The sequence below is a fragment of the Dickeya undicola genome, from assembly GCF_000784735.1.
Lineage (GTDB): Bacteria > Pseudomonadota > Gammaproteobacteria > Enterobacterales > Enterobacteriaceae > Dickeya > Dickeya undicola.
This window is the reverse complement of sequence record NZ_JSYG01000030.1, coordinates 1-56,914: the sequence shown is the minus strand read 5'-3', so window position 1 is coordinate 56,914 and position 56,914 is coordinate 1. Positions and strand designations below refer to the sequence as shown.

51 protein-coding genes and 2 pseudogenes are annotated in these 56,914 nt (G+C 56.9%); 21 read left to right on the top strand and 32 right to left on the bottom strand.

The window, feature by feature from the left end; genetic code table 11:
- From OB87_RS19975 to OB87_RS13685, 3 genes are all read left to right on the top strand, one after another.
- On the top strand, window positions 1–468 hold a 468-nt coding region (locus OB87_RS19975), incomplete at its 5' end, for a DNA/RNA non-specific endonuclease (protein ID WP_200884302.1).
- A gap of 9 nt (window positions 469–477) precedes the next feature.
- The gene (locus tag OB87_RS13690; RefSeq protein WP_033569982.1) at window positions 478–876 is read left to right on the top strand and encodes an NTF2 fold immunity protein; all 399 of its coding nucleotides are present in this window, start codon (window positions 478–480) and stop codon (window positions 874–876) included.
- 479 nt (window positions 877–1,355) lie between these two features.
- Window positions 1,356–1,742 (top strand): acyl-CoA thioesterase, encoded by a 387-nt coding sequence (locus OB87_RS13685; RefSeq protein ID WP_033569981.1) that lies wholly within the window; start codon window positions 1,356–1,358, stop codon window positions 1,740–1,742.
- 103 nt (window positions 1,743–1,845) lie between these two features.
- Here the strand turns inward: OB87_RS13685 and OB87_RS13680 are convergent, their stop codons facing one another.
- Window positions 1,846–2,778, bottom strand: a complete 933-nt coding sequence (locus tag OB87_RS13680) for a nucleoside recognition domain-containing protein (RefSeq protein WP_033569980.1) — start codon at window positions 2,776–2,778, stop codon at window positions 1,846–1,848.
- Between the two features lie 263 nt (window positions 2,779–3,041).
- Between OB87_RS13680 and mltB the strand changes: the two genes are divergently transcribed.
- Window positions 3,042–4,145, top strand: a complete 1,104-nt coding sequence (mltB, locus tag OB87_RS13675; protein ID WP_033569979.1) for a lytic murein transglycosylase B — start codon at window positions 3,042–3,044, stop codon at window positions 4,143–4,145.
- A gap of 384 nt (window positions 4,146–4,529) precedes the next feature.
- On the opposite strand, the gene iolB is transcribed toward mltB, so the two are convergent.
- From iolB to iolG, 8 genes are all read right to left on the bottom strand, one after another.
- Entirely contained in the window at window positions 4,530–5,357 is an 828-nt protein-coding gene (gene iolB / locus OB87_RS13670; protein ID WP_033569978.1) for a 5-deoxy-glucuronate isomerase, read from the bottom strand.
- A gap of 22 nt (window positions 5,358–5,379) precedes the next feature.
- Complete coding sequence (gene iolE, locus OB87_RS13665) at window positions 5,380–6,270, bottom strand: myo-inosose-2 dehydratase (protein WP_033569977.1); 891 nt, start codon at window positions 6,268–6,270, stop codon at window positions 5,380–5,382.
- 28 nt (window positions 6,271–6,298) lie between these two features.
- Window positions 6,299–8,221, bottom strand: a complete 1,923-nt coding sequence (locus OB87_RS13660; RefSeq protein WP_033569976.1) for a bifunctional 5-dehydro-2-deoxygluconokinase/5-dehydro-2-deoxyphosphogluconate aldolase — start codon at window positions 8,219–8,221, stop codon at window positions 6,299–6,301.
- A 54-nt stretch (window positions 8,222–8,275) separates the two neighbouring features.
- A complete protein-coding gene (locus OB87_RS13655; RefSeq protein ID WP_033569975.1) occupies window positions 8,276–9,409 on the bottom strand; it encodes a Gfo/Idh/MocA family protein in 1,134 nt (377 codons plus the stop codon).
- A gap of 17 nt (window positions 9,410–9,426) precedes the next feature.
- Entirely contained in the window at window positions 9,427–10,461 is a 1,035-nt protein-coding gene (locus OB87_RS13650; RefSeq protein WP_033569989.1) for an ABC transporter permease, read from the bottom strand.
- Window positions 10,462–10,477: 16 nt separating this feature from the next.
- Window positions 10,478–12,025 (bottom strand): sugar ABC transporter ATP-binding protein, encoded by a 1,548-nt coding sequence (locus tag OB87_RS13645; protein ID WP_033569974.1) that lies wholly within the window; start codon window positions 12,023–12,025, stop codon window positions 10,478–10,480.
- 56 nt (window positions 12,026–12,081) lie between these two features.
- The gene (locus OB87_RS13640) at window positions 12,082–13,002 is read right to left on the bottom strand and encodes a substrate-binding domain-containing protein (RefSeq protein WP_395856911.1); all 921 of its coding nucleotides are present in this window, start codon (window positions 13,000–13,002) and stop codon (window positions 12,082–12,084) included.
- Window positions 13,003–13,174: 172 nt separating this feature from the next.
- Window positions 13,175–14,161, bottom strand: coding sequence for an inositol 2-dehydrogenase (gene iolG / locus OB87_RS13635; RefSeq protein WP_033569972.1), 987 nt, complete (start codon window positions 14,159–14,161; stop codon window positions 13,175–13,177).
- Between the two features lie 811 nt (window positions 14,162–14,972).
- Here iolG and OB87_RS21180 point away from each other — a divergent pair.
- Window positions 14,973–15,755, top strand: a pseudogene (locus tag OB87_RS21180) (PAS domain-containing protein); the annotation flags it as partial.
- A 174-nt stretch (window positions 15,756–15,929) separates the two neighbouring features.
- Window positions 15,930–16,277 (top strand): annotated as a pseudogene (locus OB87_RS21175) (methyl-accepting chemotaxis protein); the annotation flags it as partial.
- Between the two features lie 29 nt (window positions 16,278–16,306).
- Here the strand turns inward: OB87_RS21175 and OB87_RS13625 are convergent.
- On the bottom strand, window positions 16,307–16,828 hold the full coding sequence (locus OB87_RS13625; RefSeq protein WP_050515721.1) for an NUDIX hydrolase: 522 nt from the start codon (window positions 16,826–16,828) through the stop codon (window positions 16,307–16,309).
- Between the two features lie 324 nt (window positions 16,829–17,152).
- Between OB87_RS13625 and sbmC the strand changes: the two genes are divergently transcribed.
- The gene (gene sbmC, locus OB87_RS13620; protein WP_033569971.1) at window positions 17,153–17,614 is read left to right on the top strand and encodes a DNA gyrase inhibitor SbmC; all 462 of its coding nucleotides are present in this window, start codon (window positions 17,153–17,155) and stop codon (window positions 17,612–17,614) included.
- Between the two features lie 101 nt (window positions 17,615–17,715).
- Here the strand turns inward: sbmC and iolD are convergent, their stop codons facing one another.
- Together iolD and OB87_RS13610 are read right to left on the bottom strand one after the other, a co-directional pair.
- Complete coding sequence (gene iolD, locus OB87_RS13615; protein ID WP_033569970.1) at window positions 17,716–19,647, bottom strand: 3D-(3,5/4)-trihydroxycyclohexane-1,2-dione acylhydrolase (decyclizing); 1,932 nt, start codon at window positions 19,645–19,647, stop codon at window positions 17,716–17,718.
- Between the two features lie 26 nt (window positions 19,648–19,673).
- On the bottom strand, window positions 19,674–21,185 hold the full coding sequence (locus OB87_RS13610) for a CoA-acylating methylmalonate-semialdehyde dehydrogenase (RefSeq protein ID WP_033569969.1): 1,512 nt from the start codon (window positions 21,183–21,185) through the stop codon (window positions 19,674–19,676).
- A 312-nt stretch (window positions 21,186–21,497) separates the two neighbouring features.
- On the opposite strand from OB87_RS13610, the gene OB87_RS13605 reads away from it, so the two are divergent.
- From OB87_RS13605 to ddlA, 3 genes are all read left to right on the top strand, one after another.
- The gene (locus tag OB87_RS13605; RefSeq protein ID WP_033569968.1) at window positions 21,498–22,355 is read left to right on the top strand and encodes a MurR/RpiR family transcriptional regulator; all 858 of its coding nucleotides are present in this window, start codon (window positions 21,498–21,500) and stop codon (window positions 22,353–22,355) included.
- 43 nt (window positions 22,356–22,398) lie between these two features.
- Window positions 22,399–22,710: a hypothetical protein gene (locus OB87_RS20850; RefSeq protein ID WP_033569967.1), complete on the top strand. Its 312-nt coding sequence runs from the start codon at window positions 22,399–22,401 to the stop codon at window positions 22,708–22,710.
- Window positions 22,711–22,834: 124 nt separating this feature from the next.
- On the top strand, window positions 22,835–23,935 hold the full coding sequence (gene ddlA, locus OB87_RS13595) for a D-alanine--D-alanine ligase (RefSeq protein WP_033569966.1): 1,101 nt from the start codon (window positions 22,835–22,837) through the stop codon (window positions 23,933–23,935).
- 45 nt (window positions 23,936–23,980) lie between these two features.
- Here ddlA and OB87_RS13590 read toward each other — a convergent pair whose 3' ends face one another.
- Entirely contained in the window at window positions 23,981–24,265 is a 285-nt protein-coding gene (locus tag OB87_RS13590) for a YciI family protein (RefSeq protein ID WP_033569965.1), read from the bottom strand.
- Between the two features lie 14 nt (window positions 24,266–24,279).
- Window positions 24,280–24,675, bottom strand: coding sequence for a VOC family protein (locus tag OB87_RS13585; protein WP_033569964.1), 396 nt, complete (start codon window positions 24,673–24,675; stop codon window positions 24,280–24,282).
- 158 nt (window positions 24,676–24,833) lie between these two features.
- Between OB87_RS13585 and OB87_RS13580 the strand changes: the two genes are divergently transcribed.
- From OB87_RS13580 to OB87_RS13570, 3 genes are all read left to right on the top strand, one after another.
- A complete protein-coding gene (locus OB87_RS13580) occupies window positions 24,834–25,073 on the top strand; it encodes a DinI family protein (protein WP_013316433.1) in 240 nt (79 codons plus the stop codon).
- A gap of 426 nt (window positions 25,074–25,499) precedes the next feature.
- A complete protein-coding gene (locus OB87_RS13575; RefSeq protein WP_033569963.1) occupies window positions 25,500–26,936 on the top strand; it encodes a glycoside-pentoside-hexuronide (GPH):cation symporter in 1,437 nt (478 codons plus the stop codon).
- Window positions 26,937–26,955: 19 nt separating this feature from the next.
- Window positions 26,956–28,521, top strand: coding sequence for a glycoside hydrolase family 43 protein (locus OB87_RS13570; RefSeq protein ID WP_033569962.1), 1,566 nt, complete (start codon window positions 26,956–26,958; stop codon window positions 28,519–28,521).
- 78 nt (window positions 28,522–28,599) lie between these two features.
- Here OB87_RS13570 and OB87_RS13565 read toward each other — a convergent pair whose 3' ends face one another.
- Entirely contained in the window at window positions 28,600–29,328 is a 729-nt protein-coding gene (locus tag OB87_RS13565; RefSeq protein WP_033569961.1) for a YnfC family lipoprotein, read from the bottom strand.
- A gap of 96 nt (window positions 29,329–29,424) precedes the next feature.
- Here OB87_RS13565 and OB87_RS13560 point away from each other — a divergent pair, with 96 nt between their 5' ends.
- Window positions 29,425–30,048: a LysE family translocator gene (locus tag OB87_RS13560; RefSeq protein WP_033569960.1), complete on the top strand. Its 624-nt coding sequence runs from the start codon at window positions 29,425–29,427 to the stop codon at window positions 30,046–30,048.
- Window positions 30,049–30,156: 108 nt separating this feature from the next.
- Here the strand turns inward: OB87_RS13560 and OB87_RS13555 are convergent, their stop codons facing one another.
- From OB87_RS13555 to OB87_RS13515, 9 genes are all read right to left on the bottom strand, one after another.
- Window positions 30,157–31,374 (bottom strand): amino acid deaminase, encoded by a 1,218-nt coding sequence (locus OB87_RS13555; RefSeq protein ID WP_033569959.1) that lies wholly within the window; start codon window positions 31,372–31,374, stop codon window positions 30,157–30,159.
- A gap of 18 nt (window positions 31,375–31,392) precedes the next feature.
- Entirely contained in the window at window positions 31,393–32,157 is a 765-nt protein-coding gene (locus tag OB87_RS13550) for an IclR family transcriptional regulator (RefSeq protein WP_033569958.1), read from the bottom strand.
- A 144-nt stretch (window positions 32,158–32,301) separates the two neighbouring features.
- Window positions 32,302–32,685: a RidA family protein gene (locus OB87_RS13545; protein ID WP_033569957.1), complete on the bottom strand. Its 384-nt coding sequence runs from the start codon at window positions 32,683–32,685 to the stop codon at window positions 32,302–32,304.
- 43 nt (window positions 32,686–32,728) lie between these two features.
- Window positions 32,729–33,520, bottom strand: a complete 792-nt coding sequence (locus OB87_RS13540; protein WP_033569956.1) for an amino acid ABC transporter ATP-binding protein — start codon at window positions 33,518–33,520, stop codon at window positions 32,729–32,731.
- Entirely contained in the window at window positions 33,517–34,179 is a 663-nt protein-coding gene (locus tag OB87_RS13535) for an amino acid ABC transporter permease (protein ID WP_033569955.1), read from the bottom strand. The genes OB87_RS13540 and OB87_RS13535 overlap by 4 nt, the downstream gene beginning before the upstream one ends.
- Window positions 34,176–34,853 carry an amino acid ABC transporter permease gene (locus OB87_RS13530; protein WP_033569954.1) on the bottom strand — a complete coding sequence of 226 codons (678 nt, stop codon included), beginning with the start codon at window positions 34,851–34,853 and terminating at the stop codon, window positions 34,176–34,178. Before OB87_RS13530 ends, OB87_RS13535 begins: the two co-directional genes overlap by 4 nt.
- Window positions 34,854–34,899: 46 nt before the next feature.
- On the bottom strand, window positions 34,900–35,778 hold the full coding sequence (locus OB87_RS13525) for a transporter substrate-binding domain-containing protein (RefSeq protein WP_235425283.1): 879 nt from the start codon (window positions 35,776–35,778) through the stop codon (window positions 34,900–34,902).
- A 218-nt stretch (window positions 35,779–35,996) separates the two neighbouring features.
- Entirely contained in the window at window positions 35,997–36,545 is a 549-nt protein-coding gene (locus tag OB87_RS13520; RefSeq protein ID WP_033569953.1) for a GNAT family N-acetyltransferase, read from the bottom strand.
- A gap of 140 nt (window positions 36,546–36,685) precedes the next feature.
- Window positions 36,686–37,108, bottom strand: a complete 423-nt coding sequence (locus OB87_RS13515) for a hypothetical protein (RefSeq protein ID WP_033569952.1) — start codon at window positions 37,106–37,108, stop codon at window positions 36,686–36,688.
- Between the two features lie 515 nt (window positions 37,109–37,623).
- On the opposite strand from OB87_RS13515, the gene nifJ reads away from it, so the two are divergent.
- The 6 genes from nifJ (at window position 37,624) to OB87_RS13485 (ending at window position 47,471) form a co-directional block, all read left to right on the top strand.
- Entirely contained in the window at window positions 37,624–41,157 is a 3,534-nt protein-coding gene (nifJ, locus tag OB87_RS13510; protein ID WP_033569951.1) for a pyruvate:ferredoxin (flavodoxin) oxidoreductase, read from the top strand.
- A gap of 250 nt (window positions 41,158–41,407) precedes the next feature.
- Entirely contained in the window at window positions 41,408–42,499 is a 1,092-nt protein-coding gene (locus OB87_RS13505; protein ID WP_033569950.1) for a L,D-transpeptidase family protein, read from the top strand.
- 210 nt (window positions 42,500–42,709) lie between these two features.
- Window positions 42,710–43,165, top strand: coding sequence for a MarR family winged helix-turn-helix transcriptional regulator (locus tag OB87_RS13500; protein ID WP_033569949.1), 456 nt, complete (start codon window positions 42,710–42,712; stop codon window positions 43,163–43,165).
- Window positions 43,162–44,283, top strand: coding sequence for an HlyD family secretion protein (locus OB87_RS13495; protein ID WP_033569948.1), 1,122 nt, complete (start codon window positions 43,162–43,164; stop codon window positions 44,281–44,283). The genes OB87_RS13500 and OB87_RS13495 overlap by 4 nt, the downstream gene beginning before the upstream one ends.
- Entirely contained in the window at window positions 44,270–45,874 is a 1,605-nt protein-coding gene (locus OB87_RS13490; protein WP_033569947.1) for a DHA2 family efflux MFS transporter permease subunit, read from the top strand. Before OB87_RS13495 ends, OB87_RS13490 begins: the two co-directional genes overlap by 14 nt.
- 100 nt (window positions 45,875–45,974) lie before the next feature.
- Window positions 45,975–47,471, top strand: coding sequence for a mannitol dehydrogenase family protein (locus OB87_RS13485; RefSeq protein WP_200884301.1), 1,497 nt, complete (start codon window positions 45,975–45,977; stop codon window positions 47,469–47,471).
- 150 nt (window positions 47,472–47,621) lie between these two features.
- On the opposite strand, the gene OB87_RS13480 is transcribed toward OB87_RS13485, so the two are convergent.
- Window positions 47,622–47,831 (bottom strand): helix-turn-helix domain-containing protein, encoded by a 210-nt coding sequence (locus OB87_RS13480; RefSeq protein ID WP_033569946.1) that lies wholly within the window; start codon window positions 47,829–47,831, stop codon window positions 47,622–47,624.
- A 452-nt stretch (window positions 47,832–48,283) separates the two neighbouring features.
- Between OB87_RS13480 and OB87_RS13475 the strand changes: the two genes are divergently transcribed.
- Window positions 48,284–49,810, top strand: coding sequence for an MFS transporter (locus tag OB87_RS13475; RefSeq protein WP_033569945.1), 1,527 nt, complete (start codon window positions 48,284–48,286; stop codon window positions 49,808–49,810).
- Window positions 49,811–49,880: 70 nt separating this feature from the next.
- Here the strand turns inward: OB87_RS13475 and OB87_RS13470 are convergent, their stop codons facing one another.
- The 7 genes from OB87_RS13470 to OB87_RS13440 form a co-directional block, all read right to left on the bottom strand.
- Entirely contained in the window at window positions 49,881–50,891 is a 1,011-nt protein-coding gene (locus OB87_RS13470; protein WP_033569944.1) for an AI-2E family transporter, read from the bottom strand.
- Window positions 50,892–51,219: 328 nt separating this feature from the next.
- Complete coding sequence (locus tag OB87_RS13465) at window positions 51,220–51,993, bottom strand: ABC transporter ATP-binding protein (RefSeq protein ID WP_033569984.1); 774 nt, start codon at window positions 51,991–51,993, stop codon at window positions 51,220–51,222.
- Window positions 51,994–52,035: 42 nt separating this feature from the next.
- A complete protein-coding gene (locus OB87_RS13460; RefSeq protein ID WP_081977396.1) occupies window positions 52,036–52,929 on the bottom strand; it encodes an ABC transporter ATP-binding protein in 894 nt (297 codons plus the stop codon).
- On the bottom strand, window positions 52,901–53,704 hold the full coding sequence (locus OB87_RS13455; protein WP_395856909.1) for an ABC transporter permease subunit: 804 nt from the start codon (window positions 53,702–53,704) through the stop codon (window positions 52,901–52,903). The genes OB87_RS13460 and OB87_RS13455 overlap by 29 nt, the downstream gene beginning before the upstream one ends.
- Before the next feature lie 98 nt (window positions 53,705–53,802).
- Window positions 53,803–54,861, bottom strand: coding sequence for an ABC transporter permease (locus OB87_RS13450; protein ID WP_033569942.1), 1,059 nt, complete (start codon window positions 54,859–54,861; stop codon window positions 53,803–53,805).
- 84 nt (window positions 54,862–54,945) lie between these two features.
- Window positions 54,946–56,556: an ABC transporter substrate-binding protein gene (locus tag OB87_RS13445; protein WP_033569941.1), complete on the bottom strand. Its 1,611-nt coding sequence runs from the start codon at window positions 56,554–56,556 to the stop codon at window positions 54,946–54,948.
- Window positions 56,557–56,635: 79 nt separating this feature from the next.
- Window positions 56,636–56,914, bottom strand: a 279-nt coding sequence (locus OB87_RS13440) for an enolase C-terminal domain-like protein (protein WP_033569940.1), incomplete at its 5' end; no start/stop codon positions are given.

Genomic DNA, 56,914 nt, shown 5'->3' with positions numbered 1-56,914 from the left:
ATAGCGGGGGGTGAGAGTAACTACGGGTATGTCTCAAATCCCATGTGCTGGGTCGATCCGTTTGGGTTGGCAAAGTGCCCGACGTTAACTCATGGGGCTAACGGGGAAATATTATCAGCCAGAGCTACCGTATCGAAAGCCGAGCTTAGAACGGGTTCTGGAACAAATCAAAGCTCCAGAGATTACGCCCGTTCATTAGGTAATCAAACCGATGATGCCGGACACATATTAGGCAATGTTCTTGGTGGGCAAGGCGGTAAAGGGAATGTGTTCCCGCAGTTGCCTGGTATTAACCGTGGTGAATATCGAGTGTTCGAAGATCAAGTCAGAAAATATATTGATAAAAATGGAACAGTAGATATTGACTGGGCGTTTAAATATGGAAACGGTGGAACCCGACCTACAGAAATCTACTATGACGTCTATCAAAATGGCCAGAAAGTCTTTGGTAGAATATTCAATAACTAAGGTGTTTTTATGACTGGGTTATCTAAAGCTGAAAAGGTTCTAAAAGAATTTATCATTCAAATGAATCAGTGGGAGTTGAAGTATTACCCATTATTCAGAAATGAAGGAATGACTGTGCATAAAGATGCAGCCAAAAAGGAACTTGATGATATATATGCTCTCTTCTGCACAAAAAAAGAAAGAAAACAGGGCAGGCAAATATCGCTATCATGTGGTGAACCACCAGAGTATTCACCAGACGAAGAAGTATTAAGTAGTGAGTTAAATAAAAATAAATGTGTATTTATAACTCAACAACATACAGGATTTAAAAATCAATATCGCTATACTCTTCAATTTAAGAATGATGAGTGGCGAATTGATAAGAAAGAATGGTTTGATGACAAGTGGAAGCAAGCCTACTTATAATAAAAGCCGGAAGTGATCCCCACGATCCTTCCGGTTTTATTTTATCCGCCGCTCAGTTGCAGCGACTTACGGATGCCTTATTCACACCAACTCCAACCCACTCGGCCCCCTCAGCCACGGTGCCAGCCTGTTCATCAAATGAGGCGACAACGGCGCGTTGTGGCGTCAGACCTCCGGCGCGTTCGACCCTGACGTCGGGCACCGATGCCGAAGACCATACCTGGTACTACGAATACGACGTGATCGGCTGGCTGACGTGGGGGCGTTATCGCATTTACTATGGGGATTCAGTATTGTATACCCCGCTAATTCGAGTTGCAGGACATAATGCTGGTGTATTGAGCAACGCCACGCGTTAACCCGTCGAGGTGAGCTCCCTTGATGGCGGACCAATCGCGCCAGCATACCTGAAACTTGGCGTATGGCAGGTATATAGCAACAAGCTTGTCACCGTGTAACCACCAGACCAGGATGCAGAAATGTTTTCAAAACATTATGAGGTTGAGGATAGCCATATCGATTTCCAGGGCGTTGTCGATGGTCTTTATTACCCATTTTATATGGAGTGGACGCGCCATGCGTTCATGAAAGAGTCACTAGGCATTGATATTGAAGAGGAATTCAAGCAGGGGAAAGTCTATATGGTCCTTGAGTATTCTCTGCGCTTTCGTAAAAGCCTGCAAAAAGGCGATCAGTTAGAGGTTACCTGTCAGTTGGAGAAAAACGAGAAGCGCAATCGTGTCAATTTCGTTCAGTTGATTAAGGTCGACGGCGTCACATACGCAGAAGCCACTTTTGTCGCCACGTGTCTGACTAACGGCCGTCCTTCAATGCCAGAAGCCGTGACCAATGCGCTAGCAAACTAAGAGATAAATGTCATCAAGGGGTAAAAACGCGCCTTGATGACGGTTCTTTCACACAACAGATGACGATGATTCCCGATTCGGTCGATCCTGACGTCAGGATGATTCAAAACATCACCCCATGCAGTACTGCTCTGATCACTATACCGAACAGCGCGCCCAACGCGGCATAGCGGAATAAGCGGGTGAAGCGAGAGCCAACCCCCAGAAAAATGCCGATACCCGGTAAATCAAACGTCTGTATCAGCAGCCCGGCAGAGGCGTTAATCTGACTGGCGGTCATTTTTCCCTGCTGGATCAGATCGGACACCACGCCAAAATAAGCCGTACCGCCCGCCAGGCATTTCACCAACGTCGGCATCACAAAAACAGGAGAAATATTGGCCGACGCCAACAACGGTGAGAAAAAGCGCTCTAGCGCGGTCACCGCGCCAGCGGATTGCAGTATGCCAACAATCGTCATGGAAAGAATCAGCATCGGCACCGATCCGAGTGCTAACCTGATGGCATCCGCCCCGGCGCTGTTAATAATACCGATAACGCCTCTGGCCGTCGGTTCTTCAGCAGAAACATCGCCAGAACGCCCACTTTCCTGCGCAGAGAGGTTGCGCCCCAGCACATGGTAGGTTAACGCCGCTGCCGCCAACCCGCCGATAATCGAGATCACAATGGCCGCAGCCCAGTGCAGGCCAAATGGCGTTAACGGATAAAACACGTTGCCCTGCCCCATAGCAAACACCATCGCCAGCGTCGCTGCCATATGGCGATCGGACGTCCCGCGTTTTTCCATAATCGATAACGTCGCCAGTGGTGCGGCAAAACTGACAAAGTTAAGCTGAATCAACGCAAAGGTACTCATACCGGTGAGCCCGAAAGGCTTGAGAATCGGTGCCATCCACCGAACCAACGCATCGACGATGCCCTTCACTTCCAGAAACCGCATGATGACCAGCATCACGACCATAATCGGCAACAATGTATACAGCGCAACATCAACGGAAGTTTTTCCCGATGACATGATGATTCCAATCACGTTCATTTATTATCCCTGCACGGGTGGAACAACGCCGGTTATCGCCACTGACGGCTCGGCCCCGGTTTTCTTCCCGGCTATTTTCGTGACAATCATCACAATATTCCACAACGTTTTTATCGTTACGCCATCGAATCATTGCCGACATCCGATACAACCACTGACCAGCCCTTATTGTGCGCCGGTCCGTCACAATTCGGTTTTTTCCCTATAGACGTTGCGCTACCATGACCGCCACGTTGTTTTTGACTGAATTATATGGATATCTGATGCGTCGCCTGGTTGCTGTTTTCCCGCTGTTGTTGGCACTGTCCGCCTGTAGCAATAAATCCGCTGAGCCCACCGGGGCTGAAATTATCGGTACACCCGCCGCTGCGGCACCGTCTGGTGGTTTTCTGTTATCCCCCACCCACGCTGGTGGTATGCTGACCAGCGGCGATTTCGCCAGTAGCCCGGATGTGGACCGCTTTGTCGACAAAATGGTGCGGCAGTATGGCTTCGAACGGCAGCAACTGCACGACGTGCTGGCACAGGCGCAGCGGCTAGACTGGGTGATCCGGCTGATGGACAAACAGGCACCATCGCCGTCCACGGCCACCCCCTCCAACATTCCCAACGGAGCCTGGCTGCGCTACCGCAAACAGTTCATCACGCCAGATAACGTACAAAATGGCGTCGCTTTCTGGAATCAGTACGCCGATGCACTGGCACGTGCTCAGCAGGTTTACGGTGTACCGCCGGAGATTATCGTCGGTATTATCGGGGTAGAAACCCGCTGGGGCCGGGTGATGGGTAAAACCCGCATTCTGGATGCGCTGGCAACGTTAGCATTCTCCTACCCGCGCCGCGCCGAGTATTTTCAAAGCGAACTGGAGTATTTCCTGCTGATGGCGCGGGAAGACGGTTTCGATCCGTTATCGCTGCGCGGTTCGTTTGCTGGCGCGATGGGTTACGGCCAATTCATGCCGTCAGCGTTTAAGAAATACGCGGTAGATTTCAACGGCGACGGCGTTCCTAACCTGTGGGACCCGGTGGATGCTATCGGTAGCGTCGCCAACTATTTCAAATCGAACGGCTGGCAGCCTAATGGTCAGGTAGCAGTGACCGCCAGCGGACAGACCTTTGCGCTGGAAACCGGCTTCAAGACTCGCTACTCCCTGTCGACACTGGCAGCAGCCGGGCTGCGTCCCACCGCATCGCTGGGTGGCGAGCAGGAAGCCAGCCTGCTGCGTCTCGACATGGGCAGCTACTACCAGTTCTGGTACGGCCTGCCGAACTTCTACGCCATCACCCGTTACAATCACAGCGTGCACTACGCGATGGCGGTATGGCAGTTAGGGGAAGAAGTCAGAAAAGCACGGCAGGGGTATTAAACCTGAGTCCAACTGCTGACAAACCCTTTAAGTACAGGGTGAACGGGTTTTCCGGCGTCAAAAACTGTGCTGAGGTGGGCGACTTCGCCGGGTGAGCCGCATGGACGCGGCGAAAGCCCGTGCCGCTCCGGGAGAGCGTCACGGGCGGCCCGAACAGCGAAGGCGAACGCCGAAGGAACCGCGAAGCGGCATAGTTTAGCCCTCAAGCCAGTGGTCAAGGAGAGGCGGCGTTTGAGCCTCTCCTTGTCGTGCGTGCGATGAAATGGCAAAGAAACGGCTCTGTTCATTCCGCACGAAACTATTCACCGCCCAGGCAGACGTCACCATACCAAACAACATGACCAGTTGGGTTGGCAACCCGGTTTTATCTGCACGATAAAAACCTCACCCGCTGTGTTTTGCCGCGTATTCCGCACTATTCACCCACTGGTGGTCCTGCTCCCAACTAAAACGCCACTGGCGCACTGGCCCGGCCATCACGTTGAGGTAGTAACTGTCGTAGCCCGCCAGCGTCGCCACCGGATGATAACCGCGCGGCACCATCACCACGTCCCGGTCATATACCGCCATGCACTCGTCCAGCGAGCGATCCTCGGTGTAGACCCGTTGCAGGCAGAACCCCTGCGGCGGGTTGAGCCGGTGATAGTAGGTTTCTTCCAGATAGGTTTCCTGTGGTGGATTATCAACATCATGTTTATGGCTGGGATAAGAGCTGGTGCAGCCCTCGTCGGTGTAGACCTCGACCACCAGCAGACTATCCGCTGCCTTGTCCTCCGGCAGGATGTTGTGCACGAAACGGCGATTGCGCCCGCTGCCACGGGCTTGTGCATCGATATCCTGCGGGGCGATCAACCGAGTGGGGTAATTGCCATTGCCCGGCGCTGCGCATACTGCCAATTCCAGCGGCGTATCGGCGATGACGGTCACCGTTTCCCCCGGCGCAACGTACACCGCCCAGGGTTTCTTCCGCTCGAACGGGTTCATGCGATCGCCGATATGCTCAAACCGTGCCTGCGGCGTTGCCACCGTCGCCCGGCCGCCCACCAACACTAAGCAACGCTCTTCCGCCACCGCCGGTAGCATCAGTTCCGCGCCAGTCGACAACTGGTAAACCTCAAACCCAACATGACGCCAGCCCGCACGAGCCGGGGTAATCTGCTGGATGCGGCCTTGCGTATCCGGCGTATGATAACGGGACAATAATTCAGACATGCAACCTCCCTGCCGACAACCGTTAGATCAGGCCTGCATCACGGGCAAACCCACGCAGGTTATTGAACCCTAGTGTGGCGTAAGTCAGCGGATGTGCCACCGCCGGGTCCTGCTCCGCTTCCACCACCAGCCAGCCCTGATAATCCTGCGCTTTCAGCAGCCGAAACAGCGACGGATAATCGACGCAACCATCGCCCGGCACGGTGAACACGCCGCTTAATACGGCATCCAGGAAGCTGGTTTTGCGGTTTTTCACCTCTTTCAGTACCTCGGGGCGAATGTCTTTACAGTGCACATGGTTGATTCGCTTCGCCCAACGTTGCGCCACCGCCAACGGGTCAGCACCGGCAAAGGTGAGGTGACCGGTATCTAACAGCAAGCCCACTTCCGGCCCGGTATGGGTCATCAATTGGTCTACGTCGTCGGCGGTTTCAATCACCGTTCCCATGTGATGGTGATAGGCTATCTGCACGCCCTGCTGCTGAGTATAACGGGCGAATTCGCTGAGCTTGTCGCCGTATTCCTGCCAGCGCGCCGCAGGAAAGCGCGGGCGCAGATGCACTGGTGTGCGCTGCTCGCCGTGAATAGCGCCGGTCACTTCGGCGAACACCAGCACGGTGGCACCTAACTCACGCAGCAGGTTGAGGTGATCCTGCACCGCGGCGATTTCCTCTTTTACCGAACGGGTCAGCAACTGGCCGGAATACCAGCCGGACACCAGGCTCAGCCCGTGTTTTTTCAGAATCGGCCCCAGCACGCCAGACTGGCGCGGGAACTTGTTGCCCAGCTCGAATCCAGCGAAACCGGCCTGTTTCCCTTCGCTCAGGCAGGTTTCCAGCGGAGTTTCTGCCCCCAGCGACGGCAGGTCATCGTTGGTCCAGGTCAGCGGATTGATACCCAGTTGAACAGTCATTCTCGATTCCCTCTCATAGTAAATGGATTTAGCCGCGTTGACGCCACAGGGCGATCAGTTGCAGGTAGTTATCTTTAACGTCGGTGATCAGTTGCTGATCGTCGATATCGCCGCGCAGCCACTGCTGCGCTGGCTGGGCAAACAGCGTGCGTCCTACTGCAAACCCTTTCACCACCGATTGACCGGCGGCAGCCTTGAAGCCTTGTCGCAGTGTGTCGAGTGGTGCGTCCAGCCCGAGGATCACCACACCGCGACAGTAAGGATCGCGCTCAGCCAGCAGACGCTCCAATCGCTGCCAGCCGTCGGCGGACAGCGGCGGCAATTTCCACCAGTCCGGCCGGACGCCAATGTTGTAGAAACGCTGGATCGCCCGCAGGTACAGCTCATCGCTGCGCGACATGTCGGCGGGCAGGATCACCTCCAGCAGCAGTTCGTGGCCGGACTGGCAGCAAGCCCGGTATACCTCGCTCACTTGCCGCTCCTGCGCCAGCCGCAGCGGGCTGTCGTCTTCCGGATGGAAAAACACCAGGCACTTCACCACCTGTTCCAGCGGCCAGTTCACCAGTTGCGAGCCGATATTGCCGTGTTCCAACGCCAGCGGACGCGACCCCGGCAGCTCTATCGGGCGACCGATCCACCAGCCTTGTCCGGTGATGGTATTGAGCGCGTCCTGCCCGAAGGTGCCGTCGCATAATAGTCCGGCCTTGCCCGATGACGCGCCATCGCCCTGTAAGCCAGCCTGCTGCGCCGCCTGATGGCTGGCCTGAAGAATCAACTGTTTAAGCTGTGGAATACGGCTACGCTCAGCACCGCAGGCCAGCGCCATCTCCTCCAGTTGGATACGGTGATCGAAGGCGATCACGCACAGCTCCTCCCAGCGCTGACGGCGGGTAGTGACGCGGTGCAGGTGATTCAGCTCCGGGTCCAGATCCGGGCGCGGCACCGCGTCGGCGCGTGCCAGATAGTTATCCAGCTCAATGCGGCTCGGCATCGCCGGGGCGCAGCCGTGGCGAGACACCACCAGCGCACCGCAGGCATTGGCGTAAGCACAGGCTTTCTCCCAGCCTTCGCCGCTCAGGTAACCACGCAGCAGGCCGGACATGAACGCGTCGCCCGCCCCCAGCACGTTGAGCACCTCGACGCGCACGCCTTTGACGGTAATGCCCTCATCCAGCGACGCGGGGATCTCACCGGTGAATACCGAACAGCCGAGTGGACCGCGCTTGCACACCAGTTCCGCCGCGGTATGCGCCCGCACCTGACGCAGCGCCTGCAACGTGTCGGTACTGCCGCCAGCAATGTGAAATTCCTCTTCGGTGCCAACGATCAGATCGAACAGGTGCAGCACCTGTTGCAGTTGTGCCGTCACCGCCGCCGATTCGATAAAACGGGTTTCACCGTCGCCTGGTGAAGTCAGCGCCCACAGCACCGGCCGGTAGTCGATATCCAGTACCGTTTTTACACCGTGACGACGGGCGTAGCGCAACGCGGTCAGCACCGCCTCGCGGGTGTTCGGGTGCGACAGATGGGTGCCGGTGATCGCCAGACAACGTGACGAGGCGATGTAATCCTCGCTGACGTCTTCCGGCGTGATCGCCATATCGGCGCAGTTATCGCGGTAGAAGATCAGCGGGAAGGTTTCCCGATCCTTGATGCCGAGCAGCACCAGCGCGGTCAGGCGCGTCGGATCGGTTATCAGGTGGCTGGTGTCGCAGCCGACCTGCTGCAACTCTTCACGCAGAAAGCGCCCCATGTGCTCGTCACCCACCCGTGCCAGCATGGAAGAGCGTAGCCCCTGTCGGGCGGTGCCGTAGGCCACATTACCCGAAGAGCCGCCCAGATATTTGGCGAAACTGCCCATGTCTTCCAGACGCGCACCGATCTGCTGACCGTACAGGTCCACCGCCACGCGCCCCATGCAAATCACATCAAACTGCTTTTGCGTACTCATCACGCCCATTCCTGTCAGTCAAAAAAGGAAATCGACAACACGTCGGCACGACCGTTATCCCGCTTCATGCACCGCTACCCAGCGAGCCGCCTGATGCGACAGCACAATGGCGTCCAGCACCTGAGAAACCCGCCAGCCTTCGTCAAAGTCGGGCCACAGCGGCAGGTCGGCGGCGATGCCGTCGATTAAATCGCGTACCTCGACGGTTTTTTGATCGTTAAAGCCGAAACCGTGCCCGGCGCTGGCGCAGAACGCCGCGTATTCCGGGTGCTGCGGCCCTACCAGCAAGGTCTGAAACCCCTGTCGGTTGGCCGGGTCGTCATGCCGGTACAGTTTTAGCTCCGCCATGCGTTCCTGCGTAAAGCTGATGGCACCACGGGTGCCGGTGATGACATAACTCAGCCCCATCTTGCGTCCACACGCCACACGTGAGGCTTCGATCACCCCGCGCGCGCCGCTGGCGAAACGCACCATCGCGTGCGCCTGATCTTCGTTCTCCACCGTCACCTGGTCGGCGCTACCTGCACTCACCGGCCGCTGCGCCACCACCGTTTGCAGGTCACCACACACCTCGATGATGTCGCCCACCAGGTAGTGCGCCATATTGACGATGTGCGTCCCCACGTCGCCCAGCGCGCCCAGCCCGGCGGTATGCCGGAAGCAGTGCCAGTCCGCCGGTTTGCGCGGGTCGGCCAGATAGTCTTCGTTGTGGGTGCCGTAAAAGTGGGTTACCTCGCCGATCTCGCCGCGTGCGATGATCTCTTTCGCCAGTTGCGCTGCCGGGTTCTTCATATAATTGAACCCCACCAGCGTTTTCACCCCGGCCTGACGGGCGGCATCCGCCATTACGTGTGCATCGGCGGCATTGAGCGCCAGCGGCTTTTCCGAATAGACGTGCTTGCCGTGGCGAATCGCCGCCATCGCCATTTCCTGATGCAGAAAATTCGGCGCGCAGATATCCACCACATCGATAGCCGGGTCAGCGACCAGTTCGCGCCAGTCACCGGTAGAACGGGCAAAGCCCATTTCCTGCGCCCGTTGCTTTGCCAGCGCCGGTGAAACCTCCGCCAGCATCTCGCACACCAGTTGCCCCTTGAGTGGATACACCACCGGAGCCTGGGCATAGGCAATGGCATGAGCACGGCCGATGTAGCCGGTGCCGATCAAACCAATTCGAACCTGTTTCATGTCTGTCGCTCCCTGTGTCAGATGGCACCGCGTCGGCTCTTGGCGTAGGTATCGAACGCCACCGCCAGTACGATGATGAGGCCAGTGATGATCTGCTGGTAGTAAGCCGAGACGTTCATCAGCACCAGCCCGTTAATCAGGATCCCCATGATGACGGAACCGATGATGGTGCCGCTGATGCGCCCGTAGCCACCCATCAGCGAGGTGCCACCGATTACCACCGAGGCTATCACCCGCAGTTCAAACGAAATACCGGCCACCGCTTCAGCACTGCCCAACCGGGCGCTGAGAATGAAACCCGCCAGACCGGCCAGTGCGCCGATCACCACGTAAACACTGACCAGTACCCGCTGCACGTTAACGCCAGCCAGCCGTGCCGCTTCGGTGTTGCCGCCGATGGCGTAGACAAAGCGCCCCCAGCGGGTTTTATGCAGCGCCAGCCAGCCTAACAACGCCACCAGCGCGAAGATCCAGATAGGGATGGAAATGCCGAGCAACTCGCCACGCCCCCACCAGCGGTAACCGGGGTCAAACCCGGCGATGGGCGCACCGTCGTTGACAACCAGCGTCAGGCCACGCCAGATGGTCATGCCGCCCAGCGTGACGATAAACGGCGACAGCCGCAGACGAGTAACGCCCAGCCCGTGCAGGAAGCCGATCACGGTGCCCATCGCCAGACAAATGCCAATCCCCACCAGCCAGCTCATACCGCCCCAGGCCTGAGCATCAACCGTGGTGAAGTTATCGCCTTTAATCACGTAGGCGGCGGTCATGGCGCATACCGCCAGAATCGACCCGACCGACAGATCAATACCCGCGGTCAGGATCACGAAGGTCATGCCCACCGCCATGATGCCGTAGATAGACACCTCGGTAAGGATGTTGGTGATGTTGCGTTCGGTCAGGAAGTTACTGTTCTGCGACTGGAAAAAGATCAGCAGCAGGATCATGAAAATGAACACCCCGAAACGCTCGAAGAAGGCGATCGGGTCGATACGTCCCCGGCCGTTGGTCGGCGTCGGCAGTTTGGTTCGGGATAAGGGTTGTTGCATACTCATGGGCTCTCCGTTATGCGGCCTGTTGTGCGTCATGGCAGATGGCCATCAGGGTCATCAGCCGCTCTTCCGTGGCGTCATCGCCGTGCAATTCGCCGGTAACCCGGCCTTCGCTAAGGGTGATGATGCGATCGGAAATCGCCATCACCTCTGGCAAGTCGGAGGAAATCACGATCACCGCTACCCCCCGTTTTGCCATATCGAACAGCACCTGATGCACCTCGGACTTGGTGCCGACATCGATGCCGCGCGTCGGCTCATCGACAATCAGCACCCGCGGGTTGAGCGCCATACAGCGCGCCAGAATCACTTTCTGCTGGTTGCCGCCGGAAAGCTTGCGCACCTCCTGCTCACTGTCCACCATCTTGATGCGCAACGCTTGCCGATAGGATTCAATCAGTTCGTCCTCGCGGCGGGTGTCGACGAAATAACGCCAGCGCAGCAACGACGACAGGCTGGAAAGCGACAGGTTGTTGCGGATAGACAAGCCCAGCACCGCACCTTCTTTCTTACGGTCTTCCGGCACCAATGCGATGCCTTGATCGAGCGCGTGCAGCGGGTCGACCGGGTGATAAGGTTGGCCATCGAGCCAGAACTCACCGGAGGTAAACGGGTCGGCACCAAACAGGCAGCGCGCGACTTCGGTACGCCCGGCTCCCACCAGCCCAGCGATGCCGAGGATCTCGCCCGCGTGCACCTGAAACGCAATGTTGTCGAGCGCAATGCCGTGCGAGTCGAGTGGCGGTTTTTCCCGGCACAGCCCTTTCACCGCTAACCGCACCGGTTTGTCCTGATGATAGGTTTCCGACGGCGGGCGGCGGGTGAACACCACGTCACGCCCGACCATCATGCGGATGATGCCCGCTACGTCGATATCAGCCACGTTGCCGGAACCGGTGTAACGGCCGTCCTGAAATACCGTGAAGCGGTCGCATAACTGGAACACTTCGTGCAGTCGGTGCGTCACATAAATCACGCTGACACCGCGCGCTTTCAGTTCGCGCACCACCCGATGCAGGCTCTCTACTTCGCTGTCGCTCAGCGCGGCGGACGGTTCATCCATCACGATCAACCGGGCGTTAAGGGTCAGTGCGCGGGCGATTTCCACCATCTGCTGTTGTGCCACGCTCAGCCGCGCCACCTGCGTGGTGGGGGCAATATTCAATTGCAGGTATTCCAGCACCGTGCGGGCTTCCTGATTGACCGCTTGCGCGTCGACAAACAACCGGTTGCGCTGTAATTCGCGGCCGAGAAACATATTTTCCGCCACCGTCATATTGGGCAGCAGATTGAATTCCTGATAGATGGTGACAATGCCACGGTTCTGCCGTGCTACCGGCGAGTCCTGCGGCGACAGCAATTCGCCGTTAAAGTGGATATCACCACTGGTCTGAGGTTGCGCACCAGCCAGCGCCTTGAGCAAGGTGGACTTACCGGCACCATTCTCGCCCAGCAGGGCGTGGATCTCTCCTGGCAGGACCGTCAGTTGCACCTTGTTGAGTGCCCAGACGCCGGAGAAATTCTTGGCCAGATCGGTAATCTTCAGTAAGGGTTCAGTCATGGAATGGCCCTCGTTGCGCACCGGCCACCAGGCCGGTGCGTGAGTGGTGTGTCCGCTTATTTACCCGCTTCGCCGATACGTTCCGCGTCGTTCAGGTTGTCTTTGGTGATCATGGTCGGCGGATAATCTGCGCCGGTGATCGGGGCTTTGGTGCGAATATTGTTGGTGAGTTGGGTCATCGCCTGTGTCACCGCGTAGCCGGGGCGCTGGTCAGCCGTTACCGCCAGCCAACCGTCACGCACGCGGGCCAGTGCTTCCGGCACCGCGTCGAAGCCGGTCACCATCACGTCGCCCGGTTTCAGCCCCTGGCTTTGCAGCGCTTCGATCGCCCCCAGCGCCATGTCGTCGTTGGCCGACAGAATCACCTGCGGGCGCTTAGGCAGCGACGGCAACAGGCTTTCAACGATGCGCATCCCTTCGGAACGCATCCAGTTACCGGTCTGATCCGCCACCAGGTGATACTTGCTGCCGCCCGCTTTCAGGCTGTCGCGGATGCCCTGGGTTCGTTCAATGTTGGACGATGACCCCGGCTGCCCGGTCAGCAGCACGATGTCAGCACCGTTCGGAAAACGTGCTTTGACGAAATCGGCAATCGCCTGGCCGCCCTTGTAGTTATTGGCACCGAAGTGCGGCACTTTCTTGTCGGTTTTCACCGAGCGGTCCAGCGTCACTATCGGCAGCCTGGCGTCCTGAATTTCCGTGACCGCCCCCGACACCGCATTGACGTCGTTGGGCGACACCACAAAGCCCTGCGCGCCACGGGTGATGGCATTTTCCAGGTCCGCCACCTGTTTCGGGGAACTGCCCTGGCCGTCCAGCACCTGTAGGTTGACGCCCAGTTCTTTGGCGGCCTTGACTGCGGTACGCTGCATGTGAACTTCAAACGGCATCGCCAGATTGGGGGTACTGAATACAATCTGTTCGTTCTTGGCCTGCGCCAGACCGGACGACATCGTGAAGGCCATGGCCGCAGCCATGAGGGTTATCTTTTTCATGGTGTTGTCTCTGTATCAGTTGGGTGTAGGTATACCCGTCATATTTCCAATCGCAGGTGTGCTGCGTGTTGCCCTGCCATTCGACGTATTCTGGGTATAGAGGTCAGTTCATCTTGTTATAAGGGGCCGTCAGCATATCGGCCCTCTGGTTATATCAGAGCGAAATAGCACGCCCCGTCGTCAGCGATTCCAACGCTTTATCGGCCAGATACAGCGCCCGCTCGCCGTCGACGCCACTGCACTCGGGCTGGGTGCGCCCGTGCAGCACTTCAACGAAATGACGCCATTCCGCCGCGTAGGCATCGCGGTAACGCTGTAGGAAAAAGTGTTCCGGTTTGGCAGCGAGGCAACCGGCTTCGCCCCAGTGTTCCACCTGATTTTCACGAATATTGCCCGCGCTCAGCACGCCACGCTCGCCGTGCAATTCCAGCCGCTGGTCGTAGCCGTAGCCGGAGCGGCGGCTGTTGACGATGGTCGCCATCGCGCCGGAGGCAAACTTGAACACCACAAAAGCGGTGTCGATGTCGCCAGCCGCGCCGATAGCCGGGTCCACCAGATTGCTGCCCTGCGCGAACACCGACACCGGCTCTTCGCCCATAATGAAACGCACCATGTCAAAATCATGGATGGTCATGTCACGGAACATGCCACCGGACACGCGCACATACTCCGCTGGCGGCGGCGATGGGTCGCGGGAGATAATCATCAGCGACTCGGGCTTGCCGATACGCCCTTCGCCCGCCAGCGTTTTCACCCGGCGAAACTGCGGGTCGTAGCGGCGGTTAAAACCGACAAACAGCGGCACCTGCTGCTGCTCCACCACCTTCAGGCAATCACGCACCCTGGCGATATCCAGATGTACCGGTTTTTCGCAGAAGATGGCTTTGCCATGTCGGGCAGCCAGTTCAATCAGGTCGGCGTGGGTATCGGTGGCAGAAGCGATCAGCACCGCGTGTACTGCCGGGTCGGCCATCGCCTCGTCGATGGTTTGCAAGCGGGCCTGATATTTATCAGACAGTGCCTGGGCATTGGCGGGGTTGGGGTCAACCACCGAATAGAGACAGGTTTCCCGATGTTCGGTGATGTTAACGGCATGAACCTGGCCGATGCGGCCAGCGCCCAGTAAAGCAATGTTAAACATGGCTGCTCCCTCGATACCGCAGGGTATCTCTGGTTGGTTGTAGGGGTTCAGGGTCTGTTCTGCTTGTTAGAGTAAAGATAATAAAACGTTTATTTCAATTTCAGTAAAACTGGAAATTATGTTTTTGCGCGCCAGCTAACATTTTGGTGACATATGAGCAAAATAGTGTTAGCAAAATCACGAAACGGCAGCCGGATCGTCAGCCCGTTGCAGAACCAGAGAAAACCCGATAACCGGCTGGAATGCGTAAAAAAGAGCCACGCTGAACCTGGCAACTGATGTGCAGATAGCACGCGCTATAGGCTGATGGACATCAGCGAAAGCACATCCTTTTCCACCATAAAAATGAAATGAATGTTTCAATGTTGACGGTTATTGCAGAGAAAGAAGTGTACCGATACCGGATTATCGAACCCCGCTTCAGTCTTTCCTAATGACACGAGTGCTCTTGAAATAAGATGAGAAAAGTACGGTAGACATGCATCATGAATACATCACAACCCGCAAAGAATAATCCACCAGTAAAAAACAACCCGAAAAATAATTAACACAAAAATAATCACACCAGAACTTAAATAATAATCACGCCACCTATGCGGACAACGCTAAAAGCACACGGCCCTCAACCCTGTATTATTTTGAGTATAAAACCGCATTCAGGGCTACCATAAATCCAAATCTGCACTATTACTTTCTTATTAGCTCCACATCATTTACCCACCATGTTTCATGGTTGCAGCCGTATCGCGCTTACTGCAACCCGAATGACGTAAAGCATAACAAGATCACTGGTAAGTTTCCGGTATAGGGGATGGCGATGTTTGGATTATCAAAAGTGCTGAATACCGAAGGAAAAAAGATTACGGCATCGAAGGTAAGCTCGCTGGAATATGATATGAATGCGATTAAGCAAAACATCGCTTATATCGAATTTTTGCCCGATGGCTCCATCCTGTACGCCAACTCACTATTTCTCGACCTGATGGGCTATACGCTGCATGATATTCAGGGTGAACATCACCGTATATTTTGTAACCCACACTACGTGACTTCAGATGCGTACTACTCATTTTGGCGGCGACTGGCGAACGGAGAATCCTTCTCTGGGGTGTTCGAACGTTATAACGAGCAACAAGAGCTGTTATTTCTGAGAGCCACCTATTTTCCGGTCAAAAACCGTCATGGCGAGGTGATTAAAGTCATTAAGCTGGCGACTAATATTACCCAAAACCATCAAAGCCTGCTGGACAAAGAATCCATCCTGTCTGCGTTACATCGGTCACTGGCGGTGATTGAGTTTACCCCAGAAGGACACATCATCTGGGCTAACGATAACTTCCTGAAAACCATGGGTTATAGTGAGGAAGAGATTACCGGCCAACATCACCGTATATTCTGCTACGACACGTTTTACCGCGAAAACCCGCACTTCTGGGACAAACTCCGGAATGGTGAGTCCTTTGTTGGCCGCTTTGAGCGCAAAACAGCACAGGGAGAGCGGGTTTGGCTGGAGGCCAGTTATAACCCGATTCTTGATGACAATGGTCATGTATACAAAATCATCAAATTTGCATCCAACATTACAACCCGTGTCGAAAATGCCAAGCGTATTGCCGATATTGCCGTGACCACGTCAGAACAGACGTCGCAAATTACCTATAACGCCAACGATGTGTTGAGAGAAACCATCAACAATTCAGAGCGGATCCTGGAGCAGGTCAAGTCAGCCTCCGAAATTGGCACCCGCTTGCATGAACATGCCCAAAACATTAGCGCCATGATCGGCACCATTGATGGTATTGCGGCACAAACCAACCTGCTGGCGCTGAATGCCGCGATTGAAGCCGCACGGGCGGGGGAATCCGGTCGGGGCTTTTCCGTGGTGGCACAAGAGGTGCGCAAACTGGCAACCTCAACCTCGACGGCAACACAACAGATAACCCATATGGTGGCGGATAATGCCAGGCTAATTGAGCAGATATACCAACAAATGGAGCAGATTAATCAGTTCCTGACTAATGAACAGGAAAAAATACAGGACCTGTCACGCGGCTTTAGCGAAATCAACAGTGGTGTGTCCGCGTTTGTCGAAGTCATTCATCGGCTGAACGTGTAATGCCTTGTTCCCGGCGGCGAGCGGAGGCGTTATTCGTCCCAGACTTCGAGTGGTTCATTAATCATATATCCGGCGATCAGCGCATCGACATGCAGTGGAAGGGTGATGGGATAGAAGGTTTCCTGCGACCTTTTTAATTCGTCCAACGGCCACCACTGATAGTGAAGGTGGTCCTCACGTTCGAACGGTTCTCTATGACGCTCGTCAATAGCTTGAGGCGCTATTTCGATTCTGGCACAGCAAATCGCCTCATGCTGCAAACGGCGTTCTCCCCGGTAGGTATAGAGGACGTCCCGTTGCCATCGCGGTGAGCTGACTGACGAGGCTGAGAGGGTAATTCCCGTTTCCTCGTAAAGTTCGCGTACCACTGCCTGAGTGATCGACTCGCCCGGTAAAACACCGCCGCCGGGCAGTTCCCAGGATTCTAAAAACGCCGGATTGCTGGCGTCTCGGGTGCTCAGGAGAAGTACACGGTTTGAACCGTCAATAAGCAATACACGCGCAGCAAATCGCTCTTTACGTCCACTGAGGTTCTTGATCGACTTCGGCATAGCTATCAATCTCATTTATTTGTCCCACAATGGGATCTTACACGGTATGTACCCAAAATAATTCGAGTTGCAGGACAAAACGTATTGCGTTTTGAACAACGCGAAGCGTTGGCCCTTCAGGGCAAGGCTCATGTGAGCCTTGTAACGCGGCAAGTGAGTGAATCCCGATGAGCTTACTCAGGTAAGTGATTCGGGTGAGCAAACGCAGCCAACACACCTGCAACTTGAAGTATGACGGGTATAGCGCGATGAAACATGCCGCTATCATGCCCGCAGTTGGGAAAACCGATAAATACACAGTCATTCTCTTCGTAAGGATCAGATATGGATTACAGCGTTCAGCATGTAGATAAACGCCATGCGGCCGGGTTCCGTCTGGTAGGGCCGTGGGAACAGACGGTGCCGCAAGGATTTGAGCGACTGATGAAATGGGTGGACGAGCACGCGGTACAACCGCTGGAATGGATTGCGGTTTATTACGGCAACCCGCAAGACACCCCGCCGGAAAAACTGACCGCGGATACCGTGGTCAGCGTGAGTGCTGATTTTCATCTGCCCGCCAGCAGCAGCGGAGCGATCACAACGGCGATCGCCGCAGGTCAGTACGCGATTGCTCGCGCGCGCGTATCCAACGACGATTTCGGTGCTTCATGGCAGGCATTTTTCGCCACATTGCTTGGCGATGGAAACACCATCGACCCAGAGCGAGCCTGTTTCGAGGTCTATCTCAATGACGGCTATAACGACGGCTACTGGGATATCGACATGCATATCCCGGTTCAGTGACACAACGCATTGATAGCAGAAATGACGTCATCACGATGATGAGCGGCGGCCCCCGCGACGTTCATCATCGCGGGGGCCGAGATGGCTAAACACCATCAGCCTTAATACTGTCGGGCTTTTGAACGCTGTAATTGCACCTCGCGCGCCGCGGCTTCAATCGCCGGGTTGTCCGCCACCTGCGCGGTGCCGGTGTTCCACCAGGCGTCGTAGCCGTGGGTCATGGTTTTCGGCAGTACTTTGATATCCAGCAGACAAGGGCCGGGATGTGCCTGCGCCTCGCGCAGCGCCTGCAATAACGATGCGTCGTCCCGCACCGTCCATGCGCGACAACCGTAGCTTTCGGCGTTGCGGGCGAAATCCACCGTCACCAGCGGGCCGGTCAGTTTACCGCTGTCATGGTCACGCCGCCGATTCTCGGTGCAGAAACTGCCCATCCCCTGGCTCATTTGCAGGTTGTTGATGCAACCGAATCCGGCGTTGTCGAACAGCAGCACGGTAATCTTGATGCCTTCCTGCACCGCGGTTTGCAGCTCGCTGTGCAGCATCAGGTAAGAACCGTCGCCCACCATCGCGTATACCGGCTGTTGCGGCGCTGCCAGCCGCGCGCCCACCGCCGCCGCGATCTCGTAGCCCATGCAGGAGTAACCGTACTCCAGATGGTAGCTGTCCGGCGTTTTCACCTGCCACAGCCGTTGCAGGTCACCGGGCAGCGACCCGGCCGCGCCCACCACGATGGCGTCGTCTTCCAGCGCGTCGTTCAGCAGCCCCAGCACCCGGGTTTGCGTCAGGCGGGTGCCGAGTGTTTCGCGGTATTCCGCCAGTTGTGCCTCCAGATGCCCGGCGATTTCCAGCCCCTGCCCGTCTTCGTCGCGCCGTTCAGACAACCGCTGACGTTCGCGTTGCCAGTCGAGGCGTGTCTGCGCGACCTCCGCCCCCCAGTCGCTGCGATAGCCCTCGGCGTCCAGCGCCTGCGCCAGTTGCGTTAACCCTTCGCGGGCGTCGGCGATCAGCGCGGTGGCATCCAGTTTGAACGCGTCGAACTCCGCTACGTTGAGCAGCAAAAACTCGACTTGCGGATGGGTAAACAGCGATTTTGAGGCAGTGGTAAAGTCGGTCAATCGGGTGCCAACGCCAATCACCAGATCCGCCTGTGCCGCCAGCCGGTTCGCAGCCTGCCCGCCGGTCACGCCAATGCCGCCCAGATTAAGCGGATGCGCCGACACCAGCGCGCCCTTGCCCGCCTGGGTTTCGCCAAACGGCAAATTAAAGCGCTCGGCAAACTGGCGGAAAGCCTCGTGTGCACCGGCATAACGCACCCCACCGCCACAAATCAACAACGGGCGACGTTTGCGCGCCAGTAGTGCCGCCGCCTGTGCCAGCCGGGCGCTATCCGGCGGACGGCGCTCCAGATGATGCACCCGCCGCTGGAAGAACGACAGCGGGTAATCCCAGGCTTCCGCCTGCACGTCCTGCGGCAGGCACAGCGTTACCGTGCCGGTATCCGCCGGGTCGGTCAGCACCCGCATGGCGTTGACAAGCGCGCTCATTAGCTGTTCCGGGCGGCTGATGCGGTCCCAGTAGCGCGACACCGGCCGCAGACAATCGTTGGTACTGATGGTGGCGTCATGATACTGCTCGATTTGCTGCAACACCGGGTCGGGCTGACGGCTGGCGAACAGATCCCCCGGCAGCAGCAACAGCGGGATGCGGTTGGCAGTGGCGGTGGCCGCCGCCGTCACCAGATTGGCGGACCCCGGCCCCACCGAGGTGGTCACCGCGTACACGCGCCGCCGCCGGTGCTGTTTGGCAAACCCCACGGCGATGTGCGCCATGCCCTGCTCGTTGCAGCCCTGATGCACCTGCAAGTGCCCGGCATCCTGCTCCAGCGCCTGCCCGATGCCGAGCACGTTGCCGTGCCCGAAGATGGTCATCACCCCGGCGAACAGCGGCGTTTCCTCGCCGTCCACCTGGAGATACTGCTGATTGAGAAACCGGACCAGCGCCTGCGCCGTGGTCATTTTCAACGTGTCCATCGTTTGCTCCCGCAAGTCAGGTGGAATTACTCCAGCGTTGGCATCACAAAACTACTGGCGTGCTGCTCCAGTCGCACACTGGCTGGCCAGCGGCTGGTGACGGTTTTCATGCGGGTGTAAAAACGCACGCCGTCGTTGCCGTGCACGTTGAGCGCGCCAAAAATGGAACGCTTCCAGCCACCGAAGCTGTGGAACGCCATCGGCACCGGGATCGGCACGTTAATCCCCACCATGCCCGCCTGCACCTCTTCGCTGAACTGGCGGGCGGTTTCACCGTCACGGGTGAAGATTGCCGTGCCGTTGCCGTACTCGTGCTGGTTGATCAGGGTCAACGCGGTCTGGTAATCCGGTACGCGCACCACCGACAGCACCGGGCCGAAAATTTCCTCCTGATAGATCTGCATCTGCGGCGTGACGTTGTCAAACAGCGTCGGGCCGACGAAATAGCCCTGCTCGTGCCCCGGCACGCGAAGTCCACGACCGTCGACCCGCAGTGTCGCGCCCTGATCGATACCGCTTTGAATATAGCCGGTAATCTTGTCGCGGTGCGCGGCCGAAATCACCGGCCCCATGTCGTTTTCTTTGCCGTCGACCAGACCGGGGCCGACGCGCATGGCCGCAATCTGCTGCTCCAGCTTGCGGCACAGCACCTCAGCGGTGTCATCACCCACCGCGACCACCACCGACAGCGCCATGCAGCGCTCACCCGCTGCGCCAAACGCCGCGCCGAGGATGGCGCTGGCGGCCATGTCCATGTCGGCGTCCGGCATCAGAATGCAGTGATTCTTGGCACCGCCCAGCGCCTGACAGCGCTTGCCATGCGCCGACGCGGTGCGATAGATGTACTCCGCCACCGGGGTCGAGCCGACAAAGCTCACCGCCTGTACACGCGGGTCGGTCAGCAGCACATCCACCGCTTCTTTATCGCCCTGCACCACGTTGAACACGCCGTCCGGCAGACCCGCCTCTTTCAGCAATTTCGCCAGCAGCAGCGACAGCGACGGGTCCTTTTCCGATGGCTTAAGCACGAAGGTGTTGCCAGTCGCCAGCGCGATCGGGAACATCCACATCGGCACCATCGCCGGGAAGTTGAACGGCGTGATCCCCACGCACACCCCCAGCGGCTGCATCAGCGAATGGCTGTCTACACCGGTGCCGACGTTAGCGGAGTGTTCGCCTTTTTGCAGGTGAGGAATGCCGCAGGCGAACTCCACCACTTCCAGCCCGCGAGTCAGTTCGCCTACGGCATCGGAATAGACTTTGCCGTGTTCTTCGGAGATCAGCCGCGCCAGCGTGCTCAGGTTCTCTTCCAGCAAGGCTTTGAAACGAAACAGGATGCGGGCACGACGCAGCGGCGAGTGTTTCGCCCAATCGGGAAACGCCGCCGCCGCCGTGCTGATGGCTTGCTTCACCTCGTCGGCGCTGCTCAGCGCCACCTGACGAATCTGTTCGCCGGTAGCCGGGTTGAACACTGGCGCGACGCGCGCGCTGTGGCTGGGCGCGATTTCGCCGTGAATGAAATTGGATACGGTTTCCATGGTTACACCTCTGCTGGGTTTTAGGGTGACAGATGGCTGATATCGGCTTACTGTATATGAAATAAAAATTCCATTTTAATAAGAAATAAAACAAATGTTGATTATTGTGATCCAGGATAGATTTTCTGGTAAATGGCAAGTAACCAGCGTTAATCCGGGTTTTTACGCGCTCCCACCAGCAAACAGCGCCCATAAAAACTGAATTATTTATTCTATTTTTCATCAAAAAAATAACAAATCGGTTTGAAATGCCGGTTCAACTCACTAGAATCGGATCAACGACATCCCGCCGGAACGACGGAGAACAACACTATGGCGATGGCGACCAGCCTCAGAGAATTACAGGAGCAGATCCGTGCGCGGTATGACAGCCTGAGCAAGCGTTTGCAGCAGGTGGCACGCTATGTGTTGGATAACACCAACAGTGTGGCATTTGACACCGTGGCGGTGATCGCCGAGCAGGCGGACGTACCGCCTTCCACGCTGATCCGCTTTGCCAATGCCTTCGATTTCAGCGGTTTCAATGAAATGAAACAGCTGTTCCGCATGAATCTGGTGGAGGAAACCGCCAGCTACGCCGACAGGGCGCGGCTGTTTCGGGAGATGGAAGACACGGTGCCGGAACGTCCGCAGGACATCCTGCACGAATTCGCCCGTTCCAACGCGCAAGCGATGCAACAACTGGCAGCACGTACCCAGCCGGAAGACCTGGAAAAAGCGGTCGAGCTGCTGGCCCAGGCTGACACCATCTACATCGTCGGGCTGCGGCGCTCGTTCAGCGTTGCCACTTATCTGTCTTACGCGCTGAGCCATCTGGAGAGCAGACCGGTGCTGGTTAACGGACTGGGCGGCATGTTCCGCGAGCAACTGTGCCGCCTGAACGCCAAAGACATCGTGGTGTCGATCAGCTTCTCGCCGTATGCACAGGAAACGGTGATGGTGAGCGAAATGGCCGCCAACGCCGGTGCACGCCAGATAGTGATCACCGACAGCCAGCTAAGCCCGCTGGCGACGCTCAGCGATGTGTGCTTTGTGGTGAAAGAAGCGCAGGTGGACGCATTCCGCTCCCAGTCGGCCACACTGTGTTTGGTGCAGTCGCTGATGGTGTCGTTGGCCTATCGTCAGGGCAACAGCCTGCGCCAGCGCGAAGAAGGCCAGAAAAGCGCCTGACCGACAACGCGTTCAGGCGAACGACGGGCGCGGCGCGGTTAATATGGAACAGGATATCCACGCTGCCGTCCGGCACCGCCAGCGTCACCGGCTGTTCCCTTGCCACCGAAAAACGATAAAAATGCGCAATCGGCGAGTTGCTGACGGCCTTTTTCAGGTAATCCTCGGCGGCATTGATCACAAACCAGGGTTGCAGCGGCTTAACCGCGAGCGACGTGACACCGGTACGCATACCCTCTCCTTACATGAGTTTCTTTCAGATGAGCAATTTCTGCGCCAGAACCCAAGAAAGACCCGCGACAGCGGCCGGAAAACAGCCCCGCCTTGCGTAAAGCCGATCATGAAGCCTGGTTAGGTGGGGCGACTTAACTGACAAGCATTACCGCCTTGCGGCATGAAGTGGTACTCTTGCAACAACAGATCAAATGACGTCTTATCTGGCGCCAGACAGTACAACGATCCATAACGGAAAGAGTGATATGAGTAAAATTCGGGTTGGCGTGGTTTTTGGTGGTAAATCCTCTGAGCACGAAGTGTCACTGCAGTCCGCAAAAAATATTGTGGATGCCATTGATAAAACGCGGTTCGATGTGGTGTTGTTGGGCATCGACAAGCAAGGGGAATGGCACGTCAACGATGCTTCCAACTATCTGCTTAACGCCGATAACCCGGCGCTGATCGCCCTGAACCGCTCCAGTCAAAACGTGGCGCTGATCCCAGGCCAAACCCATCATCAGCTGATCGATACCGCCAGCGCCAGCGCACTGTCGCAGATTGACGTCATTTTCCCGATCGTTCATGGCACGCTGGGCGAAGACGGTTCGCTGCAAGGGTTGTTGCGTATGGCAAACATTCCGTTTGTCGGTAGCAGCGTGCTGGGGTCTGCCGTCAGTATGGACAAAGACGTCACCAAACGCTTGCTGCGCGACACCGGCCTGCAAATAGCGCCGTTTATCACCCTGACCCGCGCCAACCGCGCGCGCCATCCTTATGCCAGCGTGACCGAGCAATTGGGACTGCCGCTGTTTGTTAAACCGGCCAATCAGGGGTCGTCCGTCGGCGTCAGCAAGGTGCGCAATCAGGCAGAATTTGAGCGGGCGGTGGCGTTGGCATTCCGCTACGACCATAAAGTGCTGGTGGAGTCGGCGATTGTCGGCCGTGAAATCGAATGCGCGGTGCTGGGCAACGACTATCCGAAAGCCAGCCTCTGTGGCGAAATCGTGCTGCACGACGAGTTCTACTCTTACGACACCAAATACATCAACGAAGATGGCGCTGCGGTAGCGATTCCGGCGGCGATGGACGACGAAGTGCACCAGCATATCCGCGATGTCGCCCTGCGGGCTTTCCAGGCGCTGGACTGCCAGGGCATGGCGCGGGTAGACGTGTTTCTGACACCGGATAATCAGGTCATCGTCAATGAAGTCAACACCCTGCCCGGTTTCACCAACATCAGTATGTACCCGAAACTGTGGGAAGCCAGCGGCCTCGGCTACACCAGCCTGATCACCCAGTTGATTGAACTGGCGCTGGAGCGCCACGCGCAGGACAGCAACCTACAAAGCTCGGTGCGCGAATGATAGATGCGCTCCGGTGCGCGCGCGGCGCATACCGGAGCGTGTTACTCAGATGCGGCAGAGGGCCGAGAAAGGATCAACCGTCATGGACGGCTGGAAGTCGATCACTTCATAGTTAGCCACCGCCTGAAATGGATCCTGTTTTAGAAAATCTTCCAGTGCTTCCCGTTCGATACTCTTGGCCAGAATCACCCCCCCGGTACGCGGATTTTTGCGCCCAGATGCCACAAACACGCCTTGTTCATATCCCCGTTTCAGCCAGGTCACATGTCGTTCCAGCAAGTTTTCCACGTCATCCAGCGGCGCGTTGTATGTCAGATTGATGATATACATGGTTATTCTCTTCGTTATAAGTCGGCATTCGGCCAGCGCCCTTGCTGCAACACCACCCGGTAACCGTCGGGATCACGGAAAGTTTTGCCCTGCCGCTCCCAGTAAGGATTAAATGACGCCACTACGCTGAATCCGGCCTGCACCATGCGATCGCAGGACGTCTGCCACTCCTCATGATCGGAAATGTACAGCACCAGTAAATCGTCTTCCGTCGGCGCTGGCATGACCGGATGAGTATGACAAACGGTAAACTCAAGGTGCCAGGCCAGCCCCCGCCGACCCAGCATAACACCACTGAAGCCGTCGTGTTGCGCAAACGAGCTTAATTTCTGCAACCCCAGTCCATCACCATACATCCGCTCGCTTCGCTGTAGGTCCGTTACTGGTCGTGCCACGCGTAATGTGGTCATGCGTTACTCCTTTTTATGACTAAAGCGTCTTGTCTTGAAGAAAAACTCATATCACGGTTCGCCGGAACCGGCCACCTATCCTGCGTCTAAAAAACTCATTGCAGACCTTCAGATAAAGGCTGTATATTTAGCCAGTATTTTTCATGGAGATGCAGCTAATGTACGTAGAGTTGGTTTACGATAAAAGAAACGTGAGCGGGTTACCCAACGCGGCGGAGCAGATTAAAAACGAACTCGCCAAACGCATTCATCGGGTATTTCCAGACGCGGAAATCAAGATAAAACCGATGCAGGCCAACGCCATCAATTCCAACGCCAGCAAACAGGACAAATCCACCATTAACCGGATTATCGAAGAGATGTTTAACGAAGCCGACGAATGGCTAACTCCGGAATAACCGCAGCCCGGCCGGTTTCGCTCGCAGCCCAGCTTCGCCACAGCAAACACCATCATGACCTGCTAACCGGATGATTGCCGGGCATATCTGACCGGCATTGACGTCCTGGCATTGGCTCTCCGACAGCTCACAGACAGCTCACAGACAGCTCACAGACAGCCAACCGTCGCTGAACCTGCCAAAGACGGCAACATTGTTATACCACCCTGCCACCTGACTGATAAGTTAATCAGCTGTATTTAAAAACAAAAAAAACTATTCTCACTATCTCTTGTCGGCTCATCTTCCACAAATTCGTGAGCGGTATAACAGATAACAGTAAACGTAATTGGCATAAGAAATTCCGCAATAGTCACCCGCTCAACGAACCACAACAATAAGCGGGAACAAAGCAAACGCTGCTTTTATCCATCATCGGAGTTTCCAATGACTAACAATAACAAGTTGAGCACAGCGGAAAAAATCGGTTTCGGCATGGGAGACGCGGCCTGTGGCATCGTCTACTCCTCTGTCACCATGTTCCTGACCTATTTTTATACCGATATTTATGGCATTTCCGCGGCGGCGGTAGGGATAATGTTTCTGGTAACCCGCGTACTGGACGCCGTTATCGACCCTATGATCGGCTTACTGGCTGACCGCACCCGTACCCGCTGGGGACATTTTCGTCCCTGGCTGATCTGGTTCGCGGTCCCTTACGCCGTCATTGCCGTACTGACCTACACCACGCCGGAACTGACCGGCTCCGGGAAGCTGATCTACGCCTACATCACCTACACCCTGTTGATGATGTTCTACACCTTTATCAATATTCCATACTGTTCACTCGGCGGTGTCATCACCACCGACGAAAAAGACCGGCTTTCCGCCCAGTCTTACCGCTTTACTATCTCTTCCGCCGCCGGGCTGCTGGTGTCAGTGGGAACGCTATGGCTGGTGGATTGGATCGGCCGCGGCGACAAGCAGCTCGGTTACCAGGGCACGATGGCGGTGATGGGTGTATTGGCCGTCATCATGCTGATTTTCTGTTTTTTCACTACGCAGGAGCGCATCAATCCACAGGTGGAGACGGACCAGAATGTCTGGAGTGATGTGAAAAATCTACTGAGTAACGACCAGTGGCGCATCGTTGCCGTCATTACCTTTTTTTCCAGTATGGCGGGCGTGATGCGTGGTGCTGCCACGCTGTACTACGCCACCTACCTGATGATCGACCCGGCACATACCGGTGCTGTCGGCACGGCGATGAAAAGCGCATTTATCACCACCAGCGTGGTCGGCACCATTATCGGTGCCATGCTGGCCGGTTATTTCGCTAAACGCTACCGCAGCCTTAGCCTGTTTAAAAACATCAACCTGCTGCTGGTTGCTACCGGTGTCGTGCTGTTTTTTGTGCCGCCCACCTGGCTGGCGGTAGTTTTTCCGCTCTATTTCCTGATTGGTTTCTTCCACCAGATGTATCAACCGTTTAAATGGAACATGATGGCGAATGCCGCCGACTACGGTGAATGGAAAACCGGCCGCCGCATCACCGGCCTGTCTTTCTCCGGCAACCTGTTCGCGCTCAAGCTGGGCATGGCGGTAGCAGGCGCGCTGGTCGGGTTCGCCCTGGGTTGGTTCGGCTATGTGGCGGGGTCACCCACCCAGACGTCGCTTGCCACCACCGGCATCATTGGCCTGCTGAGTATCGGCCCGTCGCTGTCCTATCTGGTTCTGTACTGGTTAACCCGTTTCTATAAACTGGATGACAAGACTATGGAGCAAATCCAGGCTGACCTCGCACAACGCCATGCTGCACAGCAAGCTGCACCCACGCAGGACGACAGCGTTACCCCCCACCTGACCCCGCGTGGCGCGGCCTGACCGTAAAGGAGACAAGTACGTGGAACCTTCATTAAGGATATCCCCCTGGAACCCGGATCGGGGTAACGGCCGTTACCGCAACCCCATTCTGTTCGCCGACTATTCCGACCCGGATATCGTGCGGGTAGGCGATGATGTTTACCTGGTGTCGTCCAGCTTTAACCACATGCCAGCGCTGCCGATTCTGCATTCGCGGGATCTGGTGAACTGGACGCTGATCAACCATGTATTTGCACGTTTCGACCTGCCGGGCTACGAGACATTCCAGCCAGGAAAAGGCGTTTGGGCCCCCAGCATCCGCTATCACGCAGGGAAATTCTGGGTGTTTTTCAGCACGCCGGACGAAGGGATCTTCATGTGCCAGACCGACGATCCGCGCGGTGAGTGGAGCGCACCGCATTGCGTGAAAGCAGCCAAAGGCTGGATCGACCCTTGCCCATTCTGGGACGACGACGGCAACGCCTGGTTGGTTCACGCTTTTGCTTTCAGCCGCAGTGGGCGCAAGCACCAGCTTCAACTGTGCCGGATGAGCAGCGACGGCCGTCAGCTACTGGATGAAGGCCGGATTATTGTCGACGGCACCGCCAGTCAGCCGACGCTGGAAGGCCCGAAACTCTACAAGCGAAATGGCTGGTACTACATTTTTGCCCCGGCAGGCGGTGTCCCCACCGGCTGGCAAACCGTGCTGCGTGCCGCATCACTACAGGGGCCGTGGCAAGAACGCGTTGTGTTGCATCAAGGGACTTCCGCCGTTAACGGCCCCCATCAGGGGGGCTGGGTTGAACTGGAAAACGGCGAAAGCTGGTTCGTGCATTTTCAGGACTGCCACGCCTACGGCCGCGTCGTGCACCTGCAACCAATGCAATGGCGGGATGACTGGCCGCTCATCGGCAACCAGCCGATTGACGGCGCGCCGGGTGAACCGGTGGCCGAAGCGCTAAAACCCACCGTCAAGGAAGACATCGCCTGCTCGCAACCGGCAACGTCCGATGATTTCACCGGCGCTCGCCTCGGTCTGCAATGGCAATGGCAGGCCAACCCCGATGCAGGCTGGTATGAACTGTGCCAGCCAGGGCTGCGGCTGTTTTGCCAGCCGATGCCACTGCGTCAGGACATACCTTCCTGGTACGACGTTCCCAACCTGTTGATGCAGAAATTCCCGGCCGAAACCTTTGTCGTTACCACCCGGCTGCACGCGATGTTGCAAAACGTCGGCGACCGCTGTGGGCTTACCGTTTATGGTGAGCGCTTCGCGTTTCTGGGGCTGGAAAAAACGGCAAACGGCGTCGTGCTGACAAGCAGCTATGGCTGGATGACCGACACGCAGGAACTACGCCAGTACACCGGCGCGATATTGCCTTTTGAAGCGTCTCGAACACTGGAACTGCGGGTGACGGTGCTACCGAACGCGCGCTGCCAATTCGCGTGGCGCACGACTGACGGTGATTTTACCCCAGTCGGGGAGCCTTTCGCCGCCGGGCCGGGGAAATGGGTCGGTGCCAAAGTCGGGTTGTATGCATTGTCACAGCCTTCCTCTCTCAGCCGGGGAAGCGTTGACATCGATTTCTTCCATGTCACGCCTTAAATCATACCGTGGCGAATCCGTATCTTCTGCGTTGAAAACAAGGTACGGATTCCCCCGGCGTATGGCGGGTGATACGGGTCACGGGTAATAGTCGATTTTGGTGGTGTGGGTCAGCGTGCTAACCGTCTGTGCGGCCCCCTTGCCCACGGATACCAGCACCTGACACTGGCGCGGGTTGGCGTGCTGGTCATACTGGCAACTGGTGCGGGTCACGCTGACCTGCTCGTTGTTTTCCGTCACGATAACCGTTGCATCGAGCCGCTTTTTAGCCGGTGCATCGTTTTGCATCACCACTGTGCTCACCTTGCCGCTCTGTGGCGAAACAAACGTCATGCTGACCGGAAAACCTTCATCATCATACTGATACGCCGCCAGCGGAGTCGGCTGGTCACGGTAAATTACCTCGGTAATAAAGTGCTGGTCGTTCGAGCGGTAGCTTAGGCGGCCGTCGGTAGTCTTTGCCAACTGGCAGAGATCCGTCAGTTCAAACAGCGCCTGATGTTCACTCTTGTCGACCAGCTTTTTCCCGTCTCGCACCAGATCCAGGTCAAGGTTCATCGAAGGTTGATACGTGCGTAACGCAGCAAGGCATCCGTCTGCATCAAACTCGCCTTCGACATAGGCGGTCACCTTGCCTGCTTCATCGGTCTGAGTTTGTGTAAAGTGTTTCACTTTTCCCCGTAATGCATCAAAACCGAAAATATTGGAAAGCCCGGCCAGCACCGGGTTGACCGGCTCTGCGGCCGATTTCAGGTCACACCCGGTCAGTAATACCGAGCCCGCCAGCAGCGTGGCGCGTAGTTTCATAGTCCTTATCCTGGATACCTGTTGAATCGCGCCAGTTTACGCCAATTCATAAAAAGAGGATAAAGATAAGCACGGGTTGCAACAGGGGCATCAGGAATGGGAAATGACGTACTGACTATCGTGGCAATTGGTGGGGTGCTGGCACTCGGAGCCATGTCACCGGGGCAAAGCTTTATTTTGGTGGCAAGCACCGCCCTGGGTTCATCCCGGCGTAATGGGCTTGCCGTTTCGCTGGGTATGGGGGTTGGCGCAGCCATCTTCGCGCTGATAGCGTTGCTGGGTCTGCAATCGCTGTTGCTGGCGGTGCCCTGGCTGTATCAGGCGCTGAAAACCATCGGCGGAATTTACCTGCTCTATCTGGCGTACAAACTGTTTCGCGCCAAACCGGGCGGCGTGGCACCGAGTTCGCATCACAACGCAACCCCGCATCAGGGGCGAGCCTTCCGGCAAGGGCTGTTAACGCAACTCAGTAACCCTAATACCGCGCTGGTATTCGGCGGGGTGTTCGCCGCGTTGCTCAGCCAGCACATTGCTCGCTGGATGTACGCGGCGCTGCCGCTGCTGGCATTTGTGATCGATTTTCTGTGGTACGCACTGGTGGCGCTGCTGCTTTCCTCCAGCAGGCCGCGCAGCGTCTACCTGCGATTCAGGACGCTGTTTGATCGCCTCAGCGGCACCGTGATGGCGGTATTAGGTCTTCGTTTGCTGCTACAGAAATAAAACAGACCGTGAGAAGGCGGCCGAACCTCGCCCTCATTGCGAGACTCGGCCAACACGTGAGATAACCGGCCCTACGTTAGGAATCGGTAACGTGAGAAATAGGTAACATTAGAAATAGGTAGGCAGCGTTTCCACCACGTTTAGCTGTTCATCCACCAGCGTGACATAGCGCCATTTGTCAAAGGTCAGACACGGGTGCGACGCGCCAAACGCGATGACATCCCCCACCTGCAAGCCGTGGTCCGCGGGAATACGCATAAACGCATGTTGGTCCATCATCGCTGTTACAGAAAAACCGTCATCCAGCGGCACCGGTTCGCACGATTGACGGCTGATGCCGTAGGCGCGCAGCGGCACCGGTAGCCCGGCGTCAAACGCCACATCACGTTTGCCCAGCGCCACAATCGCGCACCCCGGCTCCGGCAGCGACTGCACATGAGCCCAAACCTCCATCGCAGGCAACAGCGCGCCATCCAGCTCCGGATGTCGGTGCAACAGCGCTGCCTGCGAGGTTTTGTACAAACCGTGGTCATGCACCAGATAACACCCCGGCCGCAGCAACGGCTGAAACTGCCCGACTGCCTGCAAGCGCTGGAATTCACTGGCGATTAGGTCATACCAGGCGGACCCGGACGCGGTAACGTATGGCCTGGCGACCCCGAATCGCCCTTGCGCGTTGAGCTCAACCGCTGTTTCCACCAGATGACGGGCAAATTGACGGATCGCCGCCGTCGCCTGCTCGCCGTGGATCACCCCTTCATAACCCTCAATGCCGCTGAGTACCAGCGCAGGTTGAGCGGCAATTTCCGCCAGCACCGCCGCGGTCTGTTCCGGGGTACGGCAACCACAACGCCCGCCGGGCACCCCCAGTTCCAGCATAACGTGCAGCCGTACCCCTTCGGCGGCAAAAAACTCGCCCAGTTGCCGCACGTTATCCGGGCTATCCACCAGGCAATGAAACTCCCCGTCGCCATCCTTCAGCAGCCGGGCAATCAACGCCATGTTAGCCGCGCCGACCAATTGGTTCGCCATCAGAATACGCCGCACACCATGTTGCCAGGCGACCGCGCACTGAACCGCCGTCGCCAGCGTGATGCCCCAGGCACCCGCTGCCAGTTGCCGCTGAAACAGCCCCGGCGTCATGGTGGTTTTGCCATGCGGTGCCAGTTGCGCGCCGTGCTGTTCGGCATAGTGCTGCATCCACAGCAAATTATGTTGCAGTTCGCGCTGGTGCAGCACCAGCGCAGGCAGTGATACCCCGTTCAGCAAGTGATTGCCGCTAACCGGTACGCCTTTTTCCACCCGCCCGTGAATGGACTCACTCATAGCACACTCCCTCTGATGTCACTGCCCGGACACGCGCGCTTCCATCTCGCGGGCGCATGTCAGCAGTACATCCCGATAATGTTCATAATGGGTATACGCATCACCGCGTGGTGCCACGATACAAAAAGTGGCGACACAGCGACGTGCTGAATAAATACCGGCGGCAAAACAGTGGGTATAGGTATCCGCGATGCTGTCGAACGAAAAGAAACCGCTCTGCCGTGCCTGATGGATCTCAGCCAGATAGTCCGCTGTTGGCAACCACTCGCCATTCGGCAGCCGAAAATCATCCGGCGGGATAAACGCCAGAATCTCATCGTCGCTCAGATGGCCGACCAACAGCCGCCCCGACGCCGTCCAGGGGATCGGTGTGTCTTGCCCCACTTCGGCAGAGATACGAAACGCCCGTTCCCCTTCGCGCATTAGCGCCACGTTGTATTTATTCCCGTTGAGCAGGCACATCTGCGCCGTTTCGCCGGTCTTCGCTACGATCTGCTGCAAAAAACGGTCCGATTCGCGGGAAAAATCAAAGTGACTTAAATGTGCCTGCCCGAGGAAATAGAGCTCCCGCCCCAGATACACCATGCCGTCATTGCCCACCGCTTCCAGAAGCCGACGCTCCTGCAACAATGCCACCATCTCGTACACCGTCGATTTCGGGGCATTGATCCCCTTGGCGATATCGTTGGGCCGCATCGGCTGACGCTGCTGTTTCAGGAAATCGAGGATATCGAACGCCCGGTCGATTCCCCTGGCCCGGCGTCGGATGTCGGGTGCTGTCATTGCGGAGCTCCTTACCCCAAATCGTTGTTCTGCATTATGTCGTTATGCTGCGAAAAACCACCGCGCCGCCGCATTCGGCTATTTTGCCTTACGCATTCGGCTATTTTGCCTTACGCATTCGGCTATTTTGCCTTACGCATTCGGCTATTTCGCCTTATAAGCCACGCAGTCCACTTCGACTTTACAATCTACCATCATACTGGACTGAACACAGGCGCGAGCTGGAGCCGCCGCGCCGAAATACTCGCTGAATACGCGGTTAAAACTCCAGAAATCACGCGGGTCATCCAGCCAGACACCCACCCTGACCACGTGTTCCAGCCCATATCCAGCTTCATGCAAAATAGCGACCAGGTTCTGAATCGCCTGATGAGACTGGGCGATAATCCCGCCGTCGATAATCTCACCGTGTTCCATTGCCACCTGGCCGGACACATACAACCAGCCGTCAGCCTCTACTGCCCGAGCGAACGGCAACGGCTGGCCCCCTGCGCCTTTCTCCCCGGCACCATAACGGATAATACTCATGTCGCACTCCTTAAATTATGCGTGTTCAAAAATGGATATCTGTTCAAATATGCGAATGCTTCAGGAACTCGGCTAAACGCGGCGACGCCGGGTGATGAAATAGCTGTTCCGGTGTCCCCTGTTCTTCAATCCGCCCCTGATTCATGAAAATGATGCGATCTGACACCTCGTAAGCGAAACGCATCTCGTGAGTGACCAGCAACATAGTCATGCCGTCTTCAGCCAGGCTTTTCACCACCGCCAGCACTTCTCCCACCAGTTCCGGGTCCAGGGCCGAGGTTACTTCGTCAAACAGCATCAGGCTGGGGTTCATGGCGATGGCACGCGCAATGGCAACGCGCTGCTGCTGACCGCCGGACAACTGCCCCGGCCGATGATGTCGCCGCGCCAGTAGCCCAACCCGCTCCAGCCAGCGTTCAGCAATAGCGATAGCATCGTCTTTCGGCAGGCGTTTTACCTTCAGCAGCCCCAGTGTCACGTTTTCCAGTGCCGTCAAATGCGGGAACAGGTTGAACTGTTGAAAGGCCATTCCGGTCATGGCGCGGTGTTGCGCGATGACCCGGTCCGGATGGCGCAGGCGTTGTTCGTTACGGTGGTAGTAACCGATGGGCTGATCGTTGAGCCGGATTTCGCCAGTCTGAAACTCTTCCAACAGGTTGACGCAACGTAGCAGTGTGGTTTTTCCCGAACCGCTGGAGCCAATCAGCGTCACCACATCGCCTTTGTGCATGGTCAGTTCCACGCCTTTGAGCACCTCGACCTCGCCGTAACGTTTGTGCAGGTCGGTGATGCGCAGCAGCGGCTGCGAGGCGGTTAGGGTATCCGTGTGACTCATGGCAACCTCACTCGTTTTTCCAGATAGCGCCCCACGCACTCGATGGAAAAGTTGATGATAAAAAACAGCAGCCCGGCAAAGGCGTAGAACTGCAGCGTCATAAAGGTGCGGGCAATCACCTGCTGTGAACTCAGCAGCAAATCCGCCACGCCAATCACCGACAGCAGCGTCGAGGCTTTGACGATTTCCGCCGCCGAATTCACCCAGGTCGGCAGGATTTGCCGCAACGCCTGCGGCAGTTGCACGTAACGCAGGTCCTGCCAGAAAGTCAGGCCGATAGCTTTGGCCGCCTCGCTTTGTCCTTTTGGCACCGCCTGTAGCGCGCCGCGGATGATCTCCGCCACGTGTGAACTGCAAAACAACGCCAAAGCCAGCACCCCGGCCTCAAATGCGCCGATAGACCACCCCAGCGCCGGTGCGATATAAAAACAGGCCAGCACCAGAACCAGCACCGGTGTGCCGCGTATCACGTCAATGTAAAAACGAAACAACCACCGCAAGGTGCGCTGACCGAAAGTCATCGCCAGCCCAACCCATGCCCCGGCCACACTGCCCGCCAGAATCGCCAGCAGCGAACTACTGAGCGTGACCAGAAACCCCTGGGCCAGCGTCGATTTCGCCTGCCACAGTTGATACCACCAGCTAAAAGGATCGTTCATGATGATTTCTCCTGATGCGCCAGTGACAGGCGCTTCTCCAGTAGCCGCAGCACACTGGCGATCAGATAACAACTCACGATGTACAGCAGGCTGGTCACCAGCCAGGTTTCAATCACCCGGTAGCTTTCCAGATTGATTTTGCGCGCATAGAACGTGAGTTCCGGCACCGCGATGGCGGCAGCCAGCGAGGTGTCCTTGAACAGGGAGATGAAGTTGTTGCCCAGCGACGGCAGTACGTTGCGAAACATCACCGGGATGATGATCCAGCGTTTGATTTGCCACTCCGTTAGCCCAATGGCCTGCCCGGCCTCACGCTGACCCGCCGGAATGTTAAGTAGCCCGGCCCGGAACACTTCGGTGAGATAGGCACCGGCGTAGAAAGATAACGTAACAATAAATGATCCTATCTGGTCGAGCATGATGCCGATGCCTGGCAGCGCAAAGTAAACCAGCAGGATCAAAATTAGGATCGGTAGGTTGCGCACCACGGTGACATAGCCCAATGACAGCCAACGCCATCCGCGGTGGCGGGATAACGAACCGAACGCCGCCAGCAGCCCCAGCACACATCCCAGCAGAATCGACACCAGCGACAGCGCTAGCCCCAGCCACAACCCGGATAACAGCACATCCAGGTTTTGCCAGACCGGCGTGAAATTCAGTTGATAATTCATCGCATTACCTCAGCACCGGGCGTTGACCACGCCCGGTGCCGCTCCCTCATTTGTATTCCACCGGAAAACCGATTGCCGGTGACGGCAGCGTGACGCCAAACCATTTCTTATAGGCGGCGGCGTAGTCACCGAAATCCACCCCGCTCATGGCTTCATGCAAGGCGGTATTGATGTAATTCAGCCATTCCTGATCACCCCGTTTCAGCGCGCAGGAGTAGGTTTGTGGGCTCCAGGCATAATCCGGCGAGTGGTAACGCCCAGGGGTTTGCACCATCAGCCAGCGCGCCGAAGACTGGTCGGTAGCAACCGCATCAGCCCGGCCGGAGTTCAGCGCCTGATACATCAAGTCAACACTGTCGTACTGCGACACCGTGGCCTTGGGCAGCGCCTGATGCACCAATTGTTCGGCATACACGTTTTGCAGCACCGCCACCCGCAGCGACGTACCAGCGGCGTTCATGTCATCCAGTTGCTGATATTTGCTGTTAGCCAGCAGCAGCAACGCCACCCCTTCACGGTAATAGGGAATGGTAAACGCCACCTGCTGGGCTCGCTGGGCGGTAACCGTCATCGCCTGACAGGTCAAATCCACCTTGTCGGTCAGCAGGTTGGGAATACGGGCGTCGGACGATTGCTGCACGAACTGCACCTTGTTCGGATCATTGAACAACCCTTTGGCAAGAATGCGCGCCACATCGATATCAAAGCCCTGCAACTGACCATCCGCACCCTGAAATCCCCAGGGAGCGTTGGTGCTGCCGGTGCCGACAACCACGTACCCGCGTTTGAGTACATCCTCCAGTTTGGCTGCCTGACCGGACAAGGCATACGCCATCAGCATCAGACCGCCGAGCGCACAACCCGCCTGTTTTTTGATTTTCCCTGACCGTTTGCTGGTTTTCCCTGAAAATGCAGTCTTGTTCATATTGCCACCATTTTACGTTATAACGGAATTGTTTTCGTAACAATGGAATAAATGCAGTAACGGTGCCAATCTGACGACCTGGTGAGAAAAAAACCTATCTGGCTGAAAATAAAACAGTAAAAGAGGATCGATGGCATCAAGCCACGATCCTGTGTCAGGTGGAATGAGATCCTGCGTGCACCAAATTTACTCAGCGTGCACAAGAAAGAAGCAACGGGTTAGGCAGAAAAGTGAACGGAGGCGATGTCCATCATATACACGGCAACAGTTTCCTGCCGTTGGTGAGAGGCCAGGAACACATGGCGCATCCCCAACGAGTGAAAACCACATTTAAGCAGCACCCGGCCGGACGCTACATTTTGTGGCAGATGACAACCGTAGATTTTTTCGATCCCCAGTTGATTGAACGCAAACTGGCACAGCGCCCGGCTGGCCTCGGTACTAAACCCGTGATGCCGGAAATCCGCTCCCAGCCAGTAGCCGATTTCCGGTTGTGCGGTTTCCAGCGAAACCAGCGAAATCGAACCGATGATTTGCTGGCTGCGGGACAAGCAAATGGCGTAAACCACACCTTTGCGTTGTTCCCAGTTCTCCTGCATCCCGGCAATCCAGTTTTCCACCGTTTCACGCGGGCAGGGGTAAGGAATCAGCAGGGTCATGGCAGAAATATCGGGATCACCGTTTAACAGCGCGCAGACGTCGGTGACATCCTGCGCCAACAACGGCCGCAGCACGAGATGCTCGGTAGTCAGGATAGGTTGCTGCATCGGGGTTCTCCTCATCAGTCACGTCCCGGCAATCGATAACGATGCTCATGGGCGCTCTGTTAGGTGGCGTGTTGCGAAGAACGGTTCCGGGCGGTACTGATATCAACCACCCGTTGCCCGAACACCACCTGAGGTGAACGTCAAGAATACAGGCTATTCGCTGCCTGCTCGCTTTCCTCGCGGGAGAATCCCCCGTAAGTCATGGCGGAGATAAACGCAGCGCGGTCAGTGGTGGGGTAAACCTTTTCATGCAGGATTAATCGCCCGACTTCCTCTGCGGTTAACTGTGGAAACTGCTCATGAATCCCCCCCACGACATCCCAACTGGCGTAACCCAAGATGCGGATGATCCCCGCTATCTCCAGCGGTGAGGTTTCATCCTGATAGGTGGAATGAATCACATCGGCAATCAGTTTCGAGGTCAGCACATTGACTTTGGACACATCGCTGTAACGGCTGCCCAGAGATTGAACAATATGATTGATGGCTTCTTCCGGTCCGTAGCCTCTTTCACGGATTCTGGCTAATACCGATACCATTTTGTCTCTCAGATCGATAAACATAGTGCTGTTCCTTCGTCAACGTCGATAATCCCCGAAGAACGCGAAGCATTTCCCTGAGATATGAACAGATTTCCTTAACGATCGCGTCTGGGCCTTTTCTTCCAGTCTGCCGCTAATGCCCTGTCAGGCGTTTCGGTGCTTTACTTTCAGCATAGGCGCAGATACCTATCCTTCCACTTGCCCCGTCACGCTTTGTGGGCAACCGCCGAAATTTTCGGCTAATGTCCGACGGCGGTAATCAGTCCGCCCCATTGCGGCGAACTGGGCGTGCTACAGATGCAATACCCTAACTAGATTAACGATACATTAACATTATTTTTTTCCAGACAGACGATGCCCCCCAAACTCAGGGTAAAAACATAAAGGAGTCTTCTGGTTCACGCGGTATCCGCCCACGCAATTGCCATACACACCTTGAAACAACTCCGTGGGCTATAATCGGTCAAAAACACTCGCCGGATAGCGATAATAGCCGCCACGCAGGGACATCGTTCAGCAACAAAGAAGGTTAAGTCATGATCACCACCGACGGTAATAACGCGGTCGCTTCGGTCGCCTGGCGAACCAATGAAGTTATCGCTATCTACCCCATCACGCCCAGTTCCACTATGGCCGAACAAGCCGCCGCCTGGTCGAGCGACGAACGCAAGAATATCTGGGGAGATACGCCTCGGGTGGTTGAAATGCAGTCCGAAGCGGGGGCCATCGCCACCGTGCACGGTGCATTGCAGACCGGTGCGCTGTCCACGACCTTTACGTCCTCGCAGGGCCTGTTGCTGATGATCCCGACGCTGTACAAACTGGCCGGTCAGTTGACGCCGTTTGTGCTGCACGTCGCCGCCCGTACCGTGGCGACCCATGCGTTATCCATTTTCTGCGACCATTCGGACGTGATGGCGGTGCGCCAGACCGGTTGCGCTATGCTGTGCGCCAGCAATGTGCAGGAAGCGCAGGACTTCGCGCTGATTTCCCAGATGGCGAGCCTCAACAGCCGCCTGCCGTTTATTCATTTCTTTGACGGCTTTCGCACCTCGCACGAAATCAACAAAATCGAGCCACTGAGCGACGCGCAATTGCACGCCCTGCTGCCGCAGGCGGCGATTAATGCGCACCGTGAGCGGGCGCTTACTCCTGAACGTCCGGTGATTCGCGGCACCGCCTCCAACCCGGATACCTTCTTCCAGGCGCGAGAAGCCACCAACCCGTGGTACAACGCGGCATTCGGTCACGTGGAACAGGCGATGAACGACTTCGCCCACGAAACCGGCCGTCAGTACCAGCCGTTCGAGTATTACGGCCATCCGGACGCCACCCGCGTTATCGTGATGATGGGCTCCGGCGTCGGCACCTGCGAAGAGGTGGTCGACACCCTGCTGACGCGCGGCGAGAAAGTCGGCGTGGTGAAGGTTCGGCTGTACCGGCCGTTCTCCGCGCAACATCTGCTGGCGGCGATTCCGCACAGCGCGCAGTCCATCGCGGTGCTGGACCGCACCAAAGAGCCTGGCGCGCAGGCTGAACCGCTGTATCTGGACGTAATGACCGCGCTGGCGGAGGCGTTCTCCCGAGGTGAGCGCCCACTTATGCCGAAGGTGATCGGCGGCCGCTACGGTCTGTCTTCGAAAGAATTCACCCCGCAGTGCGTCGAGGCGACGTATAAAGAGTTAGCGCTTACCAACCCCAGACCGCGTTTTACCGTCGGTATTTATGACGATATCACCCACCTGTCGCTACCGCTGTCCGATCAACCGATGCCGACGCAGGCATCGCTGGAAGCGCTGTTCTACGGGCTGGGCAGCGACGGCACCGTGTCCGCCGCCAAAAACTCGATCAAAATCGTCGGTAATTCGACCCCGCTGTTCGTACAGGGCTATTTCGTTTACGACTCCAAAAAAGCCGGTAGTCTGACGGTTTCCCACATGCGCGTCGGCCCGCACCCGATTCATTCCGCCTACCTGATTGAACAGGCGGATTTCGTGGCCTGCCACCAATGGCAGTTCATCGACAAATACAGCATGGTGGAGCGCCTGAAACCGGGCGGCCTCTTCCTGATCAACACGCCTTACCGCGCCGATGACCTGTGGCACCGGCTGCCGCAGGAAGTACAGGCCGGGCTGAACCAGCGTCAGGCGCGGGTGTTCTGCATCAATGCAGCGAAAATCGCCCGCGAATGTCAGTTGGGCGCACGCATCAACACCGTGATGCAGATGGCATTCTTCCACCTGACGCAAATCCTGCCGGGTGGTGACGCGCTCGACAAACTGCGCGCCGCCATCGCCAGCAGCTACGGCAGCAAAGGCCAGGAGCTGGTGGAACGCAACTGGCGCGCGCTGGACGCGACGCTGGCCGCACTGGAAGCGGTAGCGCTGGAGCCGGTGAATCCGGACAGCCCATGCCGCCCGCCAGTGGTGTCCGACGCCGCGCCCGATTTCGTCAAAACCGTCACCGCCGCGATGCTGGCCGGGCTGGGCGACAGCCTGCCGGTGTCCGCCCTGCCGCCGGACGGCACCTGGCCGGTCGGCACCACCCAGTGGGAAAAGCGCAACATCGCCGAAGAGGTTCCGTTGTGGAAAGCAGAGCTTTGTACCCAGTGTAACCACTGTGTGGCGGCCTGCCCGCACTCCGCTATCCGCGCCAAAGTGGTGCCCGCCGACGCGATGGCCGACGCCCCGGCATCATTGCAGTCGCTGGACGTAAAAGCCCGCGACATGCGCGGCCAGAAATATGTATTGCAGGTCGCGCCGGAAGATTGCACCGGCTGTAACCTGTGCGTGGAAGTGTGCCCGGCCAAAGATCGCCAGAATCCGGAAATCAAGGCCATCAACATGGCACCGCGTCTGGATCATGTCACCACTGAGAAAACCCATTACGATTTCTTCCTCAAGCTGCCGGAAATCGACCGTAGCAAGCTGGAACGTATCGATATCCGCACCTCGCAGTTGATTACACCGCTGTTCGAATACTCCGGTGCCTGTTCCGGCTGCGGTGAAACCCCGTACATCAAGCTGCTGACCCAGCTGTACGGCGACCGTCTGCTGGTCGCCAACGCCACCGGCTGTTCTTCGATTTACGGCGGTAACCTGCCGACCACACCCTGGACCACCGATGCCAACGGCCGTGGCCCGGCATGGGCCAACTCGCTGTTTGAAGACAACGCCGAGTTCGGGCTGGGCTTCCGCCTGAGCGTCGACCAGCATCGCCAGCGCGCCCTGCGCCTGCTGGAAAAGCTCAAGCCACAGTTACCTGCTGACCTGGTGGCCGACCTGCTGGAAGACTCCGTGGCTGCCGATACGCGCCGCGAACAGATTGCCCGCCTGCGTCAGTCACTCAGCGCCATCGACAGCGCCGACGCCCGTCAACTGATAGAGGAAGCCGATCATCTGGTGGATAAATCCATCTGGCTGATTGGCGGCGACGGCTGGGCCTACGATATCGGCTACGGCGGCCTCGACCACGTGATGAGCCTGTCGGAAAACGTTAACGTGCTGGTGCTCGACACCCAGTGCTATTCCAACACCGGCGGCCAGCAATCCAAAGCGACCCCACTCGGGGCCGTGACCAAGTTTGGCGAGAATGGCAAACGCAAAGCGCGCAAAGACCTCGGCATCAACGTGATGATGTACGGTCACGTCTACGTGGCGCAGATCTCGCTGGGTGCCCAGTTGAACCAGACGGTGAAAGCGATTCAGGAAGCAGAGGCCTGGCCGGGTCCGTCACTGATCATCGCCTACAGCCCTTGTGAAGAGCATGGTTATGATCTGGCGTTTAGCCACGACCAGATGCGCCAGTTGACCGCGACCGGCTTCTGGCCGCTGTACCGCTTCGACCCACGCCGCACGGCGGAAGGCAAACCGGCACTAGTGACGGACTCCCGTCCGCCGTCCGCCAGCCTGAGCGAAACCCTGCTCAACGAGCAGCGCTTCCGTCGGCTCAATAGCCAGCAGCCGGAGGCCGCCGCCCAGTTGTACGAAGAAGCCGAGGCGGATTTGCGCCGTCGCTATGACTTCCTCAGCCTGCTGGCGGGCAAGGCAGAGAAAAGCGCACAGGAATAATGCCGCTTTACGCAGACCAGACAGGGAGTGGGAAACCGCTCCCTGATGCTTTCTGGCGCACATCGTCCATGCGATTCGTTCCCCGTATTTGTCACCTTACTTCCCCGCACTGACGCTTATAATGTAATTGATTGTACATCTGGTTTTCCTGCCGCCCTTCTGCACATATAATGCGCATCCGGACTTTTTGTACCGGATAACAACAATTCCTTTGCCGCAATGGCTTTTAACACTCAACAAAGATATGAAAATGAGTATTCGCGCGATCCTGACATTAGTTGTGGCGGCGGCTGCATTCAGCCAGACAGCACTCGCCGTGGTTTATCCATTGCCAGCCCCGAACAGTCGGCTGGTGGGTGAAAATATCCAAGTAACGATTCCCAGCGATAGTACCGACGCGCTGGAGCATTTTGCCGCTCAGTACCAAATGGGCCTGAGCAACCTGCTGGAAGCCAACCCCGGTATTGACGTTTATCTGCCAAAACCGGGCAGCACCATGACCGTGCCGCAGCAACTGATTCTCCCTGACGCTCCGCGCGAAGGCATCGTGATCAACAGTGCCGAAATGCGTCTGTATTACTACCCGAAAGGGTCCAAGACCGTGGTAGTACTGCCGATCGGTATCGGCCAGTTGGGCAAAGATACCCCGATCAACTGGGTGACCTCGGTTCAGCGTAAGAAAGAGCGCCCGACCTGGACGCCGACCGCCGCCATGCACGCCGAATATGCCGCCCGCGGCGAATTCCTGCCGCAGGTCTACCCGGCCGGTCCAGACAACCCGATGGGCCTGTACGCGCTCTACATCGGTAACCTGTACGCCATCCACGGCACCAACGCTAACTTCGGTATCGGCCTGCGTGTCAGCCACGGTTGCGTGCGTCTGCGTGACAAAGACATCAAATACCTGTTCGACCATGTTCCGGTCGGCACTCGCGTTCAGTTCATTAACGAACCGGTGAAAGCCACCGTCGAGCCGGATGGTTCACGCTATGTCGAAGTTCACAACCCCCTGTCCCGTACCGAGGAAGAGTTCAACTCCAGTACGCCGGTGCCGTTGAAACTGACCCCGGTGGTAACCAAAGTATTGGCGGATGCCAGCGTCAGTGAAAGCGAAGTGAATCAGGCGCTGCAAAATCGTTCTGGTATGCCAACAAAAGTGAACGGCCCGGCCGAAGACGCTGCGCCGATCGCCCCCGCTGTTCCTGCCCAGACACCGGATATTCAGCAGACCAGCACCCCGGCAACACCGGATGCCGTACCGCCGGTAGCCCCGCAGACCCAGCAGACGGCGACTGATGCTGTGCCAGCAACCGCTACAGCGGCTGACGCCAGCAAATCCTGATCAATCTCCGGATTTTCATTCTCTTCACAGGGCAGCTCAGGCTGCCCTGTTTGCTTTTGGATGGGTTAGTCGCCTCCACGCCGCTGTCAGGCGTAATGAGTACTGTCAGCCTGTTACATTGTTATTTATGACTCACCTCACAAAATCAATTGACTTATCATTAGTTGACTTGTTAACTAATAACACTTCATCTATCCCTTGGACCTCATCATGTCACAGACCGAATCTTCCGCCCGTCGGCGTTTTGCCCTGCAATTGGGCCAGACCTCTCGCTTATGGCGTCGGGTTATCGACCGGGAATTGCAACCGTATGGATTGACCCAGGCGAGCTGGCTGCCGTTGCTGTTCATCGCCCGCGAAGAAGCCCCCATCCACCAAAAAGCGCTGGCCGAATCGCTGGGGCTGGACGCGTCTGCAGTGGTCAGGGTACTGGACAGTCTGCAAAAGCAGGGATTTATCGAAAGGCGTGAAGGTAACGATCGCCGTTTTCGCGAGATCCATCTCACCACGCTTGGGATGGAACAGGTGGAAAAGGTGGAGTCTATCGCCGGGCAGGTGCGTAATCAGGCACTGGCTGGGGTGCCAGAACAGGATATTGAACAGGTCAGCCGGATTATCAATCAGGTCATCAGCAATCTCTCCCGAACCGAAAACGGTCACTCATGAATATTCACGCCCCCCAACTGACGAAATTCCAACGCCTGAACCAACGTCAGCGTACCTTTTTTCTGGCTGGTGCCGCTCTGCTGTTGCTGGCGGTACTCGTGCTGGCGTACTGGTTTCACCAGCGTTTCACCCATATCGGTGAAACCGATGCCCGCGTCATGGGCGAAGTGATCTCACTGGCCAGCCGGGAAAGCGGCTGGGTGACCGCTCGTCCGGTGATCGATGGCGATACCATTCGTAAGGATCAATTACTGGCGCAGATCGACGATCGTGACGCCCGCTTACGGCTGGCGGAGCAGGAAGGCAATCTGGCTGCTGCCGATGCGCAAATCAGTTACAGCCAAACACAACGTCAGGTCACCGACCTCACCACACAAGCTTCACTGGATGAAGCGCGAGCGAAGCTGGCATCGAGCGAATCCGCCGTAAACAATGCTGGCTACCAGCTCAGCCTGGCGCAGAACAACTTCCAGCGCGACGATCAACTGCTGAAAAGTAACCTCACGGCTCGCAAAACCTGGGATGAATCGCACACCGCACTGTTGCAGCGTCAGGGCGAACTGCGGGAAGCCGAAGCCCAACGCAGCGCTCAGCAGGCCGCACTGAATAACGCCGTAGCACAACGCAACACATTACAGGTGCTGGATCGGCAGATCGAGATGCAGCGCCAGCAGCGGATCGCCTTGCAGGCGCAGGTGGATCAGCTCAAGCAGGAAATCGCCGATCGGGCACTGCATTCCCCGGTGGATGGCGTGGTGGATCGCACTATTGTGAATGTGGGCAGTTACGTACAGGCCGGACAGTGGATCATGCTGGTGCATGATCCGCGTAATCTGTGGGTCGAAGCCAACATCAAAGAGACGGCCATCGGCCGGGTTCGGGTCGGTCAAACAGTGGATATTCAGGTCGATGCTTACCCAGACAAACATTTCAACGGTCATGTGATCCGGGTTGGCGATGCGGCTACCAACCAGTTTGCGCTGCTGCCAAGCCCGAATCCGTCCGGCAACTTCACCAAAATCACCCAACGTGTACCGGTGCGTATCGCACTGGATAATCCGGATAGCGGCCTGAAACCGGGCCTGATGGCGGAAGTCAGTATCAATGTCGCCGATTGAAGCCCAGGCCGCTCGCTTTGGTCATCGCTATCGCTGGCTGGCGACGGTTACCATCATGCTGGGCACCATCGCCACGACAGCCACGGCGACCATCGTCAATGTCGCGATGCATGACATCATGGGCGCGTTCGGCATGGGCCAGGATCAGGCACAGTGGCTCTCCACCGCCTTTCTGGCTTCAATGACCGCCACCATGCTGGTAACGGCCTGGACGCTGGAGCGTTTTGGTTACCGCGCCACCTACGTCGGCTCACTGGTGGTGTTCGTCATCGGCAGCTTGCTCGGCACCTTCAGCCAGAGCAGTGCCGAGGTGATCTTCGCCCGTATTCTTCAGGGCAGTGCCAGTGGTGTGATCCAACCGCTGGCAATGATCATCATCTCGCAAGTGTTTCCGGTATCGGAACGCGGCAAGGCGATGGGGATTTATGGCGTCGGGGTCGTGCTGGCCCCGGCATTGGGACCCGCCGCCGGTGGGCTGATGGTCGATCAGCTCGACTGGCGCGCCGTCTTCATGGTGGTCGTGCCGTTCTGTCTGGCCGGGATCGCCGCCGCGATGGTGATCCTGCCTGCCAAAAGTGCACAGGCCAACAGCACGCCCCGGCGTTTCGACACCCTGGGGTTTATTCTGCTGGTGACGGCGCTGACCTCGCTGCTGGCCGGGCTGTCCAACGGGCAGCGCGAAGGCTGGGAGTCGTTCTTTATTCTCTGTCTGCTAACCACCGCTGTGATTGCCACACTGGCGTTCATCGTCCGCGAATTCACTACGCCGCATCCCCTGCTCAGTCTGAGAGTCTTCGCCAACCCGGCGTTTACCTCCGGCTGTATTGTGGCGTTCGCGCTGGGCGCAGGTATTTATGGCTCGACTTACATCATCCCGCTGTTTGTGCAGAGCATTCAGGGATACACCCCGACCCGTTCCGGCTTGCTGCTGATGCCAGCAGGGCTGGCGCTTGGCATGGTGTTTCCGCTGGCGGGATCGCTCAGCGACAAGCTCAAACCCCACCTGCTGGTGGTGGCGGGTTTGCTGCTGTTTGGGCTGTCCTGCTGGCTCTCCAGCGCGGCGGACACCGATACCCCGTTCTGGACCATGGCCTGGTGGATTGTCATCGGTCGCGTTGGGCTGGGGGTGATGCTGCCTGCCATGAACGCAGGTGCGCTGCGGGCGCTACCGCCTGCTCAGCTGGCGCAGGGCGCGGGCAGCCTCAATTTTATCCGTCAGTTGGGCGGTGCAATGGGGGTTAACCTGCTGTCGGTATTTATCGAACGGCGCACCACCTTTCACGGCCAGATGCTGGCGCAGTCGCTGACGCTAGACAATATTCGCAGTACCGACGCCATCCGCCAGCTCAGCCTGCTGTTCGGCCACGGTGGCAATCCGCTTGGCGACCCGCTGAGCACCAGCATCAACCCCGGTATCATGACCTACCTGCAATCAGTGCTGGCCCCTAAGGCACAGATGTTTGCTTATCAGGATGGTTTCTTCATGGTGGCGATGTTCTTTTTTCTGGCAATGCTGCCCGCCTGGTTTATCCGGCCACGTCCGGTGCTAAACCCGACGCCACCGGCCAAGACAGCCAGAACCTCGACATGACTCTGTGAAGCGTCTTCAGAACACGCTATATGACAGTTGCCGCCCAACCGAAAGACCGTTAAGGTTGGGCGGTTAATTTCCTCTTTTCAGGACGCCATCTATGTCCAGTAACAGTTTGTCCGGCAACGAAAAAAATCTGTCCAATACACAACTGCCCGCCGCAGTGCAACAACCCCGTTATGACCGTCAATCGCTGAAACCCCGTATCGTACACATCGGCTTCGGCGCGTTTCACCGCGCGCATCAGGCGCTGTTGACCGATCGGGTGCTCAACCGTCAGGGCGGCGACTGGGGGATTTGCGAAGTGGTGTTGTTCAGCGACGATACCCTGATTTCCGCCCTGCGCCGTCAGGATCACCGGTTTACCGTGCTGGAAAAAGCGGCCCACGGCAATCAGGCGATCGTGGTTGGTGCGGTCTGTAAGTCGCTGCACGCTCGCGTGGAAGGAATAACAGCGATTCTGGAACAACTGGCTGACCCAATCGTTGCGATCGTCTCGCTGACCATCACCGAGAAAGGCTACTGCCGCGCAGGCAACAGAGGCGAACTCGATCGAGACAACCCGCTGGTGCAGCAGGATCTGGCCCATCCGCGCCAACCGTCATCGGTGCCGGGATTGCTGGCCGAAGCGCTGCGCCTGCGCCGCGAGCGGGGCATTGCGCCCTTCTCCGTGCTTTCCTGCGATAACGTACCGGAAAACGGCAAAGTGACGCGCCAGGTAGTGATGGATGCTGCCCGCTTGCAGGATCCCGCGCTGGCGGAGTGGATCGCACAGCATGTCACTTTCCCCAATACCATGGTGGATCGAATCGTACCGGCCGCCACGCCGGAAACGCTGAGCCAGATAGCCGACGCCGTCGGCGTGGCGGACCCGTGCGGCATCGCCTGCGAGCCGTTCATCCAGTGGGTGGTGGAAGACAATTTTGTCGCCGGACGCCCAGACTGGGAACAGTCGGGTGCCCAACTGGTGGATGATGTACTGCCGTTTGAAGAGATGAAGTTGCGTATGCTCAACGGTAGCCACTCTTTCCTGGCCTACCTCGGTTATCTGGCAGGGTATGAACATATCAACAATGGTATGGACGACCCTTGCTACCGGCAGGCAGTGCGCCACCTGATGCTACAGGAGCAGGCACCGACCCTGCATGTATCCGGTGTCGACCTGGCTGCTTATGCCGACCAATTGCTGGAGCGTTTTGCCAACCCGGCGCTGAAGCACCGCACCTGGCAGATTGCGATGGACGGCAGCCAGAAACTGCCCCAACGTATGCTGGCGTCGCTGCGCTGGCATCTGGCGCACAGCAGCGATCACCGCGCGTTGACGCTGGGCGTAGCAGGTTGGATGCGCTATGTCGGCGGCATCGACGACGCGGGCCAGGCGATCGATATCCGCGATCCACTGGCTGCTACATTGCAGCAAATCGTCAGCACCACCCAAGATGACGCTGAGCGGGTCCGCGGTCTGTTATCCATCAATTCGCTGTTTGGCGATGACCTGCCTGGTAACGCCACGTGGGTGGCGGAGCTAACTGACGCCTACCTGTCGCTACGTGACAAGGGTGCTAAAGCAACCGTAGCAGCGTTATTTAACGACTGAACAGGCATAGCACCCGCTCATTCGATGCGGGTGCCATCCCTCTCTGCCGCACTCAGGTAAGAGAACCAGAGTTCGTCGTGTTCAAATGCCAGCGGTCAGCCGTAGCGTACCGGTGCAGCCTGCTATCAGGATTAACCAGTTCTCACGCCGTTATTCTTCCGGCAAATACTCCAGCACATCGCCAGGCTGACAGGACAGCGCCTCGCATATTCTCTGCAATGTGTCGAACCGGATACTCTTCACCTTGCCGGATTTCAGCAACGAAAGATTCTGCTCAGTAATGCCGATCAACCCCGCCAGTTCGCGAGACTTCATCTTTTTTTGTGCCAGTAGCACGTCCAGTCTGATAATGATTGGCATAGCCCGTCTTACCCACAATTCACTCTGACCCGATAAAATACACTGTCTGGTGCCGTGAGATAAATCACACTTTGCGTTATGTGCACTATCCAGGATCACAAGCCGATCACAGTTCATCGCTATTTTTTACAATTATTCTTGATTTTTGCGACGCGTCATTGCGAAATAGCGATGATAGTTTCACCACAGCCCCCGACACTGTTGTCCCTGCCATTGATGATTTTTATCGTTTAACGATAAAAAAACGACGCTTCCCGACAAACATCGCGTTTTGTCAGCCAATATTCGTGATCAAATTAAAAAAACTTATTTCATGATCTCCCAGACAGATTGCTATTAAAAGCAGCCAGGAGAGGGATGGCTAGTTTACTTTTGTCTCGAACGGGCAAATGATAAGAACATAAGTTCATTTCAAATGAAATAATGTTTTAATATTGTTAGGCGAATTGACTATGAGTAAACCCATCACATTGAAACACACGCTCTGCTACGGCAGCGCGAACCTGCTAGGCAGTGGCGCCTTAGCCATTAGTGGTGCCTGGTTAATGTACTTCTATACCACTTTCTGTGGATTGTCTCTGGTTGAGGCTGCCGCCATTTTCTCCGTGGCCAGCGTCATTGACGCCATCAGTAACCCGGTTATGGGCTACATCAGCGACAACTTCTACAATACCCGCATCGGACGCCTGTTCGGTCGTCGTCGTTTCTTCATCCTGCTCGGTATCCCAATGGTGTTGGTCTACCCGATGCTATGGAGAGAAGGCTTAGGCTTCTGGTATTACCTGTCGACCTACGTGCTGTTTGAATTGATTTATACCTCCATCATGGTGCCGTACGAAACGCTCGCCACCGAGATGACCACTGACTTCAAAGCCCGTTCCAAACTGACTGGCTCCAAAGCCATCTTCGGTAAAGTCGCCAACTTCCTGGCCGCCTTTATTCCGGGGCAGTTCATCGGTATCTACGGTAAAGACTCCGCTACACCATTCTTCTACACCGGTCTGGCCTATGGCTTTATCATGTGTGCGGCGATGATCGCCCTCTACCTGACCTCATGGGAACGTTCTCCGAGTGAAGTGACTCGTGAACACACCCAGAACCTGTGGCAGTCGCTGAAAAAGCTCAGCGTCGACATGGCATCGACTTTCCGTCTGCGTATTTTCCGTAAACACCTCGGGATGTACCTGTTCGGTTTCGGTGCGGAATGGCTGTTCGCTTCTGCCTTTACCTATTTCATCGTATTCGGTCTGAAACAGAGCACTGCGGTAGTCTCTCAGCTCAATAGTTTCAGTTCGATTATGCAATTTATCTCCACCTTCCTCTTCATCGGCATCTGCGTGAAAATGGGCTTCGGTCGTCCGTATCGCCTGGCGCTGACGGTGGTAATTGTCAGCGTGATCGCCTACGCAGCGCTCTATTTCACTGGCTGGTCCCAAACTGCCACCATCATCGTCCTGTTCGGTATCACCGCAATTTTCGGTCTGAGCACCGGCGGTATCTACTACATTCCCTGGACGGTCTACACCTTCCTGGCGGACGTAGATGAAGTGTTGACTGGTCGTCGTCGTGAAGGGATTTACGCGGGTGCCATGACCTTCGCTGGCAAGATGGTCCGTTCCGTCATCGTCTTCGCCATGGGCTGGATTCTGAGTCAGTTCGGATTTGTCTCCGGCAAAGCGGCTCAACCGGAAAGCGCGGTGCTGGCGATTGTGGGTGTGTTCTCACTGGGCGTGATTGCACTGGCGGTTGTCGCTATCATCTTTAGTACTCAGATGCGCCTGGACCGTAAGAATCACATGATTCTGTTGCAGGAAATTGCTCGTATCAAAGCAGGTGGCGCGATTGCCGATGTTCCGGCGGAAGCCCGCGCAGTTGCTGAAGAGCTGACTGGCTGGAAATACGAACAGTGCTGGGGCAACAACCCGCTAGGCCTGCAACAAAATGCGCCGGAACCGGTGGTTGCAACGTCTCATCGTTAAGACTTCCCTCGGTCTATCACCATTCAATGCCGCCCTCTGGGCGGCATTGTCGTTTTAACAAGCGCTACGGTTATATCAACGCCGCTTCCCGCAATTCACTTTTCAGGTAGGCATAATAGATGGGTGCGGCGATCACGCCGGAAATACCAAATGCCGCTTCAAACACCAACATCGCCAGCAGAATTTCCCAGGCGTGCGCCTTGATACGGGTGCCGACAATCTGGGCATTGAGGAAATACTCCAGTTTGTGGATCAACATCAGATAGACCAACGCCAGCAGCGCGATCGGCACAGAAATTGACAGTGCAGCGATGAACACCACCGAATTGGAGATCAAATTGCCAATCACCGGTAGCAAACCAAAAATAAAGGTCAGCACCACCAGCGTTTTGGCAAACGGCAGATGAATGCCGAATCCAGGCAACACACCCAGAATGAAAATGGCGGACAGCACCGTGTTGACCAGCGAAATCTTCACCTGCGCAAACACAATATTGCGAAACGAGGACGACAGCAGCGCGACCCGGTGCATCAGTTCGGTTTTCAGCAACGGCTTATCTACTGTCGGCTCAATGCTGTACAGCGAGATGATCGCCCCGAGGATCATACCTATCAGCATGGTGACAAAACCGTGCAGGAAGTCTTTCCCCATGTTCTGCAACATCACCACATGCTTTTGCAGCCAGGCTACAAACTCGTGCTGTAGCTCTTCCACACTCACCGGCAGGTAACCCGGCAGGTAGGTCATGATCTGCTTTTGCACATCCTCAAGAATAAAGGCGATACGGGCGTTAAACACACTGGTGTCTTTCATTTCCTGCATCAGCAGCCCGACCAGCGTGCCGAAAATCACACTCAGCAGGCAAACCACCACGGTGCTGATCACCGCCACTACCGCCAGCCGGGCGCGTTTACCGCTGATCACCTTCTGGAAATAGGGCGTCAGCAGATTAATGATTTCATACACCAGAAAACCAGCAATAAAGCAGGCAAGCAGGCGCAACTCAATCAAGAGCAGCAACCCCCCCATGATAAAGACGAAGCTCAGTAACCTGGCTTGTTTCAAATTCAACAGCTGCATTATGACATCCTGTTTCGTGCTGCTACGTCAGCGCCAGCCAGCGAGGGGAACTGTCCCGTCGTCAGGCGGCAATACTCTGACCGTGAAATAATATTTCAGCAGTCATTCTTAGCGTTTTAACCACGAAATGCCAGCATGATTAGCGCCATTTTTGGGCACCTGTCATAGGGGTAGAAAGGAGAACAACGAGAAAAACTACAGAAAAGACAGAGGAATGACTCAGATGACCCGCGTCGCCAACGCGCAATCGCTTATCGGGTTGTTGCTAATGGAAACGGGAAGGCAACCGCCGTCGCCCTCCCGTGTTATGTGCATCCAGCCGCCCGGTTTACATCCGCTCTGATCGCACCGCCAAATCCCGGCTGTACTGTCGGCTGGCGTCCACCAACATCGTGGTATAAGCACTTTTGGGCGTATCGCGGGCTAAATCGCCGGTCGCGAGCGTTTCCAGAATACGGCCATATTGCATCACCGCGACGTTGTGGCACAGGTGCGCTATCACCCCCAAATCGTGCGTCACCATCAGGTAGGTCAATTTCTCCTGCTGTTGTAATTCCGCCAGCAGATTAAGGATTTCCGCCTGCACGGACACATCCAGCGCCGAGGTCGGTTCATCCAGCAGCAGCACCCGCGGTTCCAGAATCAACGCTCTGGCGATCGCCACGCGCTGACGCTGCCCACCGGAAAGCTGGTGGGGATAGCGACGGCGAAACTGCGGCCCCAGCCCCACTTTGCCCAATAACGTATCGATACGGTCATCCCGATCGGCGAAGCGGTGAATTAACAGCGGTTCTTCCAGAATCGTCTCCACCGTATGGCGCGGGTGCAGCGAACCGTAGGGATCCTGAAACACCATCTGCACCCGGCGGCAGCGCGCCTGCTCGATGCGATGCGCCAGCGGTTGACCATCGATCCATAACTGCCCCTGCCAGTGATTGAACAGCCCGGCCAGACATTTCAGCACCGTGGTTTTGCCGGAGCCGGACTCGCCGACCAGACCGAAGATCTCGCCGTCATTAACGGTGAGATTCACATCGTACAGCACCTGATTGCGCCCGCTTCCCTCGCCGAACGTCAGGTTCAGGTTACGCACCTCAATCATTGCCCGCGTCTTGTGATTTGCCTCAGTCGTCATATGCACTCCTTAAGGGTTAAGCCAGGCGGGATCGCGATTCATTACCGGCAGGCGCGGCCGCGGATGATCGATATCCGGCAATGAATTGAGCAAACCTCGGGTGTAGGGGTGTTGCGCATGATCGAGATCGGCAGCCGCGATCGACTCCACCACCCGACCGGCGTACATCACCAGCACCCGATCGCAGAAGCTGCGCACCAGATTGATGTCGTGGCTGATAAAGATCAGCCCCAGACCGCGCTCGCTCACCAGATCATCCAGCATCGCCAACACTTGCAGACGCACGGAGACATCCAGCGCTGAGGTCGGTTCGTCGGCAATCACCACTTCCGGCTCGGTGATCAGCATCATGGCGATCATAATGCGCTGCCCCTGACCGCCGGAGACTTCGTGCGGGTACAGGCCGTATACCCGTTCCGGCTGGCGGATGCGCACGATGTCCAGCATCGCAATCACCTTTTCCTTCGCCGCCTGCCGCGAGACGCGGTGGTGCGCCAGATAAGCTTCGGCGATCTGATCGCCGACGCACACCACCGGATTCAGCGAATACTTAGGATCCTGCATGATCATGGAGATGCGTTTGCCACGAATCTGGCGCATCCGCGCTTCATCCGCCGCCAGCAGGTCGATGCCGTTAAAATTCATCCGGTTGGCGGTGATCTGTGCGCTACGCGGATGCAGCCGCAACAACGCGCGCCCGACGGTAGATTTGCCGGAGCCGGATTCGCCGACAATCGCCAGCTTTTCACACCCCAGCGAGAAGGACACGCCGCGCACGGCATCGGTCACCGCGCGGCCATTGACGAAACTCACCCGCAGATTGTCCACCTCCAGCAGCGAAGCTGCTTCCGGCTTGCGGTGAGCCGCATTCACATTATTCAGTTCTGGGATCGAGGATGTCACGTAAGCCGTCTCCAAGGAAATTGAACGCCAGACTGTTGATCAAAATCGCCAGCCCCGGAATCGTCACCAGCCACCAGCACTCCATCATGTAGCGGCGGCCAGCCGAAATCATCGCCCCCCATTCCGGGTCGGGCGGTTGCGCCCCCAGCCCGAGAAAGCCCAGACCGGCTGCGGTCAGAATGATCCCGGCCATGTTCATGGTGATACGGATAATCACCGACGGCAGGCACAGCGGCACAATGTGGTGCAGCAGAATACGCAACGAAGACGCGCCTTGCAGTTTCACCGCCGAGACAAAATCAGCCTGGCGCAGCGACAGGGTTTCCGCCCGCGCCAGACGCGCGATCGGCGGCCAGGCGGTAAGCGTAATGGCGATCACCACATGCTCCAGCCCTGGGCCGAGCGCCGCCACAAACGCCAGCGCCAACACCAGACTGGGGAAAGAGATGAAAATATCGGTGATGCGCATCAGAATGGTGTCGACCACCCCGCCGTAATACCCCGCGACCACACCCAGCAACAGCCCGATCGGCCCGACGGTGATCGACACCAGCGCCACGATATACAGCGTGATACGGGAGCCGTACACCAGACGACTAAACACATCGCGTCCGAACTCGTCGGTGCCGAACCAATGGCTGGCGCTCGGTGCCTGTAACGTGTTGGCGAGATCCTGTACCAGTGGGTCATGAGTAGCGATCCACGGCGAGAACACGGCCATCAACATCAGCACCAGAACAATCGCCGACCCTATTGCCGTCAGCGGGTTGCGCATCAACAGCGACAGAAAACCCAGAATACGCGTGCCGCGCAGCTTCAAACGGCCGACGCGCTTGTGCGGCCGGGCGCGCAATACCGGCTCGGAGGAAATCGTCATACTCTCGTCCTCGGATCAAAGACCTGATACAGCATGTCCGACAGCAGATTCAGGCTAACGAAAATCAACCCGACCAGCAGGACACATCCCATCACCGCATTCATGTCGCCCAGTAACAGGCTACCGGTGAGATAAGAGCCAAACCCCGGCCACGAGAACACGGTTTCGATCAATACCGCACCTTCCAGCAGCGAGCCGTAAGCCAGCGCCACCACCGTCAGCAGTTGCACCAGAATGTTGCGAAACGCGTGCGCCCACACGACGCGAAACTCCGACAGCCCTTTCACCCGCGCAGTGATGATGTATTCCTGCGACAGTTGCGCCAGCATGAAACTGCGCGTCATGCGGCTGATGTACGCCAGCGAGTGAAACCCCAGCAGCGTAGCGGGCAGCACCAGATGATTGAGTGCGCTGCGAAACACCTCCCAGTTGCCATCCAATACAGAATCGACCAACAGCAGGCCGGTACGATTTTCCACCAACCCGTCATAGGCCATGTCCACCCGCCCGGCACCGCCGACCCAATTCAGCCAGGCATAGAACACCAGCAGCCCCATCATCCCTACCCAAAAGATCGGGGTGGAATAACCAGCCAGACTGATGAAACGCACCACGTAATCCGCCCATTTGCCGCGCCTTGCCGCCGCCAGCACACCGAGCGGCACGCCCAGACCGGCACCGACGATGATCGCCATCGTCGCCAGTTCAATGGTGGCGGGAAAAACACGAATAATGTCGTCGATAACCGGACGGCCGGTCAGCAATGCATTGCCGAGATCGCCATGCAGCAGCGCATTGAAGTAGATCCAAAACTGGACGTATAGCGGCTTATCCAGCCCCAGTTGCTGGTAAATCTGTTGGTAGGTGCTTTGGTCGGCATCCTGCCCCACGATCGCCAGCACCGGATCGATGGGCATGACGCGACCGATAACAAACGTCAGGATCAACAAGCCGAACAGTGTGACCACAACCTGGAATAAGCGCTTCGCCAGTCGGCGCAATACGCCGCCCGGTTTAAGCCACTCCCCAGGTTTGATCCGATCAGAGAAAACCATGTTTTTTCTCCCCAGCCCCGGCCGATGACGGATATCAAGCCGTCATCGACACAGTGATTTCACATTGGCGTTCTGCGTCGCCAACTAGCGTTGCTTGTACACGTCCCGCAGATGGGTCGTGGAGGACGGATGCGGCACATATTTCATGACATCCTTGCGCAGCACGACCGAATCGATCATCTGGGAAACCGGAATAATCGCCGGGTACAGCGCCTCATAACGGTTCTGGACATCGATATAAATCTGCTTCTGCTTTTGCGGGTCCTTTTCCAGCAACGCCTGATCGATCATCTCGTTCAGTTGTTTGTCGTAGAACGAGGTGCGCCAACCCTGGAAGTTGGTCAGTTTGGCTTCGTCGCTGTTATCCGGGTTGTAGACCACAGACCGCAGGCTGGAATGCGGATGAGGATCGACGCCGCCGCCGCCGCGCCCAACCAGCATGTCGAACTTGCGATCACGCATCGCGCCATAGACCTGATTGCCGGTGCCGGAGAGGATCTGAACTTTAATACCGGCTTGCGCCAGCGTGGACTGCACGGAGGTGGCGAGGTTCAGGAACGGCTGATCCGACAGCACGCGCAGCGTGGTGTCAAACCCGTTCGGATAGCCCGCTTCCGTCAGCAGGGTTTTGGCCCGTGCCACATCCAGTTTGTAGCCCGGATCGGGCAGCGTGGCGTCCATCCCTTTCTGGATCGGGCGCTGATGATAGAAACCATAGCCGGTCATCACAGTGTTATTGATGCCGTCGTAGTCGATCAGATAACGCACCGCTTCGCGCACTTTCGGATTAGCGAAGTACGGGTTCTTCAGGCTCATCGCCACGTAGTACAGCGTGCCTTTGGTCACCTCCTTCACCGTCACGTCTTTATCCTGCTTGAGCGCGTTAATATCCGGCACCGACATGCCGGTCGCCACGTCAATATCACCTTTTTCGATCATCAATCGCAGCGCCTGCGATTCGGTCATATGCCGGAAAATGACGCGCTTCATTTTGGCGTCGCCCTGCCAGTAACCGCTGACGCGGCTGATGCGCAACACATCTTTCGCCTGCCACACATCCAGTTTGAAGGGGCCGGAACCGGCTTCATTGGTGGTCAGCCAGCCATTGCCCCAGTCGCCGTTTTTCTCGTGTTGCAGCACCGTTTTGCGATCCAGCACCGAGCCGCTGCCCAGCGTCGCCAGCGAGTAGATGATAAGCTTGGGATCGTTGGGCTTGGGCAGTTCGATCTCCACCGTATGGGCATCTTTGGCGCGGATCATCTTCGCGACGTTATCCGCACTAAAGCCATACGATTTCCAGGTGGTCGCCTGCGCCATGTTCAGATGCAACAACCGGTTCATCGACCAGACAAAATCGTCTGCGGTCACCGGGTTGCCGGAATGGAATTTCGCGTTATCGACCAGGTTGAAGGTAATGACGTTGCCGTCGCCACTGACGCTCCAGCTTTTCGCCAGCGCGGGCAAAACGTGACTCAGGTTGTCAGGGTCCAGTTCGACCAGCGAGTCATAGAGGTTTACGACCACCCCCACCACTTCATTGCCGGTCATGGCGGCGGGATCCAGCGACAGCATGTTGTTCATGTTCATGCCGACAATCAGTTGATCGTCGGGGGTTTTAGCGGACAGTATGGCCGGTGTGGCGGCCATACACAGTGTGCTCAACAGCAGGGTACGAAGTATTGCTCGTGCTTTCATTATTCTTCTCCAGGTGTGGAAGTATGGAAGACGACAACATTTGTTTTTTTAGTGGTAACTCGTGTACAGACCGCAAGCGCTACGCCTGACTTAGGGTATGCGCGTCAATCCAGTCAAAATTAATGTCCTCGCCCAAACCGGGGCGCTGCGACAGGTGGACATAGCCTTCTTCATCCATCGGGTCGACGAGAGAATTCAGGTAGGCGGCAGGTTCGTCGTAATCAAGGAACGGATGCAGCAGGCCGCGCTCGTACCAGCGGCAGTTTTTAATCGCCCCCACCACCGCCAGATTCGGTGCGCCGTTGCCGTGAATTTCACAATCCATACCAAAGGCTTCCGCCAGATGGGCTACCTTGAG

Bases quoted from the DNA above. Each gene is read 5' to 3' on its own strand.
- OB87_RS13690 (WP_033569982.1), top strand. From the start codon at position 478: ATGACTGGGTTATCTAAAGCTGAAAAGGTTCTAAAAGAATTTATCATT.
- OB87_RS13685 (WP_033569981.1), top strand. From the start codon at position 1,356: ATGTTTTCAAAACATTATGAGGTTGAGGATAGCCATATCGATTTCCAG.
- OB87_RS13680 (WP_033569980.1), bottom strand. From the start codon at position 2,778: ATGAACGTGATTGGAATCATCATGTCATCGGGAAAAACTTCCGTTGAT.
- mltB (WP_033569979.1), top strand. From the start codon at position 3,042: ATGCGTCGCCTGGTTGCTGTTTTCCCGCTGTTGTTGGCACTGTCCGCC.
- iolB (WP_033569978.1), bottom strand. From the start codon at position 5,357: ATGTCTGAATTATTGTCCCGTTATCATACGCCGGATACGCAAGGCCGC.
- iolE (WP_033569977.1), bottom strand. From the start codon at position 6,270: ATGACTGTTCAACTGGGTATCAATCCGCTGACCTGGACCAACGATGAC.
- OB87_RS13660 (WP_033569976.1), bottom strand. From the start codon at position 8,221: ATGAGTACGCAAAAGCAGTTTGATGTGATTTGCATGGGGCGCGTGGCG.
- OB87_RS13655 (WP_033569975.1), bottom strand. From the start codon at position 9,409: ATGAAACAGGTTCGAATTGGTTTGATCGGCACCGGCTACATCGGCCGT.
- OB87_RS13650 (WP_033569989.1), bottom strand. From the start codon at position 10,461: ATGCAACAACCCTTATCCCGAACCAAACTGCCGACGCCGACCAACGGC.
- OB87_RS13645 (WP_033569974.1), bottom strand. From the start codon at position 12,025: ATGACTGAACCCTTACTGAAGATTACCGATCTGGCCAAGAATTTCTCC.
- OB87_RS13640 (WP_395856911.1), bottom strand. From the start codon at position 13,002: ATGGCTGCGGCCATGGCCTTCACGATGTCGTCCGGTCTGGCGCAGGCC.
- iolG (WP_033569972.1), bottom strand. From the start codon at position 14,161: ATGTTTAACATTGCTTTACTGGGCGCTGGCCGCATCGGCCAGGTTCAT.
- OB87_RS13625 (WP_050515721.1), bottom strand. From the start codon at position 16,828: ATGCCGAAGTCGATCAAGAACCTCAGTGGACGTAAAGAGCGATTTGCT.
- sbmC (WP_033569971.1), top strand. From the start codon at position 17,153: ATGGATTACAGCGTTCAGCATGTAGATAAACGCCATGCGGCCGGGTTC.
- iolD (WP_033569970.1), bottom strand. From the start codon at position 19,647: ATGGACACGTTGAAAATGACCACGGCGCAGGCGCTGGTCCGGTTTCTC.
- OB87_RS13610 (WP_033569969.1), bottom strand. From the start codon at position 21,185: ATGGAAACCGTATCCAATTTCATTCACGGCGAAATCGCGCCCAGCCAC.
- OB87_RS13605 (WP_033569968.1), top strand. From the start codon at position 21,498: ATGGCGATGGCGACCAGCCTCAGAGAATTACAGGAGCAGATCCGTGCG.
- OB87_RS20850 (WP_033569967.1), top strand. From the start codon at position 22,399: ATGGAACAGGATATCCACGCTGCCGTCCGGCACCGCCAGCGTCACCGG.
- ddlA (WP_033569966.1), top strand. From the start codon at position 22,835: ATGAGTAAAATTCGGGTTGGCGTGGTTTTTGGTGGTAAATCCTCTGAG.
- OB87_RS13590 (WP_033569965.1), bottom strand. From the start codon at position 24,265: ATGTATATCATCAATCTGACATACAACGCGCCGCTGGATGACGTGGAA.
- OB87_RS13585 (WP_033569964.1), bottom strand. From the start codon at position 24,675: ATGACCACATTACGCGTGGCACGACCAGTAACGGACCTACAGCGAAGC.
- OB87_RS13580 (WP_013316433.1), top strand. From the start codon at position 24,834: ATGTACGTAGAGTTGGTTTACGATAAAAGAAACGTGAGCGGGTTACCC.
- OB87_RS13575 (WP_033569963.1), top strand. From the start codon at position 25,500: ATGACTAACAATAACAAGTTGAGCACAGCGGAAAAAATCGGTTTCGGC.
- OB87_RS13565 (WP_033569961.1), bottom strand. From the start codon at position 29,328: ATGAAACTACGCGCCACGCTGCTGGCGGGCTCGGTATTACTGACCGGG.
- OB87_RS13560 (WP_033569960.1), top strand. From the start codon at position 29,425: ATGGGAAATGACGTACTGACTATCGTGGCAATTGGTGGGGTGCTGGCA.
- OB87_RS13555 (WP_033569959.1), bottom strand. From the start codon at position 31,374: ATGAGTGAGTCCATTCACGGGCGGGTGGAAAAAGGCGTACCGGTTAGC.
- OB87_RS13550 (WP_033569958.1), bottom strand. From the start codon at position 32,157: ATGACAGCACCCGACATCCGACGCCGGGCCAGGGGAATCGACCGGGCG.
- OB87_RS13545 (WP_033569957.1), bottom strand. From the start codon at position 32,685: ATGAGTATTATCCGTTATGGTGCCGGGGAGAAAGGCGCAGGGGGCCAG.
- OB87_RS13540 (WP_033569956.1), bottom strand. From the start codon at position 33,520: ATGAGTCACACGGATACCCTAACCGCCTCGCAGCCGCTGCTGCGCATC.
- OB87_RS13535 (WP_033569955.1), bottom strand. From the start codon at position 34,179: ATGAACGATCCTTTTAGCTGGTGGTATCAACTGTGGCAGGCGAAATCG.
- OB87_RS13530 (WP_033569954.1), bottom strand. From the start codon at position 34,853: ATGAATTATCAACTGAATTTCACGCCGGTCTGGCAAAACCTGGATGTG.
- OB87_RS13525 (WP_235425283.1), bottom strand. From the start codon at position 35,778: ATGAACAAGACTGCATTTTCAGGGAAAACCAGCAAACGGTCAGGGAAA.
- OB87_RS13520 (WP_033569953.1), bottom strand. From the start codon at position 36,545: ATGCAGCAACCTATCCTGACTACCGAGCATCTCGTGCTGCGGCCGTTG.
- OB87_RS13515 (WP_033569952.1), bottom strand. From the start codon at position 37,108: ATGTTTATCGATCTGAGAGACAAAATGGTATCGGTATTAGCCAGAATC.
- nifJ (WP_033569951.1), top strand. From the start codon at position 37,624: ATGATCACCACCGACGGTAATAACGCGGTCGCTTCGGTCGCCTGGCGA.
- OB87_RS13505 (WP_033569950.1), top strand. From the start codon at position 41,408: ATGAGTATTCGCGCGATCCTGACATTAGTTGTGGCGGCGGCTGCATTC.
- OB87_RS13500 (WP_033569949.1), top strand. From the start codon at position 42,710: ATGTCACAGACCGAATCTTCCGCCCGTCGGCGTTTTGCCCTGCAATTG.
- OB87_RS13495 (WP_033569948.1), top strand. From the start codon at position 43,162: ATGAATATTCACGCCCCCCAACTGACGAAATTCCAACGCCTGAACCAA.
- OB87_RS13490 (WP_033569947.1), top strand. From the start codon at position 44,270: ATGTCGCCGATTGAAGCCCAGGCCGCTCGCTTTGGTCATCGCTATCGC.
- OB87_RS13485 (WP_200884301.1), top strand. From the start codon at position 45,975: ATGTCCAGTAACAGTTTGTCCGGCAACGAAAAAAATCTGTCCAATACA.
- OB87_RS13480 (WP_033569946.1), bottom strand. From the start codon at position 47,831: ATGCCAATCATTATCAGACTGGACGTGCTACTGGCACAAAAAAAGATG.
- OB87_RS13475 (WP_033569945.1), top strand. From the start codon at position 48,284: ATGAGTAAACCCATCACATTGAAACACACGCTCTGCTACGGCAGCGCG.
- OB87_RS13470 (WP_033569944.1), bottom strand. From the start codon at position 50,891: ATGCAGCTGTTGAATTTGAAACAAGCCAGGTTACTGAGCTTCGTCTTT.
- OB87_RS13465 (WP_033569984.1), bottom strand. From the start codon at position 51,993: ATGATTGAGGTGCGTAACCTGAACCTGACGTTCGGCGAGGGAAGCGGG.
- OB87_RS13455 (WP_395856909.1), bottom strand. From the start codon at position 53,704: ATGCGCAACCCGCTGACGGCAATAGGGTCGGCGATTGTTCTGGTGCTG.
- OB87_RS13450 (WP_033569942.1), bottom strand. From the start codon at position 54,861: ATGGTTTTCTCTGATCGGATCAAACCTGGGGAGTGGCTTAAACCGGGC.
- OB87_RS13445 (WP_033569941.1), bottom strand. From the start codon at position 56,556: ATGAAAGCACGAGCAATACTTCGTACCCTGCTGTTGAGCACACTGTGT.